The following is a 54186-nucleotide window of genomic DNA, read 5'->3' as shown; positions in this document are numbered from 1 at the left end:
CGGGCGTCCAGCGCGGTCAGCGTGCCGAAGCCCGATGTGACATAAAGCGTGGAGCCGTCGACAGCCATGCCGCCGCCGGTCGAATCGCGGTCGCTTTCACCTTCGGGAACAAGGCTGCGCGCCCAGAAACGTTCGCCGTTCGCGGATGTCGCCACCACGCCGGCGCTCGAATCGAGCGTGTAGACGATGCCGCCCGCCACGACGGGATCGGCAGAGATGCGGGCGCGGCGGCTGTTGCCCGCACCGATGTCTGCAGACCACACGCGGGTCAGCTGCGTGCCTAGCGCGGGATGATCGACACGGTGCACGCGCGAGCCGTTCTCGTGGGTCCATTCGGACAGAACCGTCTGCGCGGGCATCGCAAAGGCGCGGTCCACTTCTGCGGCCTCGGGCGCAAGATTGTCCGGCACACGGTCAGATCGCACGTCGATCCGCTCGCCCGGAAGGATCACCTCACGGTCGCCGCAGGCCGCAAGCAGGGCCAGCCCGGCTACAAGCCCCATGTTCCTGAAGATGTTCGTGGCCCGGTTCATGGACGCGCGCCCCCCTGTTGTCTTTCGGGTGTATGGTCCGAAGATATCGCGGTTTTCCCCGGAAGTCATGGTCAAGAGGCAGACAGATCGCCACCCAGGGCGACAATCAACTGCGAGGCCCGGCGACGCAAGCCCGCGCTGACCCCTTCCTCGTCCAGGATGGCACGCAGGCGGGATATCGCTGCGTCCGTGTCGCCCTGTTCGGCCTCGGCCAGTGCGATCTGTTCGCCCGCCAGCAGCGCATAGGGCGCGCCTGGTGCGGTCAGCGGACCCAGCATCTCGATCCGCGCTTCGGGCGTCAGGCTGCCGGACAGCAGGATGGCGCGCTTGAGGATCGCAAGTTCGCGGTAGTGGTCCGGTAGGTCCGGGGTGTTCGCCATCGCCTGAAGGGCATCCGCCGCTTCCTCGGTCCCGCCTGCATCCAGCGCGGCGGCCGATTGCATCAGCCCGGCGATGGCGCGGGCGCCGGGATCATCGGACGGGATGGCGTCCAGCGCCTCGACGCGCGCCTCGGCCTCTTCGAGTTCCAGCGCCGACAGGATCGCGTCGCCCGTCGCCTGCGCCGCCGCGCGTTCTTGTGCGGCGCGCCATTCGCTGTAGGCGGCGCCGCCGACAAGCAGCACGACGGCCAGCACGGCAATCCAGCCATACTCGCGGATATAGCCGTAGAGCCGGTCACGCCGGACTTCGTCGTTGACTTCCTCGATGAAGCTGTCGCTATCGCTCACGCGCGTGTCTCCCGTGCGGCATCGCCTGTTTCCCGGGGGTCTAACCGATCCCGGCTGCAAGGAAAAGCGGCACGAATCTGACCCAAGGGAAGTCCTGTTGCGCTGCGTTGCAGAAAAGACTAATCTGAACCGAACGGTTTAGCGTATGAACCCATACCCACTTGCGCCGACACGACGCCAGAGTTTTGCGGACCGGGCGGCACGGGGCGGGCAGGAACGAACTTCGAGGCCTTGATGAAACTCTTTCCAATCCTGACCGCCATTCTGGTCATCGGTTCACTGTACATGCTCGTGTTCGAGCGTCAGGCGCTTCTGGCCTTCGCGGCAGGTGAGCCCGTTTCACAAAGCGGCGCGGACGAGGCCGCCGAAGACGCGGACGCGTCCTCTGCCGTGCGCGTGGTTGCCGTATCGTCCAAGGCCGCGCCCATCGAGCAAGCGGTGCTGGTGCGCGGCCGGACCGAGGCGGCGCGGCAGGTCGACGTCAAGGCCGAGACCAGCGGCCAGGTCGTGTCGGACCCGCTGCGCAAGGGCGCATTCGTGACCACAGGCGATATCCTGTGCGAACTTGACCCCGGCACGCGGCAGGTCAGCCTTGCCGATGCCGAGGCGCGGTTGGCCGAGGCGCGGTCGCGCGTGCCCGAAGCGCAAGCGCGTCTTGAAGAGGCCCGCGCGCAGGTGCCCGCCGCCGAAGCTGGCGTGATCGAGGCCAAGTCGCGTCTGCGCGAAGCCGAGATCAACAACAACGCCGCCACCTCGCTCAGTGCTGACGGCTTCGCGTCGCAATCTCGCGTCGCCGCGACCGAGGCTGCCGTTGAAAGCGCGCGCGCCGCGGTGCAAACGGCCAATTCGCGGCTGGAAAGCGCCAAGGCGGGCGTGGCGTCTGCCAAGGCGGGCGTCGAGAACGCGCAGGCCGGTATCCAGTCTGCCGAGGCCGCCGTCGCCTCTGCCGAAAAAGAGATCGAGCGCCTAACGATCCGCGCGCCGTTCGACGGCCTGCTGGAATCGGACGCCGCCGAATTGGGTGCGCTGCTGCAGCCGGGCATGTCCTGCGCCACGGTGATACAGCTGTCGCCGATCAAGCTGGTCGGCTTTGTCCCCGAAACCGAGGTCGACCGCGTGGAACTGGATGCGCAGGCAGGCGCCCGCCTTGCCAGCGGCAGCGACGTGCTGGGCAAGGTCACGTTCCTGTCGCGCTCCGCCGATCCGCAGACCCGCACCTTCCGCGTCGAGGTCACCGTGCCGAACGACGATCTGTCGATCCGCGACGGGCAGACCGTGGAAATCCTGATTCGCACCGAAGGCCAGGATGCACATATCGTGCCGCAATCTGCCCTCACGCTTGATGACAACGGCACGCTTGGCATTCGGGCGGTCGAGGACACCAACCATGTCGTGTTCCTGCCGGTGGGCGTGCTGCGCGATGCGACGGACGGCATCTATGTATCCGGCCTGCCCGCATCGGTCGACGTGATCGTCGTCGGGCAGGAATACGTCAGCGAAGGCGTCGCCGTGAACCCCACCTATCGTGAGGCATCCGAATGACCGGCATCGTGAAATGGGCGGGCGACAGCGCCCGCATGATCATCGCGCTGATCGTGCTGTCCCTGTCCGTGGGCGCCTACAGTTATGTCAGCCTTCCCAAGGAGGGCGAGCCGGATATCGAGATCCCGGCGCTGTTCGTGTCGGTGCCGTTCCCCGGCATCTCGGCCGAGGATTCAGAAACGCTTCTGGTCAAGCCGATGGAAACCGAGTTGTCCGATCTGGACGGGCTGAAGACGATGACCTCGACCGCCGCCGAAGGCTATGCGGGCGTCGCGCTGGAATTCGAATTCGGCTGGGACAAGACCAAGATCATGGCCGATGTCCGCGACGCCATGAGCAACGCCGAGGCCAGCTTTCCCTCGGGCGCCGAGCAGTATTCGATCAACGAGATCAACTTTTCCGAATTCCCCATCGTCATCGTGAACCTGTCCGGCCCTGTGCCGGAACGCACGCTGCTGCGTGTCGCCAAGGACCTGCAGGACCGCCTTGAAGGGCTGGAGCCGGTGCTGGAGGCCGCCATCGCAGGCTCGCGCGACGAGATGCTCGAGGTCGTGATCGACCCGCTGCGGCTGGAAGCCTACAACGTGACCGCGGGCGAGTTGATCAACGTCGTGCGCAACAACAACCAGTTGATCGCCGCGGGCGAGGTCGAGACCGAGAACGGCGCGTTCAGCGTCAAGATCCCGTCCTCGTTCGACGAACAGCAGGACATCTACGAATTGCCGGTCAAGGTGAACGGCGACCGCGTGGTGACCTTGGGCGAACTCGCAGACATCCGCCTGACGTTCGAGGACCGCGTCGGCACCGCACGCTTCAACGGTGACGCGACGATCGCGCTGCAGGTGGTCAAGCGCAAGGGCTACAACCTGATCGACACCGCGGCGCTGGTGCGCGCAGAGGTGGCCGAAGCGCAGGTGTCCTGGCCACAAGAGCTTCAGGCCGCCGTCAATGTCGGCACCTCGAACGACCAAAGCTTCACCGTCGCCTCGATGGTCAGCCAGCTTGAGGGATCGGTCCTGACCGCCATCGCGCTGGTGATGATCGTGGTGCTGGCGGCACTTGGCACCCGGTCCGCGCTCCTGGTCGGCTTCGCGATCCCGACGTCGTTCCTGCTGTGCTTCGTGTTCCTCGCGGCGATGGGCGTCACGGTGTCGAACATCGTGATGTTCGGCCTGATCCTGGCCGTGGGGATGCTGGTCGACGGGGCCATCGTCGTCGTGGAATACGCCGACAAGCGCATCCAGGAAGGCTCTGGCCCGATGACCGCCTATGTCGAGGCGGCGCAGCGGATGTTCTGGCCGATCGTGTCCTCCACCGCGACGACGCTGTGCGCGTTCCTGCCGATGCTGTTCTGGCCGGGCGTGCCGGGGCAGTTCATGGGGATGCTGCCGGTCACGCTGATCTTCGTGCTGTCGGCGTCGCTGATCGTGGCGCTGATCTTCCTTCCCGTCATGGGCGGCGTCGCAGGCCGGTTGAGCCGCACGTTCGAACGCGCGTCAACCGCGCTCAAGCGCAGCGTTCCGTGGTGGGCCCTGCGCGCGGCGCTGGTGATCCCCTCCGCCTACATGGTCTTCGTCGGCGCGATGCAGCTTCTGAACCCCGGCTATGTCTTCGGCGGCACGCAGTCGCCCATGCCCGGTGCCATCGCCTGGCTGCCCGGCGCTGTGCTGTTCCTTGGCGGTGCCGTGCTCACCTCGGTCACACTTGGCGCAGCCAAGATCGAGCGCAAGCCGCGCCGGATCAAGGCGGGTCACGGCCGTACGCCGTTCGGCTATTTCATCCGCTTCATCGTCGGCAATCCGATCATGCCGATCGTGACCATCGCGGCAGTGATCGGCTTCGTGATCTCGACCTTCACCTACTTCGGCCAGAACAACTACGGCGTCGAGTTCTTCGTCGAAAGCGAACCCGAGCAGGCACTTGTCTACGTCAAGGCGCGCGGCAACCTGTCGCTTGCGGAAAAGGACGCGCTGGTGCGCGAGGTCGAGGCGGCCGTGCTGTCGACCCAAGGCGTCGAAAGCGCGTTCTCCTTCGCGGGCGACGGCGGGCTGAATTCCAACACCGGCGGCGCCGAGGGCCCCAAGGACGCCATCGGGCAGGTCCAGATGGAACTGGTGCGATGGGAGGATCGCCCGCGCGTGACCAACGAAATCCGGCTGTTCGGCATCCTGCCCTTCGAAGACACCGAGATCGATCCCGCCTATGACGGCGACGCCGTTCTGGCGCGGCTCGAGGAAAAGCTGGCCACGATCCCCGGCATCCAGACCGAGATCCTGAACCTTGCGATGGGGCCTGCCTCGCCCAAGCCGGTGGCGCTGCGCGTCAAAGGCGAGAACTGGAACGATCTTCTGACCGCGACCGCCACCGCGCGCGGCTATTTCGACCAGATGCCGGGCCTTGCCGACGTGGACGACACCCGCCCCCTGCCCGGCATCGACTGGCAGATCGATGTCGATGTCGAGGCGGCGGGCCGCTACGGCGCGGATGTGGCGACGGTCGGCGGCATGGTGCAGCTTGTCACCCGTGGCCTGCTTCTTGACACCATGCGCGTCGACACCTCGGACGAGGAAATCGACATCCGCGTGCGGTTTCCCGAAGACGACCGCGTCCTCTCGACGCTCGACAGCCTGAAACTGCGCACGGCGGACGGTCTGGTGCCGCTGTCCAACTTCGTCACCCGCTCGCCGGTGCAGAAGCTGGGCGAGATCAACCGCGTCGACCAGGAGCGTTATTTCGACATCAAGGCCGCCGTCGCCGAACGCATGTCCATCGTCAGCGGACCGGACGGCGCCACTCTGGGTATCGTTCAGGCCCTTGAGGACGGCAGCACCGCCGCGCCCGCCGTGCGGGATACCGACGGCGCCGGTTACCGCGTGATCGAGGCCGCAGACCGCGCCGCGCTGATCGACGCCGTGGCATCCGGCGAGGCAAGCCTGTCGCCGCTGAATGCCAACGAGCGCATTGCGGCGCTGACGACCTGGCTTGAAACCGAGAAACCGCTGCCCGCCGGGGTCGACTGGGAATGGACCGGCGACCAGGAGGACCAGGCCGAAAGCCAGGCCTTCCTGCAAACCGCCTTTGCAGGCGCGCTTGGCCTGATGTTCATCATCCTGCTGGCGCAGTTCAACTCGGTCTACAACGCCGTGCTGGTGCTTCTGGCGGTGGTGCTGTCCACTGCGGGCGTGCTGATCGGGATGCTGGTGATGCAGCAACCGTTCTCGATCATCATGACGGGCACCGGGATCGTCGCGCTGGCAGGGATCGTGGTGAACAACAACATTGTCCTGATCGACACCTACCAGGAATATTCCAGCTACATGCCCCGGCGCGAGGCGATCATCCGCACCGCCGAGGATCGCATTCGCCCGGTGCTTCTGACCACGATCACCACGATGGCGGGGCTTGCGCCGATGATGTTCGGCCTGTCGCTCGATTTCATCGGCGGCGGCTATGCGATCGACTCGCCGACGTCGCTCTGGTGGAAGCAGCTTGCGACCGCCGTGGTGTTCGGCCTTGGCATCGCAACGGTCCTTACGCTGGTCTTCACGCCGTCGATGCTGGCGGTCCGGGTCTGGTTCAACACCTACGTTCTGGCCCTGTCACGGCTGCTGGGGCGGCTGTCTTTCGGACGCGGCAGCAAGGCCGCCGAGGACTGGGCGCTGCGCCGCGCCGCCCGCAAGGTGAAATCCCCGACGATCCTGTGGGACACCGAACAGGCGCCGTCGCCGCCGCACGGAGAGCCCATGGCGCCCGCCCTGCGCGCCGCCGAATGACAAAAGGCCCCGGAGAGCGATCTCCGGGGCCTTTGCAATGGTGCGCTGCCAAGGCAGGTTACTGAACGCGCTGCCAGTCCTGCGCCGAGCACAGAAGCCCACCCGCGATGCATCCCGACAGCTTGAGGGCGTCGCCCTGCAGTTCCATCTTGCCGGTGTAGATCTTGTCGTTCGACGGGCGCCAGACCTTGCCCGCATACTTGCCGCCGCCCTGCGGCACCATGTTGATGACCATGACCTTGCCCTTGTTCGGCGACTCGTATTCACCCGAGGCGTTGAATGTGCGGTGGATCGTGCCGCACAGCTTGTCGCCGCAGGGCGTCATCGCGACATGCGCATAGGCACCGTCATCGACCTCGGTCTTCCAGATGCCCTCGACCGGATCGGCGGCGAAGGCGGGCGATGCCAGCCCGAGGGCCAGCGCCAGAACGCTTGCAAACTTCATCATGGGTCTCCTCCCTTGAGATGGCCCGCATCATCGCGCCCTGCCCCCCGCCGCATCAAGTGCGACCTTGCGTCATGACCTGCATGCACCGCCCACTGGCGCCCTCCGCCCGCCCGTGGCAAGACGGCGCCCGACACTGACAGGACGGAGCCCGCCATGATCCTCTACCCCGCCATCGACCTCAAGGATGGCCAGTGCGTCCGGCTTTTGAAAGGCGACATGGACAAGGCCACCGTATTTGGCGACGACCCTGCCGCGCAGGCCCTGTCGTTCCAGGAGGCGGGCTGCGAATGGCTGCATCTCGTCGACCTGAACGGCGCTTTCGCTGGTCAACCGGTGAACGCGGCAGCGGTCGAGGCGATCCTCGCGCGCGTCTCTGTCCCCTGCCAGCTGGGCGGCGGCATCCGCGACATGGACACGATCGGCATGTGGCTGGACAAGGGGCTCGCCCGCGTGATCCTCGGCACCGTGGCGGTCGAGAACCCCGATCTGGTGATCGAGGCGGCGCGCGCCTTCCCTGGCAAGGTGGCGGTGGGCCTCGATGCGCGGCAAGGGCGCGTGGCCACCCGCGGCTGGGCGGAAGAGACGGACATGATGGTCACCGATCTGGCGAGGCGTTTCGAGGACGCCGGCATCGCCGCGATCATCTACACCGACATCGACCGCGACGGCGCGATGGGTGGCCCGAACGTGCACGCCACCGAGGAACTGGCGCGCGCCGTGTCGGTGCCGGTGATCGCCTCAGGCGGCGTGTCGTCGATGGGCGATCTGATCGCGCTGAAGCAGACCGGCGTCATCGCGGGCGCGATCTCGGGCCGCGCGCTTTATGACGGGGCGCTCGACCTGCGTGCGGCGCTAGCCGCGCTGGCGGCGTGAGCCTGGCGCGCGCCTCTTTCCAAGACCCGCGCTATACCGTAACCCCATCGCCATGCTGAAGACCCGCATCATTCCCTGCCTCGACGTCGCCAATGGCCGCACCGTCAAGGGCGTCAATTTCGTCGACCTGATCGACGCGGGCGATCCCGTCGAACAGGCCCGCGCCTATGACGCCGCGGGCGCGGACGAGTTGTGCTTTCTCGACATCGCCGCCACCCACGAAAATCGCGGCACGATGCATGACCTCGTCACCCGCACGGCGGAACAGTGCTTCATGCCGCTGACCATCGGCGGCGGCGTGAGGACCGTGGACGACGTGCGCGCCCTGCTGCTTGCGGGGGCCGACAAGGTCAGCTTCAACTCCGCCGCCGTCGCCGACCCCGACGTCGTGGCGCGCGCCGCCGACCGCTTCGGCAGCCAGTGCATCGTGGTGGCCATCGACGCCAAGACCGTCAGACCACCTGCGCCCCTCCAGGGCGACCCCGGCAAGTGGGAGATCTTCACCCACGGCGGGCGCCGCGCCACCGGCATCGACGCCGTCGCCTTCGCCCGCACGGTCACCGCCAAGGGCGCCGGTGAAATCCTGCTCACCTCGATGGACCGCGACGGCACGCGCGCGGGCTTCAACATCCCGCTCACCCGCGCCATCTCGAACGCCGTGCCGGTCCCTGTCATCGCCTCGGGCGGCGTCGGCACGCTCGACCACCTTGTCGAGGGCGTCACCGAAGGCGGCGCCAGTGCGGTGCTCGCCGCCTCGGTCTTCCACTTCGGCGACTACACCATCGCCGAGGCCAAGGCGCACATGGCCGCCGCAGGCATTCCCGTAAGGCTCTGATGATGCACACGCTCGACCGCCTCGCCGCCACCATCGCCGCCCGCAAGGGCGCCGATCCCGACAGCAGCTGGACCGCGCGCCTGCTCGCCAAGGGCCCGCAGAAAGCCGCCGAGAAATTCGGCGAGGAAGCCATCGAGGCGATCGTCGCCGCCGTGGCGGGCGACAAGGCGCAACTGACCGCCGAGGCCGCCGACGTTCTCTATCACCTGCTGGTGATGCTCGCCGCCCGCGACGTGGCCCTCGCGGATGTGCTGGCAGAACTCGACCGCCGCGAAGGCACTTCAGGCATCGACGAAAAGGCCGCCCGGAAAGGCTGACCCGCACGCACGCGCCTCGCATCTTTGGTCTGAAAATACCTCCGGGGGGTGAATTGGCCGAAGGCCAAGAGGGGGGCAGCGCCCCCCTTCCCCCCGCGACGCCAAACTGAAAGCATCGACGCCAAAGGCGGCGCAAGACCTACAGCTTCGACGAGATGATCCCGGTGTTGAACCCGCCCATCCGCAGCTCTCCGAACAGGCGCTGGTATTCGATCTTGGGGCAGCGGTTCTGGATCACCGTCACGCCGCGCGCCTCGGCCATCGCGGCGGCCTCGGAATTCTCGACCCCGATCTGCATCCAGACCGTCGACAGGTTGGGAAACACCTCCAGCGCCTCCTCCACCACCGGGGGCACATGCTCGGACCGGCGGAAGATGTCCACCATGTCCACCGCTTCGGGGTCCGGCACCTGCCCCAGCGACGCGCGGATTTCGCGGCCGAACAGGCGGGTTCCGGCATGACCGGGATTGACCGGGTGCACCACGAAGCCCTTGAGCGTCAGATAGCGCGCCACATAATAGCTTGGCCGCACCGGATTGATCGACACGCCGACGCAGGCAATGGTCCGCGTCCGCGTCAGGACCTCCCTGAGATGGGCATCCGAATAGCTCATGGCCTGCCTTCTATCACCGCCACGAAAAGAAAAAAGCGCCCAAGGTGAACCTTGGGCGCCAGTCACGGAACGAGGGACAGTGAAGTGAAGCGCGGGTGTTCCGAACCCGCGTCCATGTGTGAGAAATAGGTAACACGGCGCCGCTTTAAAGGCCGCGTCATGAAAACGTGATTGAAAAACACAATTCGACCATATTTCCGCGCGCAGGCCCCGGTCGCAGTCAGTCGAAGATATCCTCGATGACGTCAAAGGCCTCCGACAGGAACCGCTTCATCGGCGACTTGCGCTTCTTCTTGCGCTTGTCTCCCGTCGACTTTCGCGGCTCCGGTTTCGGCTTGCCGCCCCGGACCCGGCTGGGCCGCACCAATTCATGGTCGTCCGGTCGCTGCGACACCGGGCGCAGGGCCTTCATGTCATGCAGCGGCGCGCCGCAAGCCGAACAGGCCAGCTCGTGCCGGGTCTGCCCCGTCAGCACCAGCGCGGCGCGGGTGCCGCAATAGCAGCAAGTGGCGATCTTGGTTCCGTGCGGCATCTGTCCCCGTCGCTGTCAGCGTGTCCCCGCAGCATATAGGGACACCGCCGCCGCATTCGAGACGTTGAGCGATCCGAATTGTCCCGCAAAGGGGATGCGGACCAGAGTGTCGCAGGTCTCGCGCGTGCGCTCGCGCAGGCCGGGGCCCTCGGCGCCCAGCACCAGCCCGACAGGCGCATCGCCCGCCTGCCCCAGCCCTTCGGCCAAGGTTGCGGTCGCTTCGCCGTCGAGGCCCAGCAGGTGAAACCCCATCTCGCGCAGCGTCTCCATCGCGTTCGCAAGGTTGGGCACCCGCAGATAGGGCTGCCGCTCCAGCGCGCCGCTCGCAGTCTTGGCCAGCGCGCCGGTCTCGGGCGCCGCATGCCGCTTCGGCGCGATCACCGCGCGCGCACCGAACACCTCGGCCGAGCGGAGGATGGCACCCACGTTGTGCGGATCGGTCACCCGGTCCAGCAGCACCACCGTCGCCCTCGGCCCCGCATCGGCCAGCGCGTCCACCCCGCCCCAGTCCAGCGGCCGAACCTCGAGCGCGGCGCCCTGGTGCACCGAGCCTGGATCGAGCGGCGCGGTGAACTTGCGCGGATCGACAATCTCGGGCTCCGGCCCGCCCGCCGCCAGCGCCTCGCCCAGACGGTCGGCGGCGTTCTTGGTGACGATCAGCCGCAGCTTCTCGCGCCGGGGGTTCACCAGCGCATCGCGCACCGCGTGCAAGCCGAACAGCCAGACGGTTTCCGCCGCCTCGGCCCGCCGCGCCTGCTCTTTCTCGATGATCCATTTCGGTTTTTTCATGGCGTCTGCCTTGCCCTGTCGGCCTGTGGCCCGCAAGGGATTTTCCGGTTGACGGGCCAGAGGGGCGGCATTAATCAGCCCCTCACGATGGGCGACGGGCTGCAAGGTGCGGCAGCGGACTGTAACTCCGCCGGGGAGACCCACGCCAGGTTCGATTCCTGGGTCGCCCACCATTTTCCCCAAGATGACCGCGCGCGGCAGCCATTCAGACGCAGTCTTCCAGCAGACCGGCGACCGGCTCGAACGGGGCGCAGATGATGCCGCCCCACTGGAACCCGCTGACCCCATTCGGAAGCTGGATGCGGAACCAGGTGTAGCCGTCCATCACGATGCCGGTATCCTGCAGCAGGACGATCTCTGTCTCATAGGCGACCGACCCGACATCCGAGAACTGCGTACCCGGCCCCGCCCGCAGGTTGCCGCCCATCGCCAAGGCACGCTTGGGAAACGCGTCCGTCGCGGCGCCCGAGGGAACCGGCGCCCCCGCGACTTTTTCAAAGGTCTCGCACGGCACCTCGAACCCGTTGTCGGTCAGGGTTGCCGCAGCCCCCTTGCCGCGCAATTCGAGCGCGCCGCCGACATAGCGGAACCCAGATCCCGTCACGGCGGCCTGCATCGGCGTCACCGACGCGCCGCCACCGTTGTCCATGCCAAGCAGATAGATCGCCTGCGCGCTATCGGTGTTGGGCGACTCGATCATGACGATGTAGCTGCCATCGCCGATCCCGTCGCAAACGAACACCGCTTGCGCGGCCTGTGCGGCGTCCGCCGCGGCGACCACGGCGCCGAAACAGGCGGCAAGGGAAAGGGAAAAGCGGTGCATCGGCAGGCCTCCTGTCTGGCAAGCCCAGCCTAACCGCAGCCCGGCTCCTGCACGAAGCGTTTTCCGCCCCCGCGGCGATCAGTCGATCAGCGCGCCCGCACGGTCAAAGCGCGCCGACGCCTCGCTGCCATCCTCGAAGGTCAGGCGCACGGTCACCGTGTCGACCGATCCCAGGGGCTGCGCGACGAAAGGCAGATGCCCCTCGAGCGTCATCGCGTTGGGCGGCGTGCGGCCCTCGTGACACGGCTCCGCCGCATAGGACTGCGCCTTGCCGTCATTCACCGAATAGTCGATGCGGGACAGCCCGCAGCGGTAGACTTCGATATGGGTGAAATAGATCAGGTCCTGCCCGTCCCATTCACGCACGGCGATCCAGTTCGCCCGCGTCATCTCGAGGATCGGTTTCACAGACATTCCTTCGAACTGGGCGGCGGCGGACCCGGCGCCGAGGGTCAGCGGCAGGCAAAGGGCAAGGCTCAGAACACGCATCTTCAGGCTCCTCAAGTGACGGCTTGGACTATCGGGAACGGCCCACACCGCCTATACTGCCTCAAAACACGGGCACAGGCAGCACCTTCTCATGTCAGCGGCAAATCCCTTCAACGTCGCCATCGTCGCGCAGGGCGGTCGGCTGACCTACGAGGCGGTGCTCTTCGCCGCGTCGCTGCGCCATTCCGACCCCGGCTTTACGGGCCGCCTGATCGTGCTGGAACCCCAGCCGGGCCCCCGCTGGAAAGACGATCCACGGATCCAGAACGACGACGCCCGCGCGCTTCTGACCGGCGAATTCGGTGCCGAGATCGTCCCCTTCGAGACCCGCGAATTCGGCACGTCCTACCCGAACGGCAACAAGATCGAAGGCCTCGCCGCGCTGCCGACGGGCGAGCCCTTCGTTTTCTTCGACACCGATACCCTGATCACCGGGGCGCTGTCCGAGGTGCCCTTCGACTTCGCGCGCCCCTGCGCGTCGCTGCGCCGCGAAGGCACATGGCCGCAGATCGAACTCTACGGCCCCGGCTACCACGCGACATGGAAAGCGCTCTACGACCGCTTCGACCTCGACATCGGCCCGACCATCGACAATGCCCAACCCGAGGAATACTGGGCGCGGTTCATGTATTTCAACGCCGGCTGGTTCTTCCACGAAGACCCGCAGGCCTTTGGACAGCGGTTTCTCGACTACGCCAGGTCCGTGCGCGACGACCCGCCGGAAGAACTGGTGTGCCAGGAACTCTACCCCTGGCTCGACCAGATCGTGCTTCCGCTGGTGATCCATTCCTTCGGCGGGGCACGCCGCACGATCCCCGAAGGCACCCTCGATGGCAGCGTCAGCTGCCACTACCGGATGTTCCCCCTGCTCTACGCCCGCGAAAGCGACCGCGTTGTCGAGGTTCTCGAGGCGATCACCCAGCCCAACAAGGTCAAGAAGATCGTCAAACAGCACGAACCGATCAAGCGCTTCGTGTTCCAGAAACGCGGCGAGAAGGTGCGCGCCCTCTTCGACCGGTCCAGCCTGCCGACCCGCGAGCAGGTGATCCGCAACCGAATCAAGTCCGAGAATCTCTGGATGCGCTGACCGGCAGACGCCGTGCCGGGGGAACGCCCCTTGCGGGCATCGAGCCCGCTACGGTACGTGCGAGCCGTTCCCTCTCGCACTCTCCCGAGTATTTCGGGACCAAAGATGCAAGGGCGGCACCCCTGGTCATCTTTGGTCTGCAAATACCTCCGGGGGGAGTCGCGCGGCACGCGCGGCGGGGGGCAGAGCCCCCCTGCCCCGGGCGCAAAGCGAAGCGGCGCGCCCGGAGCAAGGCTTGCGCCGCAGGCGCACATTTGTTTCAGGCCGCGAAGACGCCGGACATCTCGGCATAGCCCTTGACCTCGATCGGGTTGCCCGACGGATCGCGGAAGAACATCGTCCATTGCTCTCCCGGCTGGCCTTCGAAACGCACCTGAGGCGGGATCACCCATGGCGTGTTCGCCGCCTCAAGCCGGTCGCGCAGGGTCTTCCAGTCCGCCAGCGGCAGGACCAGTCCGAGATGCGGCATCGGCACCATGTGGTCGCCGACCTTGCCGGTGTCCGCGGTCGCGAAGGGCTCTCCGCGGTGCAGCGAAATCTGGTGGCCGAAGAAATCGAAATCCACCCAGGTTTCGGTCGAGCGACCCTCGGCGCAGCCGAGGGTGCCGCCGTAGAAGGCGCGGGCCTGATCGAGGTCGCGCACGTGATAGGCCAGATGGAACGGATGCGGCACGGGCGGTCTCCTGCTGCTTGTAAAACCGCTTCGGGATCGCTCAAATGCCGTGTGTGCGCAAGGTGAATGAGGTCACGATGTTCCGGCTCGCCGTTCTTCTCGCTGTCCTTGCCGCGGCGCTTCCCCTGCCTGCCTCGGCCTTCCTGCCGGGCAGCCGCGCCGAGATCGGCCTCAGTTTCGCGCCCGTCGTGAAAGAGGCGGCCCCGGCGGTGGTCAACATCTACGCGCGGCGCATCGTCGCCGAACGGCTGTCGCCCTTCGCGAGCGATCCGTTCTTTTCGGGGGTGTTCGGCCCGCCGCGCACGGTCGAGCGCGTGCAGAACTCGCTTGGCTCGGGCGTCATCGTCGATCCGGGCGGGATCGTGGTGTCGAATTTCCACGTCGTCGGCGGCGCAACGGACATCCGCGTGGTGCTGAGTGATCGGCGCGAGTTCGACGGCAGCGTCATCCTTGCAGACGAGGACAGCGACCTGGCCGTGATCCGGCTGTCCGGCGCGTCGGACCTGCCCGCGCTCGACTTCGCCGATTCGGATGCGGCCGAGGTGGGCGACCTGGTGCTGGCCATCGGCAATCCCTTTGGCGTCGGGCAGACGGTGTCGTCGGGGATCGTTTCCGGGCTGGCGCGGTCGGGCGGCAACATCGGCGGTCGTTATGGCTATTTCATCCAGACCGACGCGCCGATCAATCCGGGCAATTCCGGAGGCGCGCTGGTGGACATGCGCGGCGCTCTTCTGGGGATCAACACCTCGATCCTGACCCGCTCGGGCGGATCGAACGGCATCGGCTTTGCGATCCCGGCCAATCTTGTCGCGCAGTACGTGGCGCAAGCGCAGGCCGGCCGGACCGAGATCGCGCGTCCCTGGGCAGGCGTCGCGGTGCAGCCGGTGGATGCGGCGATGGCAGGCACGCTGGGACTGTCGCCGCCGCAAGGGGTGATCGTGGCGGACGCGCATCCGCGCAGCCCGTTCCTGGCCGCAGGGATCGAGCCTGGCGACGTGATCCTGACCCTCGGGGGCCAGCCGGTCGAGGCGGAGGCAGAGCTGACCTTTCGCATGACGACCCTTGGCGTCGGGACAGAGGCCGAGGTGACGTATCTGCGCGGCGGGCGGCGGCGCACGGCCACTGTGACGCTGGCGGCAGCGCCCGAGGATCCGCCGCGCGACGAGATCCGTATCGAGACCCGCAGCTCGCTGGGCGGGCTCGCCATCGCCACGATCAACCCCGCCGTGATCGCGCAAACCGGCCTGCCGCTGGGCGCGGTCGGCGTCGTCGTGACGCAGGTGAGCGCCTTTGCGCAGCGCACGGGCCTGCGCCCTGGCGACATCCTGCGCCAGATCAACGGCCAGCCCGTCGAGACCAGCCGCGATGTGGCGCGCATCGCTCAGGCGATGCCGCGCACCTGGGAAATCCTGTTCGAGCGGGACGGGCGGCAGTCTCTTTTGCGGCTGCGCGACCGCTAACCGGCCAGCAGCGCCCGCGCGGCGCCGCGTGCCTCGTCGGTGACGGTGTCGCCCGCGACCATGCGCGCGATCTCGTCCACGCGCTCGCCTGCGCCCAGCGGCGTCACAGTCGAGGTGGTCACGTCGCCCTGCACGCGCTTTTCGACGCGCCAGTGATGCGCCCCGCGCGCGGCGACCTGCGGCGAGTGAGTGACGACCAGCACCTGCCCCTTGTCCGCCAGCCCTTGCAGGCGCCGCCCCACGGCATCCGCCGTCGCGCCGCCGACGCCGCGGTCAATTTCGTCGAAGATCATCGTCAGGCCGCTGGTGCCTTCCGTCAGGCAGACTTTGAGCGCCAGAAGGAAGCGCGACAGCTCGCCCCCGGACGCGATCTTGTTGAGCGGGCCAGCGGGTGCGCCGGGGTTCGTCGCGACGGTGAAGGCGACCGCGTCCTGCCCGTCGGGGCCTGGATCGGCGGGTTCGATCACCGTGCGGAACACCGCGCGCTCCATCTTGAGCGGCGCCAGTTCCTCGGCCATCGCGCCATCGAGGCTGCCAGCGGCCACGCGCCGCGCGTCCGACAGGGCGCCCGCCGCCGCGCCATAGCGCACCTCGGCTTCTCCCACAGCGCGCGAAAGATCGCGCAGGTTGCCCTCGCCGCCGTCCACGCGGGACAGGCGGCCGCGCAACTCGTCGGCGAAGGCGGGCAGATCGTCGGGCATAACGCCGTGCTTGCGCGACAGGCCGCGGATGGCAAACAGGCGTTCCTCGGCAGCTTCCAGATCCGCAGGGTTGAAGTCCAGCGCGCCTATGGTGTCCGACACGCCTTGCTCAGCGTTGGCCAGTTCCTCGATCGCGCGTCCCAGCGCGGCGATGGGGGCGTCCAGCCTGCCGCCTGCATGTTCCGCCACGCCTTCCAGCCAGCGCACCGCGTCGGTCAACATCGCCTCGGCGCCCTCGCTGCCAAGGGCGGCGTGGGCGCGCGCGATGTCCTCGCCGATCTTCTCGGCCGACTGCATCATGCGGCGCTTGGCATCCAGCGCCTCTTCCTCGCCCGGCTCGGGCGCCAGCTTGTCGAGTTCCGCGACCGCGTGGCGCAGGAAGTCCTCGTCGGCGCGCAGCTTGTCCAGCGCCGCCTCGGCCTCGGACAAGCGCTTGCGCGCAGCCGACAGGTCGCGCCAGGCGCCGCGTACCTCGGCCAGCATGTCCGCCGTGCCTGCGTAGTCGTCCAGAAGCGTGCGGTGCCCGCGCGGGTTCAAAAGGCCCCGGTCGTCCTGCTGGCCGTGCAGTTCCACCAGAACGTCGGACAGTTGCCGCAGCACCTCGCCGGTGGTGCGGCGGTCGTTGACCCAGGCGGTCTTGCGCCCGTCGGGGGTGTTGATGCGGCGCAGGATCACCTCGTCACCCTCATCAGGCAGGCCCGCCTCGGCCAGCACCTCATGTGCGGCATGGCCGGGGGTCAGCGCGAAGACCGCCGTCACCTCGCCCTGCTCGGCGCCCGCGCGGACCAGTTCGGCGCGGCCGCGCCAACCCAGCACGAAGCCCAGCGAATCAAGCAGGATGGACTTGCCCGCCCCGGTCTCACCGGTCAGCACGTTGAGGCCCGGCCGGAACTCAAGCTCCAGCCGGTCGATAATCAACATGTCGCGGATTTCAAGCGTGCGCAGCATGCCCGTGATCTACATCAGGTGCGCGCCGTGCGCACCCCATCAAAGCCACTGGCCGCGCACTGTCTGGCGATACACTGCCCGCAGCCAGCTGTCGCCCGCAACCTCGGCCCGCAAGCCGCGCCCGGTCAGAAGCGCAAAGCCGTCCTCGTACCACTCCGACGACTGGAAGTTGTAGCCCAGGATCGCGCCCGCCGTCTGTGCCTCGTTCGTCAGGCCCAGCGACAGATACGCCTCGATCAGGCGATACAGCGCCTCGGGCGTGTGGGTGGTGGTCTGGAATTCCTCGACCACGACGCGGAATCGGCTGATGCCAGACGTGTAATGCTGGCGCTTGAGATAGTAGCGCCCGATCTCCATTTCCTTCGCCGCGAGATGGTCGAAGGCCAGGTCGAACTTCAGCACGGCGGACTTGGCATAGGGGCTGTCGGGATAGCGCTCGATCACGGTGCGCAAGGCCTGCAGCGCCTGAAAGGTCACGCCCTGGTCGCGGCCCACGTCATCGACCTGGTCGTAATAGCTGAGCGCCAGAAGATACTGCGCATAGGCCGCATCTTCATCCGCCGGATAAAAGTCGATGTAGCGCTGCGCCGCGCTGCGGCTGGCCTCGTAGTTCTTGTCTTCGTGATAGGCGAAGGCCTGCATGATGAGCGCGCGCTTGGCGAGTTCGGAATACGGATACAGCCGCTCGACCTCGGCGAAATACTGCGCCGCGTCCTCGGGGTCGTCGCGGCCCTCAAGCTCGTATTCGCCCAGCTCGTAGATCTGTTCGGCGGACAGCTTTTCCACGTCGGGTGCGTTGTCGCCTCCGCCACCGCAAGCTGCCAGCAGCAGAACGAGGCTCGCTGTCGCGGCGCCCCTGATCTTGGTGCGGGAAATCTCAACCGTCATCCGTGCGGCCCCCATCCTCTTCGGCAGCCCAGAAGCGGCTGCCGCCTTGGTCGTTGATCTAGCACGAAAGAACGTCCGGCAAAAAGCCCCAACGACGTGATCGGTCGCTTACGCCGCGCGGGCGAGAACCGGAACGTCCGTCGGCTTGACCCCCATGCCCGGAAGCCGCCGCGCCAGCGTGTCCGACACGTCTTCCATGCGGGTTGCCCCGTGGGTGGCGAACAGCGCGTGCAGCAGCTTGTTGGACAGCGCATGGCCAGCCTTGTAGCCGGTGTAGAGCCCCAGGATCGGCGCCCCGGCCAACGCGATGTCGCCCAGCGCGTCCAGCATCTTGTGGCGCACCGGCTCGTCCTTGTGGCGCATCCCGCCGGGGTTCAGCACCCGCCCGCCATCGACGACCAGCGCGTTGTCCAGCGATCCGCCAAGGGCAAGCCCGTTGGCGCGCAGCATCTCGACATCCGACAGGCGCCCGAAGGTGCGGCAATCGCACAGTTCGCGCACGAAGGCGCCATTCGCCATGTCCAGACGCTTGTGCTGCTTGCCGATCACTGCATCGGGAAAGTCGATCTGGAATTCGATCTCGAAGCCTTCGGCGGGTTCCAGACGCGCAAAGGCGTCGCCCTGCCGGACCTCGACGGTATCGGTGATGCGCAGGATTCGCACTGGCGCGCCCAGCTTGCGCAGCCCGCGCGACACGATGCCCTGCACGAAGGGCGCGGCAGATCCATCGAGGATCGGCAGTTCCGGCCCATCGATCTCGATCACGGCGTTATGAACGCCGCATCCGGCAATCGCGGCCATGATGTGCTCGATCGTGGAAACGGTCACGCCGTCGGCGTTCGCCACGCGGGTGCAGCGTTCGGTCTGCTCGACCGCATCCCAGCGCGCAGCGACATAACTGTCGGCGGTGCTGACATCGGTGCGGCGGAACCAGATTCCCTGCTCGGCGGGCGCCGGACGGATCGTCGCGCGCACCTGCTTGCCAGAGTGAAGCCCGATCCCCTTGAAGCTGATCGGAGATTTGATCGTTGTCTGCAAACCTGTCCCCTTTGCGGGTTTCCCCCGCGCCGGTGCCCAACTCCCCAGCCCGCACCGTTGAAGAGGATTAAATGCTCATTAGCGTAACCATTTGCAATCTTGCATGTTCCCCCTGCCAAGCATGGGCGGGAAATTGCCGACTGTGGCAGGATCGCCGCGCTAAGGCCTGATAAGACATGGAAAAGCCCGCGAAAACGCGGGCCTTTCAGGATCGTCCAGATGGTGTGCCTGGATCAGTTGGCCTGACGGCGCAGGAAGGCGGGAATCTCGATCCGGTCCTGTTCGGGATCGTTCTCGCCCTCGTCGTCATAATATTGCGTCTGCGGCTGCTGCGGCGCGGCCCTGCGCATCTGCGGCTGTTCGGCGCGCGGTGCGGGACGTTCGGCATGCGCCTCTGCCTGCCCGCCCGTCATCCGGCCGATCAGCGAATTGATGCCGAAGCGCGGCTTGTCGGCCTGCGGCTCGGGTGCGGCGGCGCGTTCGGGGCGGCCCGGACGGCGCGGCGTTTTCTGAACGGCGGCCTGCAGCCGGGCAAGCGCCTCGGGGGTCGGCGTTCCGGCCTTGGGCGCGACGAACGCAGCGCGCGGCTCTTCGCGCGGGATCTCGTCGTAGCGGTCGTCATAGCGATCCGCAGGGAAACTGTCCTCGCGGTGATGCTCTACCCGGGATTCGGGCGCCGGGCGATAGACCGGCGGCGGCAGATCCTGCGGCGCGTCGCGGTAGGACGCGGTCTCCCGCACCGGATCAGGCGCGCGGTAGCTGTCGAACAGCGACGGCTCTTCCGCCGGCTCGGTGAATTGCGGCTCGTGGTAGGCGCGCTCTTGCTGCACCGGCTCGCGGTAGGCGGGCTGGCGCGGCTCTTCGTGGTGGACCTGCGCGGCCTCGATCCGCTCTTCGACCACTTCGGTCGGTTGCAGCGGCTCGGCCAGGCGGCGACGCGGAACGGGAACCTCAAGGCTCATGTCCGACGCGTCGATGCCGGTGGCAACGACGCTGACGCGCATCACGCCTTCCATCGACACATCGAGGGTCGAGCCGACGATGATGTTCGCCTCGGGGTCGACCTCCTCGCGGATGCGGTTGGCCGCCTCGTCGAGTTCGAACAGGGTCAGGTCGTGGCCGCCGGTGATGTTGATAAGAACGCCGCGCGCGCCGCGCAGGCTGATCTCGTCCAGCAGCGGGTTCGCGATGGCCTTCTCTGCGGCCTGGATCGCACGATCCTCGCCCTCGGCCTCGCCGGTGCCCATCATCGCCTTGCCCATCTCGTCCATCACCGCGCGCACGTCGGCAAAGTCGAGATTGATGAGGCCGGGCCGCACCATCAGGTCGGTGACGCCCTTGACGCCCTGGTAGAGCACATCGTCCGCCATCGAAAACGCCTCGGTGAAGGTCGTCTTCTCGTTGGCAAGGCGAAACAGGTTCTGGTTCGGAATGATGATCAGCGTGTCGACCATCTTTTGCAGCGCCTCGACGCCTTCCTCGGCCTGGCGCATCCGCTTCGCGCCCTCGAACTGGAAGGGTTTGGTCACGACGCCGACGGTCAGCACACCCAATTCGCGGGCGGCCTGCGCGATGATCGGCGCGGCGCCGGTGCCGGTGCCCCCGCCCATGCCCGCCGTGATGAAGCACATGTGTGCGCCCGCAAGGTGGTCGACGATCTCTTCGATCGTTTCCTCAGCGGCAGCGGCGCCGACCGAGGGGCGCGCGCCTGCGCCAAGCCCTTCGGTGACTTTCACGCCGATCTGGATGCGCGACGGGGCAAGCGATTGCTGCAGCGCCTGCGCGTCGGTGTTGGCGACGACAAAGTCGACCCCGTCCAGTTCCTTCTGGATCATGTTGTTGACGGCGTTCCCGCCTGCACCACCGACACCGAACACGGTGATCCGCGGCTTGAGCTCTTCCCGCTCGGGCATCCTGAGATTCAGTGTCATGATCGTCCGCCTGCTCTGTTTTTTCCGGCCACTTCGGACCGTTCACTGCCTGCTTTGCAAATACACTACCGCGACTTGCGACTCACGTCACGCCTAAATCACGATTTCGCCACAAAATATGTGGCACTTTCCTTGGTCTTACGCGGGATTTCGCCGGTTTGCATAGATGTGGGGCCTACCAGTTGTCGCGGAACCACCGGATCGCGCGTTTCAGGGACCGCGCCGGGTAACGGTCTGACGGCACTTCGAAATCCCACCATTCATCCTGCGGATGCGCGGCGAACAGCGTCAGGCCAACAGCCCCTGCAAAGGCGGCGCCGGTGGCGGCTTGGGGCAGGCCCTGAACCCGCATGGGGCGGCCGATACGGACCCTCTGACCCAGGATTTTTGGCGCAAGTCCGTCCAGCCCGGGGATCAGGCTGGCACCGCCGGTCAATACGATCTGCTGGCTTGGCAGGTGCTCGAACCCGGCTGCATCCAGCCGGGCGCGCACCTCTTCCAGGATTTCCTCGACACGCGGGCGCATGATCCCGATCAGCTCGGACCGGGTGACGGTGCGGCGGTCCCGCTCCCAGTCGCCGGTCTCGCCGCCGACCTCGATGATCTCGCGGTCGTCCATCCCGGTGGCGACGACGCCGCCGTAAAAGGTCTTGATCCGCTCGGCCGTCGCCAGAGGCACCTGCAAGCCCTTCGAGATGTCGGACGTGACGTGATCCCCGCCCATCCGCACAGAGTCGGCGTAGATCATGTGCTTCTTGATGAAGATCGACAGGCCCGTCGCGCCGCCGCCCATGTCGATGCAGGCCGCGCCCAGTTCCTGCTCGTCCTCGACGAGGCTGGCGATGCCCGCGACATAGGCCGAGGATGCGATCCCGGCGAGTTCCAGATCGCACCGTTTGATGCAGTAGAGCAGATGCTGGATCGCGGTGGTGTCCACCGTCAGCATATGCATGTCGCAGGCCAGCCGCCCCCCGACCTGCCCGCGTGGATCGTCCAGCCCCGAGCGGTGATCGAGCGCAAAGTTCACCGGCTGGGCGTGCAACACCTCGCGCTCGTCGCCGTAGTCGGGCATCTCGCAGGCCGACAGCACGCGGCCCACGTCCTGATCCTGAACGATACCGTCCTGCAGGTCGATCTCGCCCGCCAGCCCATAGCTGCGCGGATTGCCCCCCGCGAAACAGGCGATCACATGATCGACGCGAACATTCGCCATCTTCTGCGCGGCCTGCACGGCGGTGCGGATCGCGCGCTCTGTCTCTTGCATCGCGCTGATCTCACCATAGCGCACCCCGCGAGATCGGGTCGTCGCCGCACCGATCACCCGGAACGACGACTGCCCCGCCAAGGACCGGATGCCGTCGCTCTCGCGGAACACCTCTGGCCCGTCAAAGCGCAGGATCAGGCAGGCGATCTTGGACGTGCCGACATCAAGGATTGCCACAAGCCCGCGCTGCATCGCGGCCTTGCGCATGTTCCGCATCGTCCGCTGGGTCTGGTAGAGGTCGGTCATCTGGCTTCGGCTCCAACGGAAAGCGCCCTGAGGTGCCGCAACTCTTCAAGGGCGGGTTCGGTCAGCCGCAGCGTCGGGCGATGCGGCAGGCGCATGTCGATGGCCACGATGGCGCGGGCAAAGATGTCCTGCGCCTGGTCGATGGCGATGACCTGCTCCAGCGCGCGCACCGGTGCGGCCTCGGGCAGAAGGATGCGCTGGTCTTCATCAAGGATGACGTCCCAGCGCCGTTCCCCAACCCGCAGCAGGCCGCGGATGCGCGGGGCCAGCGGACCGGCGGCGGCGTAGACGCGCAGCGCCTCGGCGGCGGCGACGTCCGCACCGTCGCCCGCCACCAGCGGCAGGTCGGGCCGGTCGATCCGGCTGGCCAGAGCGCCGACGCGGCGGCCTTCCGCGTCGATCGTTTCGAGCATCTCGCGCGAGCGCCAGACCAGCTTTGGCTTGCGCTCCACCACATCGACCTGAAGGATGCCGCCCGAACGGATGCGCACGCGCACCTCGGCGACGGCATCCAGCGTCGCGACCCGTTCGCGCAAACCCGGCAGATCGAGGTCGAAGCTGGACATCGGAAAGTCGATGTTCGTCACCTCGGCGATGTCCTGCGACAACTCCTCGGACGCGCCGTCGATCGCCATGCGCTCGACCTTGAACTCGGGACGTTCCGCGACCGACTGGCGCACGTTCTCGATGACGTCGTGGATCGAATCCTTGGTGGCGGGATTGGACAGGTAGCTGGCGGCGAGGAAGACGATCAGAAACGTCGGCAGCCCGGTGCGGATCAGTGACCGGAACAGCGGCGTTAGCCAGATGCGCTGCGCCCGGTAGGCCAGGCGCGACGGCGCGGGATCGCGGCGGGGTGCGCTTAGCGGTCGCATGACGCATCCTCCACCAGCCAGGCGCACAGCTTGCCGAAACTGATCCCGACATGCTGCCCCTGTTCGGGCGTCAGCGAGGTCGGCGTCATCCCCGGCTGGGTGTTCGTTTCCAGCAGGATCAGGCCCGCCAGCCCCTTGGCGGCATCCCAGCGGAAATCGGTCCGGCTGATGCCCCGGCAGCCAAGCGCCTTGTGCGCGCGCAGCGCGTAGTCGAGGCAGGCGTCAAAGATGTCCTGCGGCACCTCGGCGGGCAGCACATGCCGCGAGCCGCCGGGCTTGTATTTCGCGTCGTAGTCATACCAGCCGTCGGTCAGGATATCGGTCACGGTCATCGCAACGTCGCCCATCACGGTGGTCGTCAACTCGCGCCCCGGCGCAAAGCGTTCGACCATGACGATCTCGGGCATGTCTTCGGACAGCTGCGGCGGCGCGTTCGCCGCCTCATGCACCAGGTAGACGCCGACGGACGAGCCTTCGTTGTAGGGTTTCACGACATAGGGCGGCGGCAAGACGTGCCGCGCCATCACCTCGGCCTTGCAGGCAAGACGGCTTTCGACCACGGGCAGACCGGCGGCGCGGTAGGCGGCCTTGGTCCGTTCCTTGTCCATCGCCAGCGCAGAGGCTAAAACGCCGGAATGGGTATACGGGATCTTCATCCATTCGAGGATGCCCTGCACGCAGCCATCCTCGCCCCAGCGTCCGTGCAATGCGTTGAAGACGACATCGGGCGCCAGCGCGCGCAGGCGTTCAGGGAGATCGGGGCCAGCATCGACCTCGATCACCTCGTATCCCTCGGACCGGAGGGCGGTCGCGCATTCGCGCCCTGTGGACAGCGACACCTCTCGTTCGGACGAGGGCCCGCCCATCAAAACCGCCACGGTCGGGAGTGTCCTGCTCGACCTCTCCGCCACCTGTGCCTCGTGTTGCCGGGTCGTTTCTTGCCCGGTCGCTTTTGTCGTTATGTGCGGGCCGGTTCGCCGACCCTGATTACTTCCCACTCTAGCTGAATGCCGGCGGTTTGGAACACCCTTTTTCGCACCTCCTCGCCCAGCGATTCGAGATCATGGGCGGAGGCGGTTCCGGTGTTGGTCAGGAAGTTGGGGTGCTTTTCCGACATCTGCGCGCCGCCCAGGCGGTGGCCCCGCAGCCCGGCGTCGTCGATCAGCTTCCACGCCTTGAGATCATGAGTGTCATCCGCGCGCCCCGTCGACGAGAACCCGGCGGGGTTGCGGAACGTCGATCCGGCAGTGCGGTCCTTGGTGGGCTGCGTCGCGTCGCGCCGTGCAAGCTGGTCTTGCATTTTTCCTGCAAGGGTGGCGGGGTCGCCTTCGGGGCCTCGCAGCGTGGCGGAGGTCAGGATCACGCCTTCGGGGACGGACGCGTGGCGGTAGGAAAAAGACAAGTCACCCTCCGTCAGGGTGATCTTGCGCCCCGCCCGGTCGATCCCGGTTGCAGAGACGAAAACATCTGCGATGTAAGTGCCATAGCAGCCCGCGTTCATGCAGACCGCACCGCCGATGGCGCCGGGGATGGTGCGCAGGAATGTCAGATCCGTACCAGCTTCGGCCGCCTTGCGCGCGACATGAGCATCCAGCGCCGCCGCCCCTGCCGTGACGGTCTGTCCGTCGATGTCGATTGCATTGAACCCACGTCCCAGCCGGATCACCACACCCCGGATGCCGCCGTCCCGCACGATCAGGTTCGACCCAACGCCGATGGGAAACACCGGGATTTCGGGATCGAGCGCCGCAAGGAACTGGCTCAGGTCCTCCGCGTCCGCAGGCTGGAACAGCCAGTCCGCAGGCCCGCCGACGCGCAGCCACGTCAGCTCTGCCAGCGGCTTGGCCTGTGTCAGCGTGCCCCGGACGGGGGGGAGGTCGAACGTCATCGTCAATCCGTCTTCGGCCCAGTCACCTTCGGCCCAGTCACCTGCCGCTTGATCCAGAGCGCGAAGTAATACGCCGGCCAGCGCAGGATCGACACGCCCGCCGCCATCACGATCAGGCCGATCCACGGGCCGTGCTGGTAGGTGACATAGCCCACGATGGGGATGCCGACCACGATCAGTGCATAGGCTTGCGGCCAGTGGTGGCGCTTGGACGGAAGCATGGCGATCAGGTTGGCGGCCAGCGCCCAGAGGCATGCAAGGGTCAGCGACAGGGTCATCGGCGCAGCTCCTCGGGGATATGGGTGGGCAGACCAAGCGCACGGCGCACGAGGTAGATCAGCGGATTGCGGAACAGCGACAGCACCGCCAGCGTGCAGCCCGCCGTCACCCAGATGCCGTGCGCGGCGGCGATCCAGACCAGGAGCACCGGCGCCGCGATCAGCAGCATCAGGCCGGGGATCATCTGCGCCCGCATCGGCAACAACGCCACGATAGTCGAGGCAAGCGCCCAGAGGCAGGCGGCGATCAGCGGCGCGCTCATTCCGCCAGCTTCCCCGGCAGCGCGTTGGCCCAGGCACTGATCGTGCCCGCGCCAAGGCAGACGACGATGTCGCCCGGTTTCGCCTCGGCCCGGACCAGCGCGGTCAGCGCGTCCTGATCGGCGATGGCATGGGCGTTGCGGTGGCCGTGGCGGGTCAGGCCCTTGACCAGATCATCGCGCGACGCGCCGGGGATCGGGTCTTCGCCCGCGCCATAGACATCCGCGATGCCGACGACATCGGCGTCGTGGAAACAGCCGCAGAACTCCTCGAACAGCGAGGACAGGCGGGTGTAGCGGTGCGGCTGGTGCACGGCGATGACGCGGCCGGTGGAGGACTGGCGCGCGGCGCGCAGGACGGCGGCGATTTCCACCGGGTGATGGCCGTAGTCGTCGATGACCGGCACGCCGTTCCATTCGCCGACCTTCGTGAAGCGTCGGTTGACGCCCCCGAAGGCCGCAAGCGCGGCGCGGATCTGGTCACGCGTCATGCCAAGATGGCGGGCGACGGCGACGGCGGACAGCGCGTTCGACACGTTGTGATCGCCCGGCATCGGCAGGGTGCAGCCCTCGATCACCGCGCCCTCGGCCTGCAGCGCGATGTCGAAATGCGCGACGCCCGCCTCATAGCGCAGGTTCACAGCGCGCACGTCGGCCTGCGCGTTGAAGCCGAAGGTGACGACGCGGCGGTCGGTGATCCGGCCCACCAGCGCCTGCACCTCGGGGTGATCGGTGCAGCAGACGGCAAGGCCGTAGAACGGGATGTTCGACACGAACTGGTAAAAGCCGTCCTTGAGCGTCTCGAAGTCGCCCCAGTGCTCCATATGCTCGGGGTCGATGTTGGTGACGATGGCGATGGTCGCGGGCAGTCGGTTGAAGGTGCCATCGCTCTCGTCGGCCTCGACCACCATCCAGTCGCCCTGCCCCATCCGGGCGTTCGAGCCGTAGGCGTGGATGATGCCGCCGTTGATGACCGTGGGGTCAATCCCGCCCGCATCCAGCAGCGTGGCGACCATCGTGGTCGTGGTCGTCTTGCCGTGGGTGCCCGCGACGGCGATGTTGGATTTCAGGCGCATCAACTCGGCCAGCATCTCGGCCCGGCGCACCACCGGCAGGCCCCGGCTGCGCGCGGCCTCAAGCTCGGGGTTGCCGGGCTTGATCGCGGACGAGATGACGACGACCTCGGCATGGCCCAGGTTCCCGGCGGACTGTCCGATCATCACGGTGGCGCCAAGGCTCTCCAGCCGGTCGGTGATCTTCGACGCCTTCAGGTCGGACCCCTGAACGCTGTAACCGTGGTTCAGCAGCACCTCGGCGATGCCCGACATGCCGATGCCGCCGATGCCGACAAAGTGGATCGGGCCAAGCTGCGTCGGAAGTTTCGTGGCGGCGTTCATCGCGTGTCCCCTGAACCTGTCGAAAATCTCGTGCTTCATGCCCGGTCTTGTGCCTCCTTGCCAGTGCCCGCCAGGGCCTGCACCATGTCCGCGAGATCCGACGCGGCGTCGGGTTTGCCGCAGGACAGCGCCGCGTTGGCCATCTGCGCCGCGCCCCGCGGATTGCCCAGGACGCTTTCGATCTGCTCGGTCAGCGCCTCGGGCGTCGCCTTGCGCTCTGGCAGGCGGATCGCGCCGCCCGCATCGACCAGCGCCTGAGCGTTCGCGGTCTGGTGGTCTTCGGTCGCAGCGGCAAAGGGGATCAGGATGGCGGGACGCCCGATCACCGAGATGTCGGCGACCGACGAGGCGCCTGCGCGGCTGATGACAAGCTGCGCCTCGGCCATGCGGCGCGGCACGTCGGAAAAGAACGGCTCGACCTCGGCGTCGATGCCTGCCTGCGCGTAGAACTGCGCGACACGCTCGATATCCTCGGGGCGGGCCTGATGGGCGATGCGCAGATGGCGCAGGATCTCGGCGGGCAGCGCCGCGATGGCGGGCGGCACCGCGTCCGACATCACCCGCGCGCCCTGGCTGCCGCCGATGACCAGCACCGACATCGGATAGTCGCCGGGCGGAATGTAGGGCGCACCGGCCTTGTCATGGACCAGCGCGCGCACGGGGTTGCCGGTATGGATCGCCTCGACCCCGCCGGGCAGGTGTTTCGTCGGCCAAGTGCCGCAAGCGATGGCGTGAACGCGGCCGCCGAACAGCCGGTTCACACGGCCCAGAACGCCGTTCTGTTCATGGATCATGCGCGGGATGCGCAGGGCGACGGCGGCGGACAGCGCGGGAATGGTCGGATAGCCGCCAAAGCCCACCACCACGTCGGGGCGGTCGCGCAGAAAGCGCCAGCTTGCCGACAGCGCGCCGCCAGCGATGCGCAGCGGCACCCCCGCCTTCGCAACAATTCCGCCGCGCGCGAAGGTGGCCGAGGACACCTGCTCGACCTCGACCGAATGCGGAAAGCCCCCCGTGTAGCGCGCGCCGCGTGCGTCGGTGGTCAGGGTGACGCGCCAACCGCGCCGCAACATGATCTCGGCCAGAGATTGCGCCGGGAACATGTGGCCCCCGGTGCCGCCGGCGGCGATGACAAGACGCGGCTTGCGGGCCATCAGGGGCGTCTCCGTTTCAGCAGGATATCCGCCATTTCACCCTGCGGCCGGGTGCGGGTAAAGGCCAGAAGCGCCCCCACCATCAGCCCCGCCGCGATAAGTGACGACCCGCCGTAGCTGACAAAGGGCAGCGTCATGCCCTTGGCGGGCAAGAGCCGCACCGCGACGCCCATGTTGATGATCGCCTGGATGCCGAACATGCAGGCGATGCCGGTGCCCGCCAGCCGGATGAAGGGGTCCCGCTCGCGTCCGAGGCGATAGAGCGCCCGCAAGGTGATGAGCGCGTAGAGCGCGATGATGACCAGCACCAGAACCAGCCCGTATTCCTCGGCCGCGACGGCGATGATGAAATCGGTATGGGCATCGGGCAGCGACCATTTCACTTCGCCCCCGCCGACACCGACACCGAAGAACCCGCCTTCCTGGATGGCGTTGGTCGCGTATCCGATCTGCGTGCGGGGGTCGATCTCGGCGGAGAGGAAGCCATCGATGCGGCGGGCGAAATGCTCGGACCCTTCATAGGCGAAGATGCCCGCGATCACGACGGCGCCCGCCATGCCCATCAGCAACAGGAACGGCGCCCCGGCGACGAAATACATCACGCCCCAGCCAAAGATGATGAGGCAGGCCTGGCCGAAATCCGGCTGCATGGCGAGAAAGAAGGCGGTGACGATGGCGATGCCGAACGAGAACACCCGCCCCGGGGGGCCGTTGATCTCTTGCGCGGCGGCCATCAGCCAGGCGCAGATGACGATGAACCCGGGCTTGAGGAACTCGGAGGGCTGGACGCTGGCGAAACCGAAGGAATACCAGCGCACCGCGCCCTTGCCGAAATCCGTGCCGAACACCGGCAAAAGGGCGATCGCCGCGAAGGCTGCGAAGAAGCCCAGGATGCCGATGCGGCGCACCGTCTCGGGTTTCTGCATCGACACGAAGATCATCGTGGCGATGGCCAGCACGCCGAAGAACGCCTGCCGTTCGACATAGTAGAACGGTGACAGGCCGTTTCGGTCGGCCAGCGGCGGCGAGGCGGCAAGCCCCAGCAGGATGCCGATGCCGAACAGGATCAGGATGGCGGACATCGACCATTTGTCGATGGTGCGCCACCAGCGGGGGAGGATGGGTTCGCCTTCCCGAACGGGAATCGACCCAAAGACCATCTCGGTCATGGAATGCCTGCCTCGTGCCTTGCTCGTCGCCCGGTTTTCCGGGTCTGGCTTTCAGCGTAGCGCAAAGCAGCGCTTTGGGCCAGAGCTTTGGCACGGCGGCGGCGGGCAGAGTTTCAGCGAAACTCTGCGTGCAAATCCTCGGCGAGGATTTGGCCTGCCAGAAATGCGAAAGGCCCCGCGCTGGCTGCGCAGGGCCTTGTCTGTCAGCGTCCGGCAGCGATCAGATCGCGATCACGTCCAGCGGAGGGAAGCCGTTGAACCCGACCGACGAGTAGGTCGAGGTGTAGGCGCCGCAGTTGCGGATGATGATCCGGTCGCCCGAGGTCAGGCCAAGGGGCAATTGCACGGGCCGCTTTTCGTACAGCACGTCGGCGCTGTCGCAGGACGGACCGGCCAGGATGCAGGCACCGGTCGACTCATGATCGCGGTCAGTGATGAACTGGTAGCGGATCGCCTCGTCGATGGTTTCGGCCAGCCCCGAGAACTTGCCGATGTCGAGATAGACCCAGCGGTGCATCTCGGTCTCGGATTTGCGCGACACCAGCATCACCTCGGCGGCGATCATGCCGCATTCCGCGACAAGTCCGCGGCCCGGCTCTGCCATGACGTGGGGGACGTGGCCGAAACGTTCGGTCACAAGCTCCATCACGCGGGCAGCGTAGGTGGTGGGGTGGTCGATCGCCTCGCCGTAGAACGCCGGGAAACCGCCGCCGATGTTCAGAAGCGTCAGGTCGAAGCCTGCCGCCTTGGCGTCGTGCCAGACCTGCGCGATCTGGTCGAGCGTGGCAGTCCACATCTCGGCGCGGCGGGTCTGCGATCCGACGTGGAACGAGAAACCGACCGGCGACAGCCCAAGGTCACGCGCCATTGCCAGCAGCGACAGCGCCTTGTCGCGGGCGCAGCCGAACTTGCGCGACAGCGGCCAGTCGGCCTCGGACGCGTCGACGATCAGGCGGATGTAGACTTGCGCGCCGGGGGCGTTGGCGGCGATCTTCTCAAGCTCTTCCTCGGCGTCTGCCGCGAACAGCGTTACACCGGCGTGCCACGCGAAAGCGATGTCGGAGGCGCGCTTGATGGTGTTGCCAAAGGACACGGTCGAGGGATCGGCGCCAAGCGACAGGCACAACTCGATCTCGCCGCGCGAGGCCGCATCGAAATGCGAGCCGAGGCCGACAAGCGTCTCGATGATCGCACGGTGCGGGTTCGCCTTGACGGCATAGTGGATGTTGGCGTGGCCAAGGCCAGCATCGAGCGCACGATACTCACGCGCGACGACGTCGGTGTCGATCACCAGCGTCGGACGGTCGAATTCATGGGCACGGATGAAGGTCTCGACACGCGAGGGGAATGCGACGACGGCGTCGCCGACGACGTCGGTTACGAAAGCGTTCATGGTCATCTCCAATAGACCCGGCCATAATGGGGACACGCCCGCATGAGACCGCTCAGTTCCAAGGGAGACGTTACCGTCGCTGCGTAACCGCGTGGGGGTTGAATTGCCCACCTCGCCAGAGGCGCGTGCGTTGGCGTCTTGCGGGGGCATCTAGGGCCATGACTTCTGTGTTGCAAGCGATTTTTTTCATGTTTTTTTCGGGGTCTGGCGGCCATGCATGCGGCGCGGCACCCGTGGTGCCTGCTCAGGCCCGTCCGAAGGTGTTGTGTAACATTGGGTTTAAGGTCGTAACTAAGCGTTTGATACCGGAAGAGGGCGGCAGTCCCGGGCCTATCCGGGACCGTCTTTCATTGTTTTTCGGGTCCGGATGGCGTGTAGCGTCCTTCGTTTCGACGCCACCAGAAGTGAATTGTGGAGCGTGAAACACGCCTTTGAACGGGGTATTCAACGGCCACGGCTTCGGCGATCTCCTGAAACGTCATACGGTCGATGCGTGCAAGCACGAAGGCGCGAAGCTCCGGGTCGGCATCGAGCTTGGGCATTCGGCCTGGACGGTGGGCGCGACGGTGCTCTGTCACCGGGTAGGCCTCGGGCGGCAGTTCATCTGCGACGTACGTATCGAGGTGATCAAGCGCACTGCCAAGAGCTTTCGCCGCCCGTATGAGTGCGGCGTCCGCTTTCGCGCGCAGATCGTGCGAGGTGCGAAGTTCCGCCATGACAGTGCGAAGCAGGTCGCGTGGGTCGAAGGCCATCGGTTGCCCCTTGGTTGATGCCGGTAGCAGGCACGACGGCGAACATGGACAGAAACCGCCACCTCACCTGCTACCAGCGCGCCGGGCCTGGACTCCCGGCGGTCTCGTTACCCCAGCACCTTCTCGACCGGCAGGCCAAGGGTGCGGGCGATCTGTTCGGCGTCTCCGCCTTGCCCATGGGCTGCGCTCCGGCGCGGCAGCTTTTGTGCATGGGTCTCGAACAGGTGGGCGAACACGGGGACCGCGCTGGCGATGAAGCCGTCGAACGCCTCGGGGTCGCGCGTGCAAAGTGCCACCGCCCAATCCCGCATGGCGGGCGAGAGATAGCCCGCGTCCATGGCCTCACCGACCTTCACTTCGGCGCGCTCTTCGTTCATGGAGACCGCCGTCTGACCCTGTGCGCGCATCAATTCGCGAACAACGTGCATTGGCACGTAGGCGGCTGGGTCTGGCGTGGCCAGCCGGTTGATCGCGACGATCATTTCTTCGGGGGTTGCCTCGGCATTCAGGCCGAGCGCCTCGGCCACGGCCGCCGTCCTGGTGTCATCGGTTTCGTCGGTCATCGGGATGTTCTCGCTTGCCAGGGCCTTGAGGTTGAGGTTGGGACGGTGAACGAGGCTCGCGCCGATCAGGCGGACAACGCGGCGGTCCTGCCGGTGGATCAGCACCGGCGAAAGGTAGCGGTACTCACGCTCGCCGATCATGTTCGCGGCCTTCGCCGTCCACTTCACATGCCCCCAGATCGCGCCGTCGCGGACTTCGAGCCGGTCGATCCATCCGGCGGCCGGGATTGGTCCAACGGAGCGCGGTCCGTCCACCTGGTGTTCATAGTCGATTGGAAGTTCGCCGCCCGAGCCCATGGAAGTCGCGGCCACGTCGGCGGGATTGTCCACCACGAAGACACGGCCGTCGCGCCCGCGCACCACGCCGGTGGGCAAGAGCTCGACCCAATCGGGTGCGCCGTGCGCCTCGGGCAATTCTGCCGTCGCGCAGATGGACCGAGTGCCGCCCGCGTCCGTCATGCAAGGTCCGGCGAGACGATGATCTCGGCCGTTCCCTGCCAGACGTTCGGCCCGCCCTGGTCGCCGCGATCCGCAAGGACGATGCGCCGTGCATCGGCTTCGAGCGACGGCGGAACCACCAGCATGTTCGGACGGAGGCCGAGAAGGCGGCCCTGGTCGCCGCGGAACCCCATCATCGCCGCCCGTGCGGCTCCGTAGGTCGCCTCGGTCAGACCACTCTTTCCCATGTAGGCCATCTGCCAGAGGCCATAGCCCGCGTTCACCCGCGCTCGGACCCCATACAGGTATTCGTCCTTCATGAAGACGTGCGTGTCGGTCGGCGCATTGATGAACTGGAACTCGTAGTCCTCGCGCTTCTGCCAGATCAGCGGCTTGATCTGGCGGGAGGTGTCGAGAAGATACCAGGGCGTCTCGGTGCCCGCTGGATCGTCGATGTTCGAAACCGTGACGGCATCCCCGTCCTCGTCAACCGAAGGGTGATCGGTATCGAAGAAATACTGACCGTCGAAGCAGAGCGTCGTTGCGCCGATCTTCAGGAGTGCGAACAGGAGCTCGTCGGGATGAACCTTCGCCTGGTGGCCCATCTCGGCGAACATCGGTTTGAAGACGCCATAACGGTCGTCGGCAAAGTCTTCGCGACTGATCCCGAGCGTGCTTTCGAACTTCTTGTTGGTGATCGTGAAGCCATGAGCCTTGATGTCGCGAACCACGCGATCTCCGACCCATTCGCGCAGCTTCGGGAACTGCCCAAGCCAGCCATAGGCTTCGTCGCGCGCGGTGCTGGGAACCACCATCGCGATCTTGTCCCAGTACGCCGCGCCGGACGCGAAGGCATCGTTGAAGGTGCTCCTGAAGCCATTGAAGGCGTGGGCAAGGTTGCCGTCGTTGATGATCATTTTGGCTGTCCTTTTGAGGTGTCTGCCGAGGTGTCCAGGAGCCCGAGCTCCGAGAGAATTGCCTTGCGCCTTGTCACGGTGCGTGAGTTCAGTCCTTGCGACTTGGCGATCTGAGAGACGGTCTGACCCTGGCGAAGCCCCTTGAGGATCGCGAAGCAAGAGCGCGCCATCGCAGAGGTGGGACCAAGCGGAACCTGATAGCTGCCCCATCCGATAGTCTGGCGCAGACATTCGCCCGCCCGCTCTTCGGGGGATGAAGGGGGCTTGGCCGGGGGCTTTGATGGGACATGAAACTCCGCCCCGCCCGTCGCCTGAAGAAAGGCGATAAGGTCTTCGTGGCCAAGCGCGCTTTCCAGCTCCGACAGCACGTCTGAGACGGGCAAGCCCATCTCGCGCATCTGCGCGCATGTCGGATAGTCGGAGCTGTCAAAATTCGCCAGGGTCATGACGACAGAGCTACAGATACCCTGACACCTTTCCGACCTAGCAAGTTTACCAGGCGAGGTCCGGCATCGGGACCGCCCGAGTGGTGCGCCGCACAGCGCGGCGCTGGATGCGAACCCGCACCGCGACGGTGCCACCCCCGTGAATTCCAAGCAAGGCCCTTTAATGGGTGTTTAACGGCGCTCTGCGCATGGGTTCTGGGTCAGCCCGTTGCCAAGACTTGCATCCGGCGCTATCTGAGCATCGTGCGCCCGAACCACTTGCGGGGTACCTGCGACCATGTGCAGTCGAGGGAGGCACCCGTCCCTCCGGGCGCACGTCGAACAAAAAGGGCGGCGCATCCAAGCGCCGCCCTTTGAGTTTCTCCAGGGCCACAGTCAGGCAGCGCGGCGCTTCATCGCCTTCAAGGCGGTGATTGCCTTCTGGGCATCTCCCTTCCGCAGGAAGCGCAGGCTTGAAACCTTCCATGAGCGCAGGAGCCATTTGTTGAGCTCTTCGTCTCCGGCCTTGCCGCGTGTGTATTCGTGCCAGAGCGCCCGGATCAGTTCGAGTTGCGCGAAGCTCGCCATGCCCGGCCGGTCGCCGTAGTCCGCACCACGCCGGGTGAGCGGCTCGAAACCGAGATATTCGAAGAACCCCATCAGCGCATTCAAGCCGTCCCGGTCAAGTTCGGTCGAGCTCGTCACCCCGGCGATATGGACAAGCGCGGCGCGATACATCGCGTCATTCAAGCCGAGCTTGTTCTTTGCCACATGCAACAGGGCTATCTGGTTTCGGCTAAGGGGCATGATGGATCGCCTCCCTGAGTGTCACGACGAAAGCATCGAGGCGCCTGCCTTCCACGTCCAAGGCGTTCTTGAAGCCTCGTTCCAGGAGCGCGAGGAATGGCCCGATGTCGGTGTTGTCGGGCACCAGTTCCGCAAGCGAGCCCATCACGCTTTCAGCATGGCTGAGCAGATACAGCGTCTCTTCAATGGCATCCTGAATCTCTATCGCCTCTTCCTTGGCAATGGATACGAAGCCGGGCGGCACGGCGCTCTCCTTTTCAACACGCGCGGAGCTCATTGGAGTTTTCCTGTCTGCATCGGGGGGGTTTCTTCGAGATGGGTAAGGAAGGCGAGAATGTGCGCCACCTCATCTTCGGCCCTTGTCGCCGCCTTGAGGTGTGGCTCAAGCTCGGCTGCGGCAGCGCCGGAGGGATCACGCTCCTTCATCTGCTGCAGAAACCGCAACTGCGCTGCCAGATAAGCTTGGAGCCCTTCGCCATGGGCAATCAGCCGGGCGCGCGCGCCCGGCTGCCCCAGCGCAAAAAGAGCGACCCGTCCCTCGATCTCGCTGGCTTCAAGGTCCAGCCGAAGTCCTAACGTGACAGTCATTCTCTGCCTCCCATCATGCGGATTGAGAATGCCAAGTGATCCGCGTTCACGTCCTGCCCCTTCTGGCTGGCGCGAATGAATGCCTGCCGTGCGGCCTTGTGCGCCGCGCGCAAGCTCCCGTGATCTTCACCGAATGCCTGAACCATAGCGCGCATCTTGTTCGCGTTTTCGCCTTCGCCGGGGAACACCGCATGGGCGAACGCCTCGTGCTCGTCCTTGCTGGGGCGCGGCAACCGGATGTTGTGGGTGATCCTGTCCCACAATGGTTTCAGGTTAACCCGGTCCTGCCGGGTGCCGTTGCTCAGGAACTGGTCGTTCCCGACCATGACAAGCCCGAAGGCAGGGCACCAGGGGTCGCCAAGCCGGGCAAGTTCGCCGCGATCCCAAAGGCCGCGAAGCTGGGCGATGATGGGCGCGGCGAGGTCCTGCGCTTCGTCAACGATCACGACAGACCGTGGGCCATAATCCCGGAAGGGAAAGCCGCAGATCATGTCAAAGGCAAGTTCCAGCCCTTCGGCGCTGGACACACCTTCGCGCCCGTGGAGCGCCCGCAGGAACTCGGCAATCTTGCCCTGCACCGCACCCGTGGCGGCAAGGTGTGTGACCTTCGCGCCGTCCGCTGCGAACTCGTCAATGACCTTGCGCAAGGCAAAGCTCTTGCCGATACCGACGGGCCCGCGCATGACGGCAAGGCCCGCGCCGTCGAGCACGTCGCCGATGACCAAGCGCATCGTTGCGCACACGGCGGTGTCGATGGTAGGAATCTCTGGTAGCTCTGTCATTTGTAATCCTCTGACAGGGTTGCGTTTTGAATGGCCGGTGGGGTTCGACGCCAAATCATTTCCCACCGGTCATTCGGCTTGCTTCGCCATCGCCATTGGCTTGGCGAAGAAGGTCTTCCAGGAACGCGCGCTTGGCCGCGTCATCGTCCCCAGTGCTGTCCGTCGCGGTCTGTTCCGAAAGCCGAACTATGGTCCCAGGCCCGGCCACGAGCGGCGTGCGATCGACGCGCTTCAGGATCTCCGTTGCCGGGTCGATCGAGGGATCGATATCGGCCTTAAGTTCCCGGATTGCTTGAGCTTGAAGCTTTCGGCGGCGGTTGCCTTCAACGGCGCCGTCGCGGTCAAGCGGGTGATACTGGGTGTCAGCCCTGGCAGCGCCCTTGAACGCGCCGTTGTGCACCACGAAGACCTGGTTAGCGCCGCTGCGCAGTGGGATGCGGATATCGATACGATCCCCCGCACCCATCTTTGCGGTTTCGTCGTTCTGATAGAACGTGCCCTTGAACCGGAACCGGCCTTGAATGATCTGCCGGTCATCTCGCTTGCTGAAGGCGAAGTCGAACGCGTCATCGTCCATCGTGACTGCCTCGAACCCGGCGTCGATGGCATCCTGCATGGCCTGCCTTGGCGACTTGCCCCGAAGCCGCCCGTCTTGCGGTGTATCATTATAGGCGGCGACCATGTCGATGACAGCTTGAACAAGGTCTTCAACGGTGCCTGAAAAGCCCTTTACAGGCTTGCCAACAGCATGGGTTTTCTTGTTCGTCCGGTCGCCGCCGATCCACCCTGGCAGGTGCTTGAAATAGCCCTGCTCCAGCTTGGAAAATGCGCCTTCGATCAACCCCTTGGCAGGTCCGTTATAGGGTGTCGCCTTAACGCATCCATCATGCTGGTGAAGCACATCCACCGCATCTGGTATTTCGAGCATCGCAGTGGCGACGGAGCCATATTCCGACCCGTTGTCCAAATAGAGAGTGCGCGGCACACCCGCTGCTGGGTTGCACACCATGTTGTAGAGCGCATCGGCCACATCGGTTGCGCGGATGCCGTTGCCCTTGCCCAGCACCGCGACCGTTACCCACATGTGATGCGTGCAGTCATCCATCCATGCGATCAGCCGCAGACGCAGTTGTCCGTTCCCTTCGGGCGCGCGCATATAGATGTCGATGGGGTGCACGTCACCATAGACCACTTCCATGGGCCACGCGCACCGCCCGCGCGACGTGCGCGGCAAGTCCTTGTCGAAGTGGTTCTTGTTGTCCAAGTCATGACGCGCTACCCGGCGCTTGTCCTTGAACCGCAGCACAAATCTCGTATTGAGGCGGCATATCGTTTCCAGCTTTCGCGGCCCGATCTGTGATCCCGCTTCCCGGCACAGGTCTACCAGTTCGCGCGATGCGAGCCCGCCGACCTTCGACATGGACACGGCCTTCGCGATCAGGCTCTTGGCGTAGGTTTCGAGCCGCGCGGCCACCGCCGCACGTGCCGCCTCATCAAGATCGATCCCGGCATCCCATGCCCGCGTAACCTGCACCCGGCGCTTTCCAGGGTTGCCGTTGGGCTTGGGCAACAGACCTGGAAGACCCTTGCTGTCATACTCCAAGACCCAGCGTTGCAGCGTCTTGAAGTCCACCCTGTGCGCCGCTTCAAGCTTCCGGAGCGTTTCCCCACGGGCACGCGACCCTTTCGACGTGCCCAGGGCCGGGCGGATGATGTTCAGACGCCGCTGTTGTTCCTTGACGCGCCACGGTTCCACGCTTGACCGACCCGCGACCGGCGCGGTCGCGGCAGCGTCGTCCCGCAGCGCCTGCAAAGGCGGATGCTTGGTCAGCAGTCCAGGCGACAACTGAGACAGATCAACCGCATAGGCGCAACCTGCCGCTCCGCCCCGCTGGCCTTCAAGCGGCACAACGGGCAGGGGTTCGCCGTGCCACAGCTTGCCTTGAGCGGCATTCGAAAAGGCTCGTCTAACCGTTCTTTCAGGAACGGACGTAGCATGTGCGAATGCGGTCACCGAAAGAAGCTTCACTGGGCAGCTTCCTTGAGACCAAGATCCACGGCAATTTTGTGCGCCTGCCCGTAATACCCCTTGTTGTGACCCGAAAGGACCGCGCGAACAGACCGTTCCGGATACCCGTTCCGCTTAGCCCATTCCTTAATGGTAAGCCCTTTGCGGCGCAGCTCATCACGAGCAATGTCAAGCTTCGTTGGCACAACTGAACTCCCTGTGCTACGCTACACAAGCGACACGTTATGCACACATTACACGCGATACACAAATGACACAAGAAGAAGATGCTAAGTTAATGGGCAGGCGCATACGCGCGCTTCGAGGGAACCGAACGCAGGCCGATTTTGCTGAACTTGTAGGGGTCACTCGTTCGGCGCTTGCGAACTATGAGACAGGGCGCACTGTCCCGAGCCGTTTCGTGGTCATGAAGATGGCAAGTGCTCTTGGCGTAGCGCCGTCGGCAATTTCAGCGGGACAGACTGACTCTTTTGAAGAGCTTGCGCTGATACTAGGCGCAAAGAGCGCAATCAATGGCATGAATGACCTTACCAACGATGAAAAGGCAGTAATTAGATGCCTGCGCGCATGTGAAGGCGAAATTATCAAAAATATTGCGAAAGAGATACTTAAAGCACTTCAAGAGAAAAAATTCGAGAGGTCGCTTCTTGATAATTTAACATTTCCGGACGATTATATAGCAATAAATGCAATTGCAAGTGAAGCAAGGGGCTTTGAAAGAGGCATTACAGTAAAGTCGCTCCAATCCATGATGGAGCGCCTTGGAGAAGCGTCAGGCATCGCCGACGACGACACGGATTGATCGGATAGTGGCCGCAAAACAGGCCGCAATCCGCAACCACCGCGCACGCGAAAGCAGATAATGTAGAGAAATCAGGAACTTGCGCGCGCCGTTGAAGGTCTGTCGATTGCGGAACTTCCCGCCATCGAAACTTTCCAATAAATTACAAAGCCTTAGCCGAAATTTGCCGCGTGCACGGTATCAAACCATAGGTAAAATCGCGCCGCGTCCGGTATCAAACGATAAGTCGCGCGTCAAAGGGCCCAACGCCTTGTGAAGCACCCCCCTGTCACCCTATGTCTTGTGTCAACAACGGACCAAGACAGGTGAGACATGCGCGATTTTCCGACCCCCGTCCTCGATGCGAACTCCGGGGCCAGCGCCGGTGGCGGCAAGGATCTTGGGCCGCTTCCCGATTGGGATCTCAGCGATCTCTACCCCGCCGAGGACGCGCCCGAGCTGAAGCGCGACATGGACTGGCTGGAAGCCGAGTGCGCGAAATTCGCCGCCGATTACGCGGGCAAGCTGGCAGACCTCGACGCCGCCGCGATGCTGACCTGCATCAAGCGCTACGAGAAGATCGACGTCATCGCCGGGCGGATCATGTCCTTCGCCGGGCTGCGCTACTACCAGAACACCACTGATTCCGGCCGCGCCAAGTTCATGTCGGACTGCCAGGACAAGATCACGACCTACACCACGGCGCTGGTATTCTTCTCGCTCGAATTCAACCGCATCCCCGATGACGCCTACGAGGCGCTGTTCGGCACCGGCGATCTGGCGCGCTACAAGCCGGTGTTCGACCGGATGCGGTCGATGCGGCCCTATCAGCTGTCGGACGAGCTGGAAAAGTTCCTGCATGACCAGTCGGTCGTCGGCGCATCAGCTTGGAACAAACTGTTCGACGAGACGATGGCCGGGCTGGAATTCGAGGTGGACGGCGAGACCCACGGGATCGAGGGCACGCTGAACTACCTGACCGACCACGACCGCGCCAAGCGCGAGGCGGCGGCGCACGAGCTGGCGCGGGTGTTCCGGTCACGGCTGCCGCTGTTTTCGCGGGTGCACAACACGCTGGCCAAGGAAAAGGACATCGAGGACCGCTGGCGCGGAATGCCGACGCCGCAGACCGGCCGCCACCTTGCCAACCACGTCGAGCCCGAGGTGGTCGAGGCGCTGCGCAACGCCGTTGTCGCCGCCTACCCCAAGCTGTCGCACCGCTACTATGAACTGAAACGCAAGTGGCTGGGGCTGGATGTGCTGCAGGTCTGGGACCGCAACGCGCCCCTGCCGATGGACGCGCCCAAGACGGTCGATTGGGACACCGCGCGCGGCATGGTGATGGACGCCTATGCGGGCTTTGACCCCAAGATGGCCGATCTGGCCGCGCCGTTCTTCGACAAGGGCTGGATCGACGCAGGCGTAAAGCCCGGCAAGGCCCCCGGTGCCTTCGCGCACCCGACCGTGACCGAGGTGCACCCGTATGTGATGCTCAACTACCTGGGCAAACCGCGCGACGTGATGACGCTGGCGCATGAGCTTGGCCACGGCGTGCACCAGGTGCTGGCCGCCGGTCAGGGCGAGTTGTTGTCGTCCACGCCCCTCACGCTGGCCGAAACGGCAAGCGTGTTCGGCGAGATGCTGACCTTCCGCAAGCTGCTGGAGAACGCCAAGGACGACGCCGAGAGGAAGGTGCTTCTGGCGGGCAAGGTCGAGGACATGATAAACACGGTCGTGCGCCAGATCGCGTTCTACGATTTCGAGTGCAAGCTGCACGCCGAACGCCAGAAGGGTGAGTTGACCCCCGACGACATCAACGCCCTGTGGATGAGCGTTCAGGCCCAAAGCCTCGGCCCGGCGTTCGAGTACATGGACGGGTATGAAACCTTCTGGGCCTACATCCCGCACTTCGTCCACTCGCCGTTCTACGTCTACGCCTATGCCTTCGGCGACGGCCTCGTGAACGCGCTTTATGCGGTCTACGAAGAGGGCGGCGCGGATTTCCAGGACAAGTATTTCGACATGCTGAAAGCGGGCGGATCGAAGCACCACAAAGAGCTTCTGGCGCCCTTCGGTCTGGACGCGTCGGACCCGAAGTTCTGGGACAAGGGCCTGTCGATGATCTCGGGCATGATCGACGAGCTGGAGGCGATGGAGGGGTGAGCGTCACGCTCTCTCCCCTGCCCGCCGGGCGGCTGGACCTGATCGCGCACCTGACCTTGCCGGCCGAGCAGCATGTGTTTTCCGATCCCCCTGCCGCCGCGATGCGCGCGGCGACGGGGCGGCGGGACGGGCACATGATCCTGCAGGGCGGCGAAACCGTCGGCTTCTTCGCCATCGACCCGGACTATCCGCAGGCGCATGACTTTGCCGAGGCGGGGACCATCGGGCTGCGGATGTTCTCGGTCAGTGGCCAGCATCAGGGGCAAGGCATCGCCACCGCCGCCTGCAAGGCGCTGCGCGATTATCTGCACCAGCACTACCCGGACGCGGCGGCGGTCTACCTGACCGTGAACCACCGCAACCCCGGCGCGCGGGGCTGTTACCTCAGGGGCGGGTTCGAGATGACGGGCGCGGACTACCTCGGCGGCGGCGCCGGTCCGCAGCACATCATGCGGCTGGCGCTGGCGCCGGTGGCGGCGGGGTAAACCCGCCGCCGGGCAGCCCTCACGCCGGGTTCGCCGCCGTGAACACCATGTCGATCATCGCCTGCGTGCCCCTCGCATTTTCCAGCGTCCAGGGATAGGCCGCCCCGTCCCGCACGGAACGGCAGAAGTTTTCGACCTGCAGGACATAGTGGTTCGCCGCCGGGAAGCGTTCGGTCGTCACCGCGCTTCCGGTGCCCGCGCCGTGGACATTGCTGTGCAATTCCACGCGCGCCTCGCCAAACACCATCGGGTTGAACGGCGCGGTCAGCCGTATCGCGCCCTCGTCCCCGTAAAAGGTCATGTCCTGCGCGGGTGCCATCCGCATCGAGTTGACGAAACTCGCGCGGAAGCCCTGAAACTCGGCGGTGACATGGGCGAAGACATCGACGCCATTTTCCCAGACGACGTTGGCGTTCGCGATGCGCTGCGGCTCGGCCCCGGTCAGCCAGCGGGTCGCGCCATAGGTATAGACGCCGATGTCGGGGATGCCGCCGCCGCCGGTTTCCGGCCGGTTGCGGATGTTGCCCGTATCGGCGCGGTTGTCATACCCGAACACCCCGTCCACGAACATCAGCTTGCCGATGGCGCCCTCGTCATACAGCGCCTTGGCGCGCTGCCACTGGGGGTGGTGCACGATCATGTAGGCCTCGGCGGCGATCAGCCCGGCCTTGTCGCGCAGGGCGATCAGGTCGTCGATCTCGGGCGCGGCCAAGGCGATGGGCTTTTCGCACAGCACATGCTTGCCCGCGCGCAGCGCCTTTGTCGCCCATTCGACATGCAGGTGATTGGGCAACGGGATATAGACCGCGTCGATGCTGTCGTCGGCCAGAAGCGCGTCGTAGTCCTGATACACCGCGATCCCCGGCGCAAAGGCCTGGAACGGCGCGGCCTTGTCGGCCGAGGATGTGGCCAGCGCCGCGAATTCCGCACCGCGCGCAGCGTGAATGGCAGGCGCCATCTGCCCCAGCGCAAACTTGGCCGCGCCGAGAATTCCCCAGCGGACAGGGTCGGTCATGTCTTGTCTCCTTCGCATGCTCGCGCGGACTGTGTGCGCGTGCTGCGATAGGGTCAACCGTGCGGCAGACTATCTAGCAGGCGAACGCAGTCAGGAAGGACAGGACATCATGCAGAAACTACAGGTTCAGGGCGTGCACCACATCACGCTGACCGGCGCGGACCGGCAGACCTCGATCGACTTCTGGGAGGGCGTGCTGGGGATGCCGTTCATCTTCGACCAGCCCAACCTCGATGACCCCGACGAGGGGCATCTGTATTTCGATCCCGGCGACGGACGGCTTATCACGATCTTCACCAACGAGACGCGCAAGGCCGTGCACAGCCGCACGCCGATGGACCCCGGCTGCGTACATCACATCGCCTTCAACGTCAGCCGTGCGACGCACATGCAGATCATCAAGCGGCTTGATGCGCGCGGCATCGCCCATTCCGGCCTCAAGGACCGGGGCTTCATGGATTCGATCTATTTCAAGGACCCGCTGGGTCTGCTGATCGAGCTGGCCTGCTACAAGTTCGAACCGCCGGTGGGCTGCACCCATGCCGACGTGATGATCGGCGCACATCGCAAACGCGTGGCAGCAGGGGATCGCAACATCCTCGAGGTGCATCTGGCCGACGCCATCGAGGATCTGGTGACGGCACGGCAGCAATCGCTGTCCACGGATCGCGGGCCGAAGAACCCGTATTCCTGATGTCCCTTGCGGGCGCGCCGGTGGTAGTAATGCGACAACCAGCCAAGGACACCCACCATGCGCCCGCTTCTTACGCTTGCCCTCGCCTTGGGCCTTGCCCTGCCTGCCCGCGCGGCACCGCTTGACCCTTTGCGCGACGACATCGACGGCAGCGCCGCGCAGGTGATCCTGATCTGGACGCCCGAGGGGACCGAAACGTTGGCCACCGGCCCCTTGCGCCCCGGCGGGCGCCAGACCGTCGCCAGCGATCGCTTTCTTCTGGCCTCTGTCACCAAGCCCTTCGTCGCCGCCGCCCTCCTGCGGCTGGAAGGCGCGGGACGGATCGACCTTGATGCACCCGCTGCACCGCTTTTGCCTCTTGATGTCGTCTCGGGTCTTGGCGGGCTGAACGGCGTCACCACCGCGCAGATGCTTGCCATGACAAGCGGCGTGCCGGATTATCTGGACGATGCCTTCACCGAGGCGTGGATCGCGCGCCCGGACGGCTGGACGATCCTTGAGGCCCTGGAATTCGCCTATGGCGAGCCATCCGAGTTCGCGCCGGGGACGGGATACGACTATTCCAACACCAACTACCTTCTGGCGCAGCTGGTCCTTGAGCGGATCACCGGCCAGACGATGGACGACGCGTTGCGCGCCTTGGTGCTGGCACCTGTCGGCGCAGATCGCAGCGGCGTCATTGGCCTAGCGCCGCCGCGACCAGAGGATGCCGCGGGGATATCAGAGGGCCGGGACGTCAGCGCGCTCTATGCCTTTCCTGGCTTTGGCGATGGTGGGCTGGTCGCCCCGGCCGAGGACGTGGCCGCCACGTTCCGCGCGCTGTTCATCGACCGCAGCGTGTTGCCGCCGGTACAACTGGCGCGGATGCTGCAGGACCCGGTCGGCGAGGGGTATGGCATGGGCATAGATGTGTCGGACGAGCCGGGATATGGCACGGTCCTTAGCCATGCGGGCGGCGATCTGGGATACTCGACCTTCGCGATGGCGCTGCCCGAACTACCCGCCGTCGCCGTCCTCCTGCGCGGGGATGAGGACGCCGACGTGGACCTGTTGTGGGAGGCGCTGGACCTCGTACTGGACCAGTAGCCTCAGGCGCTTTCCATCGAACCCTTTTCACGGGCCAGTTCCTGCATCCGCTGTTGCAGCTTCTCGAAGGCGCGCACCTCGATCTGGCGGATGCGTTCGCGGCTGACATCATACTGGCCGGACAGGTCTTCCAGCGTGATCGGCTGGTCCTGCAGACGCCGCTGGACAAGAATGTCCTTCTCACGGTCGTTCAGCACCTCCATCGCTTCGGCCATCAGTTCGCGGCGGAAGGTCAGTTCGTCCTTCTCCTCGTACTGCATCGCCTGGTCGGCGTCGGTATCCTCAAGCCAGTCCTGCCATTCGGTCGCGCTGTCGCTGTCGGACCCGATCATCGCGTTCAGCGAAGCATCGCCCCCCGACATGCGGCGGTTCATCGAGATCACCTCGTCCTCGGTCACGCCAAGGTCGGTGGCGATGCGCGCCACGTTCTCGGGGCGCATGTCGCCCTCTTCCAGCGCGCCGATGCGGGCCTTGGCCTTGCGTAGGTTGAAGAACAGCTTTTTCTGCGCGCTGGTGGTGCCCAGCTTCACAAGGCTCCAGGACCGCAGGATGTATTCCTGGATCGAGGCACGAATCCACCACATCGCATAGGTCGCAAGGCGGAAGCCGCGTTCGGGATCAAAGCGCTTGACCGCCTGCATCAGGCCGACGTTCGCCTCGGAGATGACTTCGGCCTGTGGCAGGCCGTAGCCGCGATACCCCATCGCGATCTTGGCCGCGAGACGCAGGTGAGAGGTGACAAGCTTGTGCGCAGCGCCGGTGTCCTCGTGGTCCACCCAGCGCTTGGCCAGCATGTATTCCTCTTCCGGTTCAAGCATCGGAAACTTCCGGATTTCCTGCAGGTACCGGTTCAGCCCCTGTTCCGGCGACGGTGCCGGAAGATTTCCATAATTTGCCATATCGCCCCTTCTCCGCCCCGATGTTAACGGGGTGAACATGATGTAGAGAGTGCCGCGTCCCCGTTCAAGGTTGCGCTAACGTCATTTCCCTAACGCAGCATGAAGCCGCATCCGTCGCCGCGAAAGTGGTGACATCTGGTCTCACACGCTCGTGTCACCGTGGAAACGTGTGCCAGCGACGCAAGTTCCGCCACGACCGCGCGCGCAACTGTCGCAGCCCATGCATGAATGCATGACAAAGATACGGATTCAGGGAATTCGCGCGGGGAAATGCATGGGTTATGACCCGCCATCCCAACCTTTCCCGGAGACGCGACATGCCTGCACACAGATCTTTCCCTTCAACAGCCACCGGCCCCGTGCGCCTGACCGGCGCGGCCTATCTTGTCATCATCCTGTGCGGCGTCTGGGCCGAAGGCTTCGCGCGCGCCGGGCTGTTCTTTCCCGGCGATCCGGATGCCACGGCCCGGGCGGTGCTGGACAATCTGCCAGTGTTCCGTGCCAGCCTGCTGGCCGACGCCGTGATGGCGACTGCGGACATCACCGTGGCGCTGTTGTTCTTTCGATTGCTGCGCCCGCACGGCGAAGGCCTTGCACTTGCCGCGATGGTGTTCCGCCTGATGCAGGCCGGGTTGATCGGCGCCAGCCTGATCCTGCTGGCCGGTGTCCCCGTTGCCGCGCCGGACGCCCCCGACACCGCGCAGACGCTGTTCGCGATGCACGGCACCGGATACGAAGTCGGGCTGATCTTCTTCGGGATCAACTCACTTTTCATGATGGTGCTTCTGGCGCGCGCCGGTGTTCCGCGCCTGATTGCCTACGGCATCGGCGCGTCGGGGCTGGTGTATCTGGCGGGCAGCCTGCTGCGGTTGATTGCACCGCACCTGCATACCGCGATCGAACCGGCCTACCTTGTCCCGCTGCTTGCCGAGACCGCGCTGTGCCTGTGGCTGCTGATCCGGGGCCGGTTCTAGCTCAGCGCGTCCAGAAGCGCCTGCATGTCGGGGGGCATCGGCGCATCGAAGCTCAGCGCCTCGCCGGTGCCGGGGTGCACGAAACCCAGCGTCGCGGCATGCAGCGCCTGCCGCCGGAACTCGGCCACGGCGGCGATCCCCTCGGCCGAGAACGCCCGGTCCGACAGCTTGCGCCGCCCGCCATAGACCGGATCACCGACCAGCCCGTGCCCGGCATGGGCCATGTGCACCCGGATCTGGTGGGTGCGCCCGGTTTCCAGCCGGCATTCCAGCAGCGCCAGCGCGGACGGCGCGCCAAAGCGGTCCAGCACGCGGGCACGGGTGATCGCGTGCCGCCCGCCCTGGAACATCACCGCCTGCTTCTGGCGGTCGGTCTTGTGGCGCGCCAGCTGCGTGGTGATCTTGATGACGCCGGACGGCTCGAACGACACGCCGCGCACGCCCTTGAGACGCGGGTCGGTCTGTTCGGGCACGCCGTAGCAGACCGCGAGATAGCTGCGCTCGGCGCTGTGGTCCTCGAACTGGGCCGCAAGCCCGTGATGGGCCCGGTCGGTCTTGGCGGCGACCAGCAGTCCGCTGGTGTCCTTGTCGATGCGGTGCACGATGCCGGGGCGCTTTTCGCCGCCCACGCCCGACAGCGTGTCGCCGCAATGGGCCATCAGCGCATTGACCAGCGTGCCGACAGGCGTGCCCGGCGCGGGGTGCACGACCATGCCGGGCGCCTTGTTCACGACGATCAGGTCGTCGTCCTCGAACACCACGTCCAGCGGGATCGCTTCGGGCAGCGTCTCGGTCTCGGTCGCCTCGGGAACGTCGATCAGATACACCTCGCCTTCGGTCACGCGGGCCTTCTGATCGGTCACGGCAGCCCCGTCCCGCGTCACCGCCCCGCCCGCGATCAGCCGCGACAGGCGCGACCGGCTGAGCGCCGCCGCCTCTGGAACGTAGAGCGCCAATGCCTTATCGAGCCGGTCAGGCGGGTTTTCCCCGATCTCGACGAAAAGGCGCTGGGACATGGACGACACTCCTAAGGATCAGGGCTGGCACCCGAACTTGAGGTTCTTGCGTATCCTTGTCACCGTGCTGACCGCAACGATGATCGGCGGAATGCTGGTGCTGATCGTGTTGTTCCTGACGCGGTTTCCGTCCGGGACCCAGGCCGCACCGCTGCCGGACCAGATCACCTTGCCTGACGGCGTGCAGGCCCTGTCGGTCACCTACGGGCCGGGCTGGTATCTTGTCACCACCACCGGCGATGAGGCGCTGGTCTATGACGCGGCCACCGGAACCTTGCGCCAGCGGATCGCGCTGGACACCGCAGACTAGCCGCGCCGCCTGTCAGCCCGCGCTGCCGACGATGTGCTGATCGCGCAGCCGGGTGAAGAAGCCGGTGATCTCCTCCGGTGTCGCCCGTTCGGCGGCACCTGCGTCGATGTCTTCGGGCGACCAGATCCACGTAACAGCCGGATCATGCAGCATCGCCCATTCGCCGAACATCCGTCCCGTGACGGTCTCCGCGACGTGCAGCGTCACCTCGACATGGCGGTCGTCACGCTTGATCCGCTCGAGCGCGTCGCACACCTTGTCCTCGGGGCCTTCCAGAAGCTGAAGATAGATGTCGTTCCGGCAGATCAGCGCCCCGGTGATGCCGTCGCGGTCGTTCAGGCGCCGCGCATCCAGAAGGATCCCGCTGAGGATCGCCGTGTCGAACCCGAAGGGGCGCGAGGAATAGATCGCTCTGAACACGCTCATTCGATTGATATCTCCTGTGGGCCGGTGTGGGCATGTGTGGGCCCGTGCGACCCCTATGGCTCAGCTTAGGCCATTGCCGCGCCCGCACCAGCGACAACTTCAGATCGATGCGGTTTCAAGCTGTCTGATGGTACCGCCTCCCTGGCTTGAACAGGGGACCTCTGGGTCCACAATCCAGCGCTCTAACCAACTGAGCTAAGGCGGCACTGGCGGGCGGGATAGCGCCCGGTCCGGGCATGGTCGATGCAGGCCCGCAACTCCTGATCCCTTCGCGCAACGATGGCGCGCCACCCACCTCGTCGCGCGATATCGACCTGAGGCCTCCCCGGTTTCACGGGCTGAGGTACTTTCGACCATTCCAGCAGACAGAATTTTCTTGACGTCCGGACCGCGCGAGATGGCTTATTTCCCATGGCAGCTTGTGCGTCCTCCAGCGAGGCCGGCCTGACGCTTAAGAAATGTGAGGGCTTCTTGCGAGCCACGATGCACAATTCGATCCTTTGGGCAGCGGTCCTCGTTTTGACCGCCCTGAATGCCAGCGCCGCTCAGGCGTGCCTCTCGCTGCGCAACCAGGCGCATGGCGTCGCCGAGTTGTACAACGGCTGCGGGACCTTCGTGGTCGTCCTATACAATGACCAACTCAACTGCCGATCCCGTGCGCAACAGAGATATCCCTGCGAAGTCCCACACGGCATCAAGCCGGGTCGGATCGGGTCCCTCAGCGCAACCGGAACCGTGAACTGGAGCTTTTGCAAGGCCCCGCCGGGCAGGTTCGACACAACGATCCGGGAAACCCCCGGCGGTCAGACGACCTGTAGCACGATTTCAGCCGCGGCTCCGCAAGGCTCGACCGGTGCGACAAGGGCAATGACCGCAGCCGATCTTCAGTCCCGAATTGCGGGTCACCGTTTCTACTTTCAGATTGATGGCGAGACCACGGTAAAGATGGCGCGCTTCCATGCCAACGGAGTGATAGTAACAGGGGTCAACAATCAACCGACCGACGAGGGACGCTGGTGGATCAATGGAAATGCGATCTGCAGCCAGTATCGCAGCAGCAACAACGGACAGGCGATCTGTAGCACCTACTATGACCTCGGCGGCGGGCGTTTCAAAAGCTCTCGCGGAGCCACGCTGTGGTACCGCTAGTGACCCGATTGATGCCGAGACGTTCACGCGCCTGTGATCGCCTGGAGAAAAGCTAGGCCATCCTTGTTACGAGATAACTCCGAGACAAATGTCCGGAGCCAGAAGTTTGTTCTGCGGTGGACGATCGATTTGATGGTACCGCCTCCCTGGCTTGAACAGGGGACCTCTGGATCCACAATCCAGCGCTCTAACCAACTGAGCTAAGGCGGCACTGGCGGGCGGGATAGCGCCCTGCCCCTGCGAATGCAAGACCCTCAGAGCGCAAGTTCCCAGCTTTGTTCGACCACCGGCACGCCGAACGACACCTTGGCCGTCGATGCGGTCAGAACGAAGCCGCGCGCCGCGTAGAGCGCGCAGGCGGCCCGGTGCGACGCGTGGGTCCACAGCACCAGCTTGCGAAAGCCCTGGGCGCGCGCATGGTCGATGCAGGCCTCCAGCAACCTGCGACCAAGCCCCTGCCCACGCGCCTCGGGTTCCAGCAGGAACAGCCGCAGTTTGGCCGTCTCGTCGTCCTGCCGCACGCAGAACACCGACCCCAGCCGCTGCCCGTCCCGCACCGCGATCCAGGCCCGTTCCTGCGGGCGGCGGTTGCGGATGAAGTCGGCAAGGATCTCGGCCACCAGCGCCTCGAAGCTCTGGTCAAAGCCTTCGTCGCGGGCATACAGCTCGGCGTGGCGCTGGATCAACCAGCCCGCATCGCCCGTCTCAAGGTCGCGCAGCAGGATGTCGGGCAAGGCGCCCGCCGCAAAGTCGGTCATGGCCTTCCCCTTGTGCAGGCGGGTATGACCGTCTAACTCACCTCGGCAAACGTCAAGGGGTCTGACATGAGCATCAACAAGCAAAGCGACGTCTCGGCCAATCTGCAGATCGGCCCGACGACCGAAGGCATGGTGCGCATCTATGTCGAGGCGGATGGCGGCATCGACCTGCCCTTGGATTTCGATCCGGAAGAGGCCGAGGAAATCGCCGAGGAAATCCGCGCCGCCGCCGCGATCGCGCGCAAGATGCCGGCGCGCAAGTAGGGCGGCCTACGCCAACCCGTCCCACACGGCGCCGTCCGGATCGCGCGCCGCCTGCCAGCGCAGCGCGGCGTGGCGGGCGAATTTCTGCACCATCACCTTGCGGCGCGGCGCGGCCAGCTTGTGCTCGGGCGCCATGCGCAGGATCTCGGCGTCATAGGCATCGGCAATGATAAGCCCGGTCCCGTCCGGCAACAGGTCGACCGGAAAGGCATCGTCGACCGCCCAGAAATATCGGTCGCACCATTCAAGATAGCCCTGCCATTTGCCGTCCGACATGAAATCGGCGCGGCTCGACTTGCACTCGACCACCCAGATCTCGCCCTTCGGCCCAAGCGCCATCACATCGACCCGCAAGCCCGGCGCTGGGGTCAGTTCCTCGACCGTAACGAAGTCATGGCTGAGAAGGTGGCGGCACACCCCCCGCGCCAGAAGCTGGCCGGGACGGGGCTGCGGACGTGACAGGTCATCGGGCATGAGGCAAAGATGAACAATACGTGAACAAAATGCAAGCCCCGCGCGCGGCCGCTGTCGCGTGCCCCCTTGCCGGACGTCCCCGCGCGGCTTAGGTAGCGGGGTGGCGGGCACTGCCCTTCCCGTGACGAGGTCAAATTCCAGTGGCCTTAATCACTCTCGAGGGAGCTGGCTCTGGCGAGGTCCTGGCTTCGTTACCTGGCGCCCACCTGTTCACACAGGCTCTCGGGAATTAGTTGCCTCAACGTTAGTGGTGGTCCCGCCGCACCTCCACACCGCTGTCCACACGCACCGGAACGGGCACGCCCAGCCGGGAACCGCCATTGCGCGGGGGGCCTTCGCGCTCGGCCATGGACATCACCGCGATGCCGAACTGCACGCCCGAGAACACGATTCCGTTGAACAGCCACACTAGGCCGACCGCGAGCGGGCCATCGGCGCTGCGCGCCACGAGCGATCCAAGCCCGGCGACATCCAGCACCAGAAGCGCGGCGACAAACAGCGCCGACACCCCGAATCCGGTCAAGGTCTGCCGAAGGTAGAGTCTCACGAGATCCGGCATCGGTTTTCCCCTTTCTGCTGACATTAGTGTGAGCGGGAAGGCCGCCAAGGCGTTATTTCCCGGGTGGCGGGGAACCGCCCGGCCGCAGGGCCCTTTCCTTGGAAGCGGCGCGCGGCGATACCATGTTCCCACGAATGCCCCGGGGGAGAGTGCCATGTCCGACGACACCAGACTGACGCGCGAAGAGGCGCAAGGCGTGCGCTATGCGCAAGAGCTCGAGGGTCATCTCGGCTGGCTCGACAGCTTCACCTCGGCCGCGCTGGCGGTGCTGGCGGTCGCGTCGGGCATCTACACATACCTCGGCGTCTCGTCGCTGCTGGACGACACCGGCGCGCTGTCGGTGTTCGCTGCGATGGCCTATTCCATCGCGGTTTCGGTCGGCATCTTCGTGTTCTGGTCCTACCTGATGCGCCTGTTCCCCGCGGTCCGTACGGCGGGCGCACGGATGGGCCTTGCGGCGACGATGGCGCTGGGATCGCTGGCGATCATCGCGATGTCATCCTGGCTGAACGCCGCCGCCCTGGCGGGTTCGGCAGCGGTGGAACAGCACCTTGCGCGCACCGTACAGGACTATCAGGGCTCGCTGGAGCGTGCCCATACCATCGCCGTGACAGCGCAGGGGCTTGAACGCGACGTCGCCCGCGTGCGCCAGGGGTTCGAGGACCTGTCGGAGCAGGAGGCGACCGGCAACCTGTCGGGCCTTGCGGGGCGCGGCGCGGTGTTCCGCGTGCTCCGCCAGAAGTCCGAGGAATTGGCCGCGCTCGAGGCCCAGATCGCGGCGCAAGGCCCCGCCGTCGAGACCGCCTTTGACGAGGGCAACGCGATCCTCAGCCGGATGCGGTCGCTGACGGTGGAACCCGGCCCGGTCGAGGCGCGCTCTGTCGCGTTCTCCGAGGAAACCGTGCGCCTCGCCGGGATCATCACCGAGTTGCGCCAGTTGTCCGTCGCACCCCTTGTCGACCGCGCCGCCGCTGACCTCTCGGCCTCGGTGATCCTGCCGGAGTTCAGCGGCCAGTCCGATATCCGCGCGGCGCAGGACGCCACGCTCGCCTCGGTGCTCGAGGCGCTGTCCGCCCGCGCCGCCACGCTGCAATCCGCCGCGCAGGACGTGATGGCGATGGAGGCGCCGCAGGACATCACCTATACGCCGATCTCCGCGGCGGATGCGGTGATCCTCTATGCGCGCAACTTCGTGCCCAGCTGGGCGGGCGCCATCGCCATCGACCTGCTGCCGGCGGTCCTTGTCTTCATCGTCGCGATCACCCAGGCTGCGATCCGGTCCGGGCGCGGCCATGTCGGGCCCGAGAACACGCTGACGATGGCGGAACTGCGCGCCGCCCTGACCGCAATCCGTGATGTCGAGGCGGCGCTGGGACACGAGCCGAAACACCTCGATAGCGGCGCCGCAAGCCCCGCCAGTGTCGCCAAGCTGAAGGCCGCAGGCGATGGCGATCGCTGACCGCATCAGCGCGGGAGGCGCGATCAAGGCGATCCTCGCGGTGCAGCTCGGCATCGCCGCGATCCTCGTGGCGGGCGATGTCGGCAGCCTGTTGCCGCGTCTTGTCCCCGGCCCCGATGCGCCGCGCCTGACCGAAACCGTGCGCCCCGGCGACCAGACCCGCCGCTACGATCCCGCCGATCGGCCCACCCTGCCCGCGGACCCGTCCCGCACCGGCGTGCCCGCCAGCCGCGAGATGCCGTCGCGGCTGCAGTTCGACGGCGGTGCGGCAGAGGGATTCGAGATATGGGGCCAGATCGCGCCCGGCGATGCCGAGCGCTTCACGGACTGGCTGGCGCTGCAAGAGGAAGTCACGGCGCTGCGGCTGGACAGCCCGGGCGGATCAGTAGCCGACGCGCTGACAATCGGCCGCGCGATCCGCGAGGCGGGCATCGCAACGGAGCTTGTCGCCGGGGCGGTCTGCCTGTCCGCCTGCCCCTACATCCTGTCGGGGGGCGCCGTGCGCCGCGTCGCTCCGGACGCATTTGTCGGCGTGCACCAGCATTATTTCGGAGAGAGCACCGTGCTTCCCGCCTTCATGGCAGTGGAAAGCATCCAGCGCGGCCAGGCCGAGGTTGTGGAGTATCTCGATGACATGGGCATCGACCTGCGCCTGATGCGCCATTCCCTCGCCACGCCTCCCGGCGAGATCTACATTCTCGTCCAGGACGAATTGCGCGACTACGGCATCGTCACGCCAGAGGCTTAATGCACTTGCCGGTGATCCGGGGGAACGCCGCTTGCGGGCATTGAGCCCGCTACTCGGCGTGCGAGACGTTCCCTCTCGCGCTCTCCCGAGTATTTCGCGACCAAAGATGGAAAAGGCGCCGCGCTGATCATCTTTGGTCCGGAAATACCTCTGGGGGGTCCGGGGGGCAAAGCCCCCCGGCTCGGTCCCCGCGCGAAGCGCGGGGAAACCGGTTCAGAACGCCTCGGGCCGCATCTCTCGCGCCATGTGGTCGAGCACGGCGTTCACGAATTTCGGCTCGCGCCCGTCGGGGAAGAACGCCTTGGCCACGTCCACGAATTCCGAGATCACCACCTTTGGCGGCGCTTCGCCGTCGCGCAGCTCGGCGCCCGCGGCGCGGAACAGCGCCCGCAGCGTCGGGTCGATACGGGCGATCGGCCATTTCTCGACCAAGGCGCGGTCCGTAGCCTGGTCGATAGTGCCCTGCCAGTTCACGGCCGAGCCCACGAGCCTGCGGAACAGGTCGAGGTCACCTTCGGCGTATTCGTCGTCGCCGTAGCGCGCGCCGAGGCGGTGATCCTCGAACTCGCGCAGGACCGCGTCGGCCGATTGGCCCGAATGCTCCATCTGGAACAGCGCCTGCACGGCGTAAAGCCGCGCGGCAGAGCGCATCTGGCGCGATGTGGGGGCCTTGGTGTCAG

58 protein-coding genes, 3 tRNA genes and 1 other RNA gene (2 of these 62 only partly in view) are annotated in these 54186 nt (G+C 65.8%); 20 read left to right on the top strand and 42 right to left on the bottom strand.

Going from position 1 to position 54186, the window contains the following annotated elements:
- Positions 1-533, bottom strand: partial view of a PQQ-like beta-propeller repeat protein gene (locus KTJ87_RS10885; RefSeq protein ID WP_267139143.1) — the beginning only. Its footprint begins 796 nt before the window's first position; 533 of the gene's 1329 nt are visible here — the first part of the coding sequence; its start codon is at positions 531-533; the stop codon falls past the left edge of the window.
- Between the two features lie 71 nt (positions 534-604).
- On the bottom strand, positions 605-1261 hold the full coding sequence (locus KTJ87_RS10880) for a hypothetical protein (protein WP_267139142.1): 657 nt from the start codon (positions 1259-1261) through the stop codon (positions 605-607).
- 234 nt (positions 1262-1495) lie between these two features.
- On the opposite strand from KTJ87_RS10880, the gene KTJ87_RS10875 reads away from it, so the two are divergent.
- Together KTJ87_RS10875 and KTJ87_RS10870 are read left to right on the top strand one after the other, a co-directional pair.
- A complete protein-coding gene (locus KTJ87_RS10875; protein ID WP_267139141.1) occupies positions 1496-2803 on the top strand; it encodes an efflux RND transporter periplasmic adaptor subunit in 1308 nt (435 codons plus the stop codon).
- Positions 2800-6576, top strand: coding sequence for an efflux RND transporter permease subunit (locus tag KTJ87_RS10870; protein WP_267139140.1), 3777 nt, complete (start codon positions 2800-2802; stop codon positions 6574-6576). Before KTJ87_RS10875 ends, KTJ87_RS10870 begins: the two co-directional genes overlap by 4 nt.
- A gap of 58 nt (positions 6577-6634) precedes the next feature.
- On the opposite strand, the gene KTJ87_RS10865 is transcribed toward KTJ87_RS10870, so the two are convergent.
- The gene (locus tag KTJ87_RS10865) at positions 6635-7024 is read right to left on the bottom strand and encodes a DUF2147 domain-containing protein (protein ID WP_267139139.1); all 390 of its coding nucleotides are present in this window, start codon (positions 7022-7024) and stop codon (positions 6635-6637) included.
- A 153-nt stretch (positions 7025-7177) separates the two neighbouring features.
- On the opposite strand from KTJ87_RS10865, the gene hisA reads away from it, so the two are divergent.
- From hisA to KTJ87_RS10850, 3 genes are read left to right on the top strand one after another with little or no spacing between them, the layout of a single operon-like run.
- Positions 7178-7897, top strand: a complete 720-nt coding sequence (gene hisA, locus KTJ87_RS10860; RefSeq protein ID WP_267139138.1) for a 1-(5-phosphoribosyl)-5-[(5-phosphoribosylamino)methylideneamino]imidazole-4-carboxamide isomerase — start codon at positions 7178-7180, stop codon at positions 7895-7897.
- Positions 7898-7949: 52 nt separating this feature from the next.
- Complete coding sequence (hisF, locus tag KTJ87_RS10855) at positions 7950-8732, top strand: imidazole glycerol phosphate synthase subunit HisF (protein ID WP_267139137.1); 783 nt, start codon at positions 7950-7952, stop codon at positions 8730-8732.
- Positions 8733-8734: 2 nt separating this feature from the next.
- Positions 8735-9049 carry a phosphoribosyl-ATP diphosphatase gene (locus KTJ87_RS10850; protein WP_267139136.1) on the top strand — a complete coding sequence of 105 codons (315 nt, stop codon included), beginning with the start codon at positions 8735-8737 and terminating at the stop codon, positions 9047-9049.
- A 139-nt stretch (positions 9050-9188) separates the two neighbouring features.
- Here KTJ87_RS10850 and KTJ87_RS10845 read toward each other — a convergent pair whose 3' ends face one another.
- The 3 genes from KTJ87_RS10845 to rlmB all read right to left on the bottom strand — a co-directional run bounded on the left by KTJ87_RS10845 (position 9189) and on the right by rlmB (position 10983).
- On the bottom strand, positions 9189-9662 hold the full coding sequence (locus KTJ87_RS10845; protein WP_267139135.1) for a CoA-binding protein: 474 nt from the start codon (positions 9660-9662) through the stop codon (positions 9189-9191).
- Between the two features lie 220 nt (positions 9663-9882).
- Positions 9883-10194 carry a hypothetical protein gene (locus KTJ87_RS10840; protein ID WP_267139134.1) on the bottom strand — a complete coding sequence of 104 codons (312 nt, stop codon included), beginning with the start codon at positions 10192-10194 and terminating at the stop codon, positions 9883-9885.
- A gap of 15 nt (positions 10195-10209) precedes the next feature.
- A complete protein-coding gene (gene rlmB, locus KTJ87_RS10835; RefSeq protein WP_267139133.1) occupies positions 10210-10983 on the bottom strand; it encodes a 23S rRNA (guanosine(2251)-2'-O)-methyltransferase RlmB in 774 nt (257 codons plus the stop codon).
- A gap of 89 nt (positions 10984-11072) precedes the next feature.
- Here rlmB and KTJ87_RS10830 point away from each other — a divergent pair.
- Positions 11073-11156 (top strand) — tRNA-Tyr (locus tag KTJ87_RS10830).
- A 32-nt stretch (positions 11157-11188) separates the two neighbouring features.
- On the opposite strand, the gene KTJ87_RS10825 is transcribed toward KTJ87_RS10830, so the two are convergent.
- Positions 11189-11806, bottom strand: a complete 618-nt coding sequence (locus KTJ87_RS10825) for an SH3 domain-containing protein (RefSeq protein ID WP_267139132.1) — start codon at positions 11804-11806, stop codon at positions 11189-11191.
- Positions 11807-11884: 78 nt separating this feature from the next.
- A complete protein-coding gene (locus KTJ87_RS10820; RefSeq protein WP_267139131.1) occupies positions 11885-12295 on the bottom strand; it encodes a hypothetical protein in 411 nt (136 codons plus the stop codon).
- 91 nt (positions 12296-12386) lie between these two features.
- Between KTJ87_RS10820 and KTJ87_RS10815 the strand changes: the two genes are divergently transcribed.
- The gene (locus KTJ87_RS10815; protein WP_267139130.1) at positions 12387-13382 is read left to right on the top strand and encodes a hypothetical protein; all 996 of its coding nucleotides are present in this window, start codon (positions 12387-12389) and stop codon (positions 13380-13382) included.
- Between the two features lie 259 nt (positions 13383-13641).
- On the opposite strand, the gene KTJ87_RS10810 is transcribed toward KTJ87_RS10815, so the two are convergent.
- Positions 13642-14055: a VOC family protein gene (locus tag KTJ87_RS10810; protein ID WP_267139129.1), complete on the bottom strand. Its 414-nt coding sequence runs from the start codon at positions 14053-14055 to the stop codon at positions 13642-13644.
- A 77-nt stretch (positions 14056-14132) separates the two neighbouring features.
- Here KTJ87_RS10810 and KTJ87_RS10805 point away from each other — a divergent pair, with 77 nt between their 5' ends.
- Entirely contained in the window at positions 14133-15515 is a 1383-nt protein-coding gene (locus KTJ87_RS10805; protein ID WP_267139128.1) for a trypsin-like peptidase domain-containing protein, read from the top strand.
- Here the strand turns inward: KTJ87_RS10805 and recN are convergent.
- The 24 genes from recN to KTJ87_RS18165 form a co-directional block, all read right to left on the bottom strand.
- The gene (gene recN, locus KTJ87_RS10800) at positions 15512-17164 is read right to left on the bottom strand and encodes a DNA repair protein RecN (RefSeq protein WP_267139127.1); all 1653 of its coding nucleotides are present in this window, start codon (positions 17162-17164) and stop codon (positions 15512-15514) included. The genes KTJ87_RS10805 and recN overlap by 4 nt on opposite strands.
- Before the next feature lie 39 nt (positions 17165-17203).
- The gene (locus KTJ87_RS10795; RefSeq protein WP_267139126.1) at positions 17204-18052 is read right to left on the bottom strand and encodes an outer membrane protein assembly factor BamD; all 849 of its coding nucleotides are present in this window, start codon (positions 18050-18052) and stop codon (positions 17204-17206) included.
- 108 nt (positions 18053-18160) lie between these two features.
- On the bottom strand, positions 18161-19090 hold the full coding sequence (gene lpxC / locus KTJ87_RS10790; protein WP_267139125.1) for a UDP-3-O-acyl-N-acetylglucosamine deacetylase: 930 nt from the start codon (positions 19088-19090) through the stop codon (positions 18161-18163).
- 233 nt (positions 19091-19323) lie between these two features.
- Complete coding sequence (ftsZ, locus tag KTJ87_RS10785) at positions 19324-21021, bottom strand: cell division protein FtsZ (RefSeq protein WP_267139124.1); 1698 nt, start codon at positions 21019-21021, stop codon at positions 19324-19326.
- Positions 21022-21196: 175 nt separating this feature from the next.
- Positions 21197-22531, bottom strand: a complete 1335-nt coding sequence (gene ftsA / locus KTJ87_RS10780) for a cell division protein FtsA (protein WP_267139123.1) — start codon at positions 22529-22531, stop codon at positions 21197-21199.
- Positions 22528-23406 (bottom strand): cell division protein FtsQ/DivIB, encoded by an 879-nt coding sequence (locus KTJ87_RS10775; RefSeq protein ID WP_267139122.1) that lies wholly within the window; start codon positions 23404-23406, stop codon positions 22528-22530. The genes ftsA and KTJ87_RS10775 overlap by 4 nt, the downstream gene beginning before the upstream one ends.
- Positions 23394-24272 carry a D-alanine--D-alanine ligase gene (locus tag KTJ87_RS10770; RefSeq protein WP_267139258.1) on the bottom strand — a complete coding sequence of 293 codons (879 nt, stop codon included), beginning with the start codon at positions 24270-24272 and terminating at the stop codon, positions 23394-23396. The genes KTJ87_RS10775 and KTJ87_RS10770 overlap by 13 nt, the downstream gene beginning before the upstream one ends.
- A gap of 92 nt (positions 24273-24364) precedes the next feature.
- Positions 24365-25294 carry a UDP-N-acetylmuramate dehydrogenase gene (gene murB, locus KTJ87_RS10765; protein ID WP_267139121.1) on the bottom strand — a complete coding sequence of 310 codons (930 nt, stop codon included), beginning with the start codon at positions 25292-25294 and terminating at the stop codon, positions 24365-24367.
- A gap of 2 nt (positions 25295-25296) precedes the next feature.
- Positions 25297-25572 (bottom strand): DUF2484 family protein, encoded by a 276-nt coding sequence (locus KTJ87_RS10760; RefSeq protein WP_267139120.1) that lies wholly within the window; start codon positions 25570-25572, stop codon positions 25297-25299.
- Positions 25569-25835, bottom strand: a complete 267-nt coding sequence (locus KTJ87_RS10755) for a DUF2484 family protein (RefSeq protein WP_267139119.1) — start codon at positions 25833-25835, stop codon at positions 25569-25571. Before KTJ87_RS10755 ends, KTJ87_RS10760 begins: the two co-directional genes overlap by 4 nt.
- Positions 25832-27268, bottom strand: coding sequence for a UDP-N-acetylmuramate--L-alanine ligase (gene murC / locus KTJ87_RS10750; RefSeq protein WP_407650487.1), 1437 nt, complete (start codon positions 27266-27268; stop codon positions 25832-25834). The genes KTJ87_RS10755 and murC overlap by 4 nt, the downstream gene beginning before the upstream one ends.
- Positions 27265-28383 carry a UDP-N-acetylglucosamine--N-acetylmuramyl-(pentapeptide) pyrophosphoryl-undecaprenol N-acetylglucosamine transferase gene (locus KTJ87_RS10745; protein WP_267139118.1) on the bottom strand — a complete coding sequence of 373 codons (1119 nt, stop codon included), beginning with the start codon at positions 28381-28383 and terminating at the stop codon, positions 27265-27267. The genes murC and KTJ87_RS10745 overlap by 4 nt, the downstream gene beginning before the upstream one ends.
- Entirely contained in the window at positions 28383-29552 is a 1170-nt protein-coding gene (locus KTJ87_RS10740) for a peptidoglycan glycosyltransferase FtsW (RefSeq protein ID WP_267139117.1), read from the bottom strand. The genes KTJ87_RS10745 and KTJ87_RS10740 overlap by 1 nt, the downstream gene beginning before the upstream one ends.
- A gap of 220 nt (positions 29553-29772) precedes the next feature.
- Positions 29773-30945 carry a type III PLP-dependent enzyme gene (locus tag KTJ87_RS10735; RefSeq protein WP_267139116.1) on the bottom strand — a complete coding sequence of 391 codons (1173 nt, stop codon included), beginning with the start codon at positions 30943-30945 and terminating at the stop codon, positions 29773-29775.
- A gap of 347 nt (positions 30946-31292) precedes the next feature.
- A complete protein-coding gene (locus tag KTJ87_RS10730) occupies positions 31293-31697 on the bottom strand; it encodes a hypothetical protein (RefSeq protein WP_267139115.1) in 405 nt (134 codons plus the stop codon).
- A 107-nt stretch (positions 31698-31804) separates the two neighbouring features.
- Positions 31805-32719: a phage protease gene (locus KTJ87_RS10725; protein WP_267139114.1), complete on the bottom strand. Its 915-nt coding sequence runs from the start codon at positions 32717-32719 to the stop codon at positions 31805-31807.
- A complete protein-coding gene (locus KTJ87_RS10720; RefSeq protein WP_267139113.1) occupies positions 32716-33615 on the bottom strand; it encodes a Mu-like prophage major head subunit gpT family protein in 900 nt (299 codons plus the stop codon). The genes KTJ87_RS10725 and KTJ87_RS10720 overlap by 4 nt, the downstream gene beginning before the upstream one ends.
- Positions 33612-34061: a hypothetical protein gene (locus tag KTJ87_RS10715; RefSeq protein ID WP_267139112.1), complete on the bottom strand. Its 450-nt coding sequence runs from the start codon at positions 34059-34061 to the stop codon at positions 33612-33614. Before KTJ87_RS10715 ends, KTJ87_RS10720 begins: the two co-directional genes overlap by 4 nt.
- A gap of 375 nt (positions 34062-34436) precedes the next feature.
- Positions 34437-34847: a regulatory protein GemA gene (locus KTJ87_RS10710; protein ID WP_267139111.1), complete on the bottom strand. Its 411-nt coding sequence runs from the start codon at positions 34845-34847 to the stop codon at positions 34437-34439.
- Positions 34837-35124, bottom strand: a complete 288-nt coding sequence (locus KTJ87_RS10705) for a hypothetical protein (RefSeq protein ID WP_267139110.1) — start codon at positions 35122-35124, stop codon at positions 34837-34839. Before KTJ87_RS10705 ends, KTJ87_RS10710 begins: the two co-directional genes overlap by 11 nt.
- On the bottom strand, positions 35121-35435 hold the full coding sequence (locus tag KTJ87_RS10700; RefSeq protein ID WP_267139109.1) for a hypothetical protein: 315 nt from the start codon (positions 35433-35435) through the stop codon (positions 35121-35123). The genes KTJ87_RS10705 and KTJ87_RS10700 overlap by 4 nt, the downstream gene beginning before the upstream one ends.
- Positions 35432-36217 (bottom strand): ATP-binding protein, encoded by a 786-nt coding sequence (locus KTJ87_RS10695; protein WP_267139108.1) that lies wholly within the window; start codon positions 36215-36217, stop codon positions 35432-35434. The genes KTJ87_RS10700 and KTJ87_RS10695 overlap by 4 nt, the downstream gene beginning before the upstream one ends.
- A 55-nt stretch (positions 36218-36272) precedes the next feature.
- Positions 36273-38246 (bottom strand): transposase, encoded by a 1974-nt coding sequence (locus KTJ87_RS10690; RefSeq protein ID WP_267139107.1) that lies wholly within the window; start codon positions 38244-38246, stop codon positions 36273-36275.
- Positions 38243-38431, bottom strand: coding sequence for a helix-turn-helix domain-containing protein (locus KTJ87_RS18165; protein WP_407650486.1), 189 nt, complete (start codon positions 38429-38431; stop codon positions 38243-38245). Before KTJ87_RS18165 ends, KTJ87_RS10690 begins: the two co-directional genes overlap by 4 nt.
- A gap of 65 nt (positions 38432-38496) precedes the next feature.
- On the opposite strand from KTJ87_RS18165, the gene KTJ87_RS10685 reads away from it, so the two are divergent.
- From KTJ87_RS10685 to KTJ87_RS10675, 3 genes are all read left to right on the top strand, one after another.
- Complete coding sequence (locus KTJ87_RS10685; RefSeq protein ID WP_267139106.1) at positions 38497-39048, top strand: helix-turn-helix domain-containing protein; 552 nt, start codon at positions 38497-38499, stop codon at positions 39046-39048.
- A 312-nt stretch (positions 39049-39360) separates the two neighbouring features.
- Positions 39361-41190, top strand: coding sequence for a M3 family oligoendopeptidase (locus tag KTJ87_RS10680; protein WP_267139105.1), 1830 nt, complete (start codon positions 39361-39363; stop codon positions 41188-41190).
- Positions 41187-41675 carry a GNAT family N-acetyltransferase gene (locus KTJ87_RS10675; protein WP_267139104.1) on the top strand — a complete coding sequence of 163 codons (489 nt, stop codon included), beginning with the start codon at positions 41187-41189 and terminating at the stop codon, positions 41673-41675. Before KTJ87_RS10680 ends, KTJ87_RS10675 begins: the two co-directional genes overlap by 4 nt.
- A 19-nt stretch (positions 41676-41694) precedes the next feature.
- On the opposite strand, the gene KTJ87_RS10670 is transcribed toward KTJ87_RS10675, so the two are convergent.
- Complete coding sequence (locus tag KTJ87_RS10670) at positions 41695-42690, bottom strand: Gfo/Idh/MocA family protein (RefSeq protein ID WP_267139103.1); 996 nt, start codon at positions 42688-42690, stop codon at positions 41695-41697.
- A gap of 109 nt (positions 42691-42799) precedes the next feature.
- On the opposite strand from KTJ87_RS10670, the gene KTJ87_RS10665 reads away from it, so the two are divergent.
- Entirely contained in the window at positions 42800-43384 is a 585-nt protein-coding gene (locus KTJ87_RS10665; protein ID WP_267139102.1) for a VOC family protein, read from the top strand.
- A 57-nt stretch (positions 43385-43441) separates the two neighbouring features.
- Positions 43442-44470, top strand: a complete 1029-nt coding sequence (locus KTJ87_RS10660) for a serine hydrolase domain-containing protein (protein ID WP_267139101.1) — start codon at positions 43442-43444, stop codon at positions 44468-44470.
- A 2-nt stretch (positions 44471-44472) separates the two neighbouring features.
- Here the strand turns inward: KTJ87_RS10660 and rpoH are convergent, their stop codons facing one another.
- Positions 44473-45369: an RNA polymerase sigma factor RpoH gene (gene rpoH / locus KTJ87_RS10655; RefSeq protein ID WP_267139100.1), complete on the bottom strand. Its 897-nt coding sequence runs from the start codon at positions 45367-45369 to the stop codon at positions 44473-44475.
- A gap of 317 nt (positions 45370-45686) precedes the next feature.
- Here rpoH and KTJ87_RS10650 point away from each other — a divergent pair, with 317 nt between their 5' ends.
- Positions 45687-46343, top strand: coding sequence for a DUF4386 domain-containing protein (locus KTJ87_RS10650; RefSeq protein WP_267139099.1), 657 nt, complete (start codon positions 45687-45689; stop codon positions 46341-46343).
- Here the strand turns inward: KTJ87_RS10650 and KTJ87_RS10645 are convergent.
- Positions 46340-47359 carry an RluA family pseudouridine synthase gene (locus KTJ87_RS10645; protein WP_267139098.1) on the bottom strand — a complete coding sequence of 340 codons (1020 nt, stop codon included), beginning with the start codon at positions 47357-47359 and terminating at the stop codon, positions 46340-46342. The genes KTJ87_RS10650 and KTJ87_RS10645 overlap by 4 nt on opposite strands.
- Here KTJ87_RS10645 and KTJ87_RS10640 point away from each other — a divergent pair.
- The gene (locus KTJ87_RS10640) at positions 47358-47669 is read left to right on the top strand and encodes a DUF6476 family protein (RefSeq protein WP_267139097.1); all 312 of its coding nucleotides are present in this window, start codon (positions 47358-47360) and stop codon (positions 47667-47669) included. The genes KTJ87_RS10645 and KTJ87_RS10640 overlap by 2 nt on opposite strands.
- 12 nt (positions 47670-47681) lie before the next feature.
- On the opposite strand, the gene KTJ87_RS10635 is transcribed toward KTJ87_RS10640, so the two are convergent.
- Together KTJ87_RS10635 and KTJ87_RS10630 are read right to left on the bottom strand one after the other, a co-directional pair.
- Entirely contained in the window at positions 47682-48095 is a 414-nt protein-coding gene (locus KTJ87_RS10635; RefSeq protein WP_267139096.1) for a BLUF domain-containing protein, read from the bottom strand.
- Positions 48096-48223: 128 nt separating this feature from the next.
- Positions 48224-48300: transfer RNA gene (locus KTJ87_RS10630), tRNA-His, on the bottom strand.
- A 278-nt stretch (positions 48301-48578) separates the two neighbouring features.
- Between KTJ87_RS10630 and KTJ87_RS10625 the strand changes: the two genes are divergently transcribed.
- Positions 48579-49244: a hypothetical protein gene (locus KTJ87_RS10625; protein WP_267139095.1), complete on the top strand. Its 666-nt coding sequence runs from the start codon at positions 48579-48581 to the stop codon at positions 49242-49244.
- Positions 49245-49377: 133 nt separating this feature from the next.
- On the opposite strand, the gene KTJ87_RS10620 is transcribed toward KTJ87_RS10625, so the two are convergent.
- Positions 49378-49454: transfer RNA gene (locus KTJ87_RS10620), tRNA-His, on the bottom strand.
- 44 nt (positions 49455-49498) lie between these two features.
- A complete protein-coding gene (locus KTJ87_RS10615; RefSeq protein ID WP_267139094.1) occupies positions 49499-50002 on the bottom strand; it encodes a GNAT family N-acetyltransferase in 504 nt (167 codons plus the stop codon).
- A 66-nt stretch (positions 50003-50068) separates the two neighbouring features.
- On the opposite strand from KTJ87_RS10615, the gene KTJ87_RS10610 reads away from it, so the two are divergent.
- Positions 50069-50266, top strand: coding sequence for a DUF6324 family protein (locus KTJ87_RS10610; protein WP_267139093.1), 198 nt, complete (start codon positions 50069-50071; stop codon positions 50264-50266).
- A gap of 6 nt (positions 50267-50272) precedes the next feature.
- Here KTJ87_RS10610 and KTJ87_RS10605 read toward each other — a convergent pair whose 3' ends face one another.
- Positions 50273-50740, bottom strand: a complete 468-nt coding sequence (locus tag KTJ87_RS10605; RefSeq protein WP_267139092.1) for an MmcB family DNA repair protein — start codon at positions 50738-50740, stop codon at positions 50273-50275.
- 104 nt (positions 50741-50844) lie between these two features.
- Between KTJ87_RS10605 and ssrS the strand changes: the two genes are divergently transcribed.
- The 3 genes from ssrS to KTJ87_RS10590 all read left to right on the top strand — a co-directional run bounded on the left by ssrS (position 50845) and on the right by KTJ87_RS10590 (position 53506).
- A non-coding RNA gene (gene ssrS, locus KTJ87_RS18185) (6S RNA) lies at positions 50845-51001 on the top strand.
- A gap of 452 nt (positions 51002-51453) precedes the next feature.
- Positions 51454-52758 carry a hypothetical protein gene (locus KTJ87_RS10595; protein WP_267139090.1) on the top strand — a complete coding sequence of 435 codons (1305 nt, stop codon included), beginning with the start codon at positions 51454-51456 and terminating at the stop codon, positions 52756-52758.
- Positions 52745-53506, top strand: a complete 762-nt coding sequence (locus tag KTJ87_RS10590) for a COG3904 family protein (RefSeq protein WP_267139089.1) — start codon at positions 52745-52747, stop codon at positions 53504-53506. The genes KTJ87_RS10595 and KTJ87_RS10590 overlap by 14 nt, the downstream gene beginning before the upstream one ends.
- A gap of 213 nt (positions 53507-53719) precedes the next feature.
- On the opposite strand, the gene nusB is transcribed toward KTJ87_RS10590, so the two are convergent.
- Positions 53720-54186, bottom strand: the 3' portion of a protein-coding gene (nusB, locus tag KTJ87_RS10585) for a transcription antitermination factor NusB (RefSeq protein WP_267139088.1). 4 nt of this gene lie beyond the right edge of the window; the window shows 467 of its 471 coding nt (coding positions 5-471); the start codon falls outside the window, past its right edge — the gene reads right to left on this strand; its stop codon occupies positions 53720-53722.

It is taken from the genome of Anianabacter salinae (genome assembly GCF_019061145.1).
Classification (GTDB): domain Bacteria; phylum Pseudomonadota; class Alphaproteobacteria; order Rhodobacterales; family Rhodobacteraceae; genus Anianibacter; species Anianibacter salinarum.
The sequence above is the reverse complement of the archived record's forward strand: the minus strand, read 5'-3'. Positions and strand labels throughout refer to the sequence as shown.

Bases quoted from the DNA above. Each gene is read 5' to 3' on its own strand.
- KTJ87_RS10875 (WP_267139141.1), top strand. From the start codon at position 1,496: ATGAAACTCTTTCCAATCCTGACCGCCATTCTGGTCATCGGTTCACTG.
- KTJ87_RS10870 (WP_267139140.1), top strand. From the start codon at position 2,800: ATGACCGGCATCGTGAAATGGGCGGGCGACAGCGCCCGCATGATCATC.
- KTJ87_RS10865 (WP_267139139.1), bottom strand. From the start codon at position 7,024: ATGATGAAGTTTGCAAGCGTTCTGGCGCTGGCCCTCGGGCTGGCATCG.
- hisA (WP_267139138.1), top strand. From the start codon at position 7,178: ATGATCCTCTACCCCGCCATCGACCTCAAGGATGGCCAGTGCGTCCGG.
- hisF (WP_267139137.1), top strand. From the start codon at position 7,950: ATGCTGAAGACCCGCATCATTCCCTGCCTCGACGTCGCCAATGGCCGC.
- KTJ87_RS10850 (WP_267139136.1), top strand. From the start codon at position 8,735: ATGCACACGCTCGACCGCCTCGCCGCCACCATCGCCGCCCGCAAGGGC.
- KTJ87_RS10845 (WP_267139135.1), bottom strand. From the start codon at position 9,662: ATGAGCTATTCGGATGCCCATCTCAGGGAGGTCCTGACGCGGACGCGG.
- KTJ87_RS10840 (WP_267139134.1), bottom strand. From the start codon at position 10,194: ATGCCGCACGGAACCAAGATCGCCACTTGCTGCTATTGCGGCACCCGC.
- rlmB (WP_267139133.1), bottom strand. From the start codon at position 10,983: ATGAAAAAACCGAAATGGATCATCGAGAAAGAGCAGGCGCGGCGGGCC.
- KTJ87_RS10825 (WP_267139132.1), bottom strand. From the start codon at position 11,806: ATGCACCGCTTTTCCCTTTCCCTTGCCGCCTGTTTCGGCGCCGTGGTC.
- KTJ87_RS10820 (WP_267139131.1), bottom strand. From the start codon at position 12,295: ATGCGTGTTCTGAGCCTTGCCCTTTGCCTGCCGCTGACCCTCGGCGCC.
- KTJ87_RS10815 (WP_267139130.1), top strand. From the start codon at position 12,387: ATGTCAGCGGCAAATCCCTTCAACGTCGCCATCGTCGCGCAGGGCGGT.
- KTJ87_RS10805 (WP_267139128.1), top strand. From the start codon at position 14,133: ATGTTCCGGCTCGCCGTTCTTCTCGCTGTCCTTGCCGCGGCGCTTCCC.
- recN (WP_267139127.1), bottom strand. From the start codon at position 17,164: ATGCTGCGCACGCTTGAAATCCGCGACATGTTGATTATCGACCGGCTG.
- KTJ87_RS10795 (WP_267139126.1), bottom strand. From the start codon at position 18,052: ATGACGGTTGAGATTTCCCGCACCAAGATCAGGGGCGCCGCGACAGCG.
- ftsZ (WP_267139124.1), bottom strand. From the start codon at position 21,021: ATGACACTGAATCTCAGGATGCCCGAGCGGGAAGAGCTCAAGCCGCGG.
- ftsA (WP_267139123.1), bottom strand. From the start codon at position 22,531: ATGACCGACCTCTACCAGACCCAGCGGACGATGCGGAACATGCGCAAG.
- KTJ87_RS10775 (WP_267139122.1), bottom strand. From the start codon at position 23,406: ATGCGACCGCTAAGCGCACCCCGCCGCGATCCCGCGCCGTCGCGCCTG.
- KTJ87_RS10770 (WP_267139258.1), bottom strand. From the start codon at position 24,272: ATGGGCGGGCCCTCGTCCGAACGAGAGGTGTCGCTGTCCACAGGGCGC.
- murB (WP_267139121.1), bottom strand. From the start codon at position 25,294: ATGACGTTCGACCTCCCCCCCGTCCGGGGCACGCTGACACAGGCCAAG.
- KTJ87_RS10760 (WP_267139120.1), bottom strand. From the start codon at position 25,572: ATGACCCTGTCGCTGACCCTTGCATGCCTCTGGGCGCTGGCCGCCAAC.
- KTJ87_RS10755 (WP_267139119.1), bottom strand. From the start codon at position 25,835: ATGAGCGCGCCGCTGATCGCCGCCTGCCTCTGGGCGCTTGCCTCGACT.
- murC (WP_407650487.1), bottom strand. From the start codon at position 27,268: ATGAAGCACGAGATTTTCGACAGGTTCAGGGGACACGCGATGAACGCC.
- KTJ87_RS10745 (WP_267139118.1), bottom strand. From the start codon at position 28,383: ATGGCCCGCAAGCCGCGTCTTGTCATCGCCGCCGGCGGCACCGGGGGC.
- KTJ87_RS10740 (WP_267139117.1), bottom strand. From the start codon at position 29,552: ATGACCGAGATGGTCTTTGGGTCGATTCCCGTTCGGGAAGGCGAACCC.
- KTJ87_RS10735 (WP_267139116.1), bottom strand. From the start codon at position 30,945: ATGAACGCTTTCGTAACCGACGTCGTCGGCGACGCCGTCGTCGCATTC.
- KTJ87_RS10730 (WP_267139115.1), bottom strand. From the start codon at position 31,697: ATGGCCTTCGACCCACGCGACCTGCTTCGCACTGTCATGGCGGAACTT.
- KTJ87_RS10725 (WP_267139114.1), bottom strand. From the start codon at position 32,719: ATGACGGACGCGGGCGGCACTCGGTCCATCTGCGCGACGGCAGAATTG.
- KTJ87_RS10720 (WP_267139113.1), bottom strand. From the start codon at position 33,615: ATGATCATCAACGACGGCAACCTTGCCCACGCCTTCAATGGCTTCAGG.
- KTJ87_RS10715 (WP_267139112.1), bottom strand. From the start codon at position 34,061: ATGACCCTGGCGAATTTTGACAGCTCCGACTATCCGACATGCGCGCAG.
- KTJ87_RS10710 (WP_267139111.1), bottom strand. From the start codon at position 34,847: ATGCCCCTTAGCCGAAACCAGATAGCCCTGTTGCATGTGGCAAAGAAC.
- KTJ87_RS10705 (WP_267139110.1), bottom strand. From the start codon at position 35,124: ATGAGCTCCGCGCGTGTTGAAAAGGAGAGCGCCGTGCCGCCCGGCTTC.
- KTJ87_RS10700 (WP_267139109.1), bottom strand. From the start codon at position 35,435: ATGACTGTCACGTTAGGACTTCGGCTGGACCTTGAAGCCAGCGAGATC.
- KTJ87_RS10695 (WP_267139108.1), bottom strand. From the start codon at position 36,217: ATGACAGAGCTACCAGAGATTCCTACCATCGACACCGCCGTGTGCGCA.
- KTJ87_RS10685 (WP_267139106.1), top strand. From the start codon at position 38,497: ATGACACAAGAAGAAGATGCTAAGTTAATGGGCAGGCGCATACGCGCG.
- KTJ87_RS10680 (WP_267139105.1), top strand. From the start codon at position 39,361: ATGCGCGATTTTCCGACCCCCGTCCTCGATGCGAACTCCGGGGCCAGC.
- KTJ87_RS10670 (WP_267139103.1), bottom strand. From the start codon at position 42,690: ATGACCGACCCTGTCCGCTGGGGAATTCTCGGCGCGGCCAAGTTTGCG.
- KTJ87_RS10665 (WP_267139102.1), top strand. From the start codon at position 42,800: ATGCAGAAACTACAGGTTCAGGGCGTGCACCACATCACGCTGACCGGC.
- KTJ87_RS10660 (WP_267139101.1), top strand. From the start codon at position 43,442: ATGCGCCCGCTTCTTACGCTTGCCCTCGCCTTGGGCCTTGCCCTGCCT.
- rpoH (WP_267139100.1), bottom strand. From the start codon at position 45,369: ATGGCAAATTATGGAAATCTTCCGGCACCGTCGCCGGAACAGGGGCTG.
- KTJ87_RS10650 (WP_267139099.1), top strand. From the start codon at position 45,687: ATGCCTGCACACAGATCTTTCCCTTCAACAGCCACCGGCCCCGTGCGC.
- KTJ87_RS10640 (WP_267139097.1), top strand. From the start codon at position 47,358: ATGGACGACACTCCTAAGGATCAGGGCTGGCACCCGAACTTGAGGTTC.
- KTJ87_RS10645 (WP_267139098.1), bottom strand. From the start codon at position 47,359: ATGTCCCAGCGCCTTTTCGTCGAGATCGGGGAAAACCCGCCTGACCGG.
- KTJ87_RS10635 (WP_267139096.1), bottom strand. From the start codon at position 48,095: ATGAGCGTGTTCAGAGCGATCTATTCCTCGCGCCCCTTCGGGTTCGAC.
- KTJ87_RS10625 (WP_267139095.1), top strand. From the start codon at position 48,579: ATGCACAATTCGATCCTTTGGGCAGCGGTCCTCGTTTTGACCGCCCTG.
- KTJ87_RS10615 (WP_267139094.1), bottom strand. From the start codon at position 50,002: ATGACCGACTTTGCGGCGGGCGCCTTGCCCGACATCCTGCTGCGCGAC.
- KTJ87_RS10610 (WP_267139093.1), top strand. From the start codon at position 50,069: ATGAGCATCAACAAGCAAAGCGACGTCTCGGCCAATCTGCAGATCGGC.
- KTJ87_RS10605 (WP_267139092.1), bottom strand. From the start codon at position 50,740: ATGCCCGATGACCTGTCACGTCCGCAGCCCCGTCCCGGCCAGCTTCTG.
- KTJ87_RS10595 (WP_267139090.1), top strand. From the start codon at position 51,454: ATGTCCGACGACACCAGACTGACGCGCGAAGAGGCGCAAGGCGTGCGC.
- KTJ87_RS10590 (WP_267139089.1), top strand. From the start codon at position 52,745: ATGGCGATCGCTGACCGCATCAGCGCGGGAGGCGCGATCAAGGCGATC.